36 protein-coding genes and 7 pseudogenes are annotated in these 44,030 nt (G+C 60.0%); 23 read left to right on the plus strand and 20 right to left on the minus strand.

Annotated features, from left to right (window positions below):
- A partial coding sequence (locus B4968_RS14190; RefSeq protein WP_206601104.1) for a hypothetical protein occupies positions 1-524 on the minus strand: 524 nt, incomplete at its 3' end.
- Positions 525-844: 320 nt separating this feature from the next.
- Here B4968_RS14190 and B4968_RS14195 point away from each other — a divergent pair.
- The 4 genes from B4968_RS14195 (at position 845) to B4968_RS14210 (ending at position 3,216) form a co-directional block, all read left to right on the plus strand.
- Positions 845-1,327 (plus strand): phage tail protein, encoded by a 483-nt coding sequence (locus B4968_RS14195; protein ID WP_206601105.1) that lies wholly within the window; start codon positions 845-847, stop codon positions 1,325-1,327.
- A gap of 17 nt (positions 1,328-1,344) precedes the next feature.
- Positions 1,345-1,863 (plus strand): phage tail protein, encoded by a 519-nt coding sequence (locus B4968_RS14200; RefSeq protein ID WP_083100011.1) that lies wholly within the window; start codon positions 1,345-1,347, stop codon positions 1,861-1,863.
- Between the two features lie 10 nt (positions 1,864-1,873).
- Positions 1,874-2,407, plus strand: coding sequence for a phage tail protein (locus B4968_RS14205; protein ID WP_083100013.1), 534 nt, complete (start codon positions 1,874-1,876; stop codon positions 2,405-2,407).
- A gap of 215 nt (positions 2,408-2,622) precedes the next feature.
- The gene (locus tag B4968_RS14210) at positions 2,623-3,216 is read left to right on the plus strand and encodes a GNAT family N-acetyltransferase (protein ID WP_206601106.1); all 594 of its coding nucleotides are present in this window, start codon (positions 2,623-2,625) and stop codon (positions 3,214-3,216) included.
- Here B4968_RS14210 and B4968_RS14215 read toward each other — a convergent pair.
- Complete coding sequence (locus B4968_RS14215) at positions 3,192-3,485, minus strand: DUF6916 family protein (protein WP_083100016.1); 294 nt, start codon at positions 3,483-3,485, stop codon at positions 3,192-3,194. The genes B4968_RS14210 and B4968_RS14215 overlap by 25 nt on opposite strands.
- 502 nt (positions 3,486-3,987) lie before the next feature.
- On the opposite strand from B4968_RS14215, the gene katG reads away from it, so the two are divergent.
- Positions 3,988-6,204, plus strand: a complete 2,217-nt coding sequence (katG, locus tag B4968_RS14220) for a catalase/peroxidase HPI (RefSeq protein WP_083100018.1) — start codon at positions 3,988-3,990, stop codon at positions 6,202-6,204.
- 174 nt (positions 6,205-6,378) lie between these two features.
- Here the strand turns inward: katG and B4968_RS14225 are convergent, their stop codons facing one another.
- Complete coding sequence (locus B4968_RS14225) at positions 6,379-7,707, minus strand: aspartate aminotransferase family protein (protein ID WP_083100073.1); 1,329 nt, start codon at positions 7,705-7,707, stop codon at positions 6,379-6,381.
- Positions 7,708-8,178: 471 nt separating this feature from the next.
- Here B4968_RS14225 and B4968_RS14230 point away from each other — a divergent pair.
- Positions 8,179-9,575, plus strand: a pseudogene (locus B4968_RS14230) (aminotransferase family protein).
- Between the two features lie 230 nt (positions 9,576-9,805).
- Positions 9,806-10,396, plus strand: coding sequence for a GNAT family N-acetyltransferase (locus tag B4968_RS14235; RefSeq protein ID WP_083100075.1), 591 nt, complete (start codon positions 9,806-9,808; stop codon positions 10,394-10,396).
- A 76-nt stretch (positions 10,397-10,472) separates the two neighbouring features.
- On the opposite strand, the gene B4968_RS14240 is transcribed toward B4968_RS14235, so the two are convergent.
- Entirely contained in the window at positions 10,473-11,531 is a 1,059-nt protein-coding gene (locus B4968_RS14240) for a permease (RefSeq protein WP_083100077.1), read from the minus strand.
- Positions 11,524-11,835: an ArsR/SmtB family transcription factor gene (locus B4968_RS14245; RefSeq protein ID WP_083100021.1), complete on the minus strand. Its 312-nt coding sequence runs from the start codon at positions 11,833-11,835 to the stop codon at positions 11,524-11,526. The genes B4968_RS14240 and B4968_RS14245 overlap by 8 nt, the downstream gene beginning before the upstream one ends.
- A gap of 130 nt (positions 11,836-11,965) precedes the next feature.
- Between B4968_RS14245 and pdxR the strand changes: the two genes are divergently transcribed.
- The 9 genes and pseudogenes from pdxR to B4968_RS14285 all read left to right on the plus strand — a co-directional run bounded on the left by pdxR (position 11,966) and on the right by B4968_RS14285 (position 23,143).
- Entirely contained in the window at positions 11,966-13,426 is a 1,461-nt protein-coding gene (gene pdxR / locus B4968_RS14250; RefSeq protein WP_083100024.1) for a MocR-like pyridoxine biosynthesis transcription factor PdxR, read from the plus strand.
- A gap of 263 nt (positions 13,427-13,689) precedes the next feature.
- Positions 13,690-15,462 carry a sulfoacetaldehyde acetyltransferase gene (gene xsc, locus B4968_RS14255; protein ID WP_083100027.1) on the plus strand — a complete coding sequence of 591 codons (1,773 nt, stop codon included), beginning with the start codon at positions 13,690-13,692 and terminating at the stop codon, positions 15,460-15,462.
- Between the two features lie 5 nt (positions 15,463-15,467).
- Complete coding sequence (locus tag B4968_RS14260; protein WP_083100030.1) at positions 15,468-16,214, plus strand: TSUP family transporter; 747 nt, start codon at positions 15,468-15,470, stop codon at positions 16,212-16,214.
- Positions 16,211-16,429 (plus strand): annotated as a pseudogene (locus B4968_RS25795) (acetate/propionate family kinase); the annotation flags it as partial. The gene B4968_RS14260 and the pseudogene B4968_RS25795, both read left to right, overlap by 4 nt.
- A gap of 83 nt (positions 16,430-16,512) precedes the next feature.
- Entirely contained in the window at positions 16,513-17,364 is an 852-nt protein-coding gene (locus tag B4968_RS14265; protein ID WP_338153276.1) for an acetate/propionate family kinase, read from the plus strand.
- A gap of 227 nt (positions 17,365-17,591) precedes the next feature.
- Positions 17,592-18,569: a YeiH family protein gene (locus tag B4968_RS14270; RefSeq protein WP_083100079.1), complete on the plus strand. Its 978-nt coding sequence runs from the start codon at positions 17,592-17,594 to the stop codon at positions 18,567-18,569.
- Between the two features lie 40 nt (positions 18,570-18,609).
- Positions 18,610-21,450: pseudogene (locus B4968_RS14275) on the plus strand (molybdopterin oxidoreductase family protein).
- On the plus strand, positions 21,447-22,253 hold the full coding sequence (locus B4968_RS14280) for a 4Fe-4S dicluster domain-containing protein (protein ID WP_083100032.1): 807 nt from the start codon (positions 21,447-21,449) through the stop codon (positions 22,251-22,253). Before B4968_RS14275 ends, B4968_RS14280 begins: the two are co-directional and overlap by 4 nt.
- Positions 22,253-23,143, plus strand: a complete 891-nt coding sequence (locus B4968_RS14285) for a dimethyl sulfoxide reductase anchor subunit family protein (protein WP_083100035.1) — start codon at positions 22,253-22,255, stop codon at positions 23,141-23,143. Before B4968_RS14280 ends, B4968_RS14285 begins: the two co-directional genes overlap by 1 nt.
- A gap of 205 nt (positions 23,144-23,348) precedes the next feature.
- Here the strand turns inward: B4968_RS14285 and dapA are convergent, their stop codons facing one another.
- Entirely contained in the window at positions 23,349-24,221 is an 873-nt protein-coding gene (gene dapA / locus B4968_RS14290) for a 4-hydroxy-tetrahydrodipicolinate synthase (RefSeq protein ID WP_083100037.1), read from the minus strand.
- Between the two features lie 139 nt (positions 24,222-24,360).
- Here dapA and B4968_RS14295 point away from each other — a divergent pair, with 139 nt between their 5' ends.
- A complete protein-coding gene (locus B4968_RS14295) occupies positions 24,361-26,328 on the plus strand; it encodes a lytic transglycosylase domain-containing protein (RefSeq protein WP_083100039.1) in 1,968 nt (655 codons plus the stop codon).
- Here the strand turns inward: B4968_RS14295 and B4968_RS14300 are convergent.
- Both B4968_RS14300 and mnmC2 read right to left on the minus strand, forming a co-directional pair.
- Positions 26,287-27,204 (minus strand): DMT family transporter, encoded by a 918-nt coding sequence (locus tag B4968_RS14300; protein WP_083100042.1) that lies wholly within the window; start codon positions 27,202-27,204, stop codon positions 26,287-26,289. The genes B4968_RS14295 and B4968_RS14300 overlap by 42 nt on opposite strands.
- Entirely contained in the window at positions 27,201-27,869 is a 669-nt protein-coding gene (mnmC2, locus tag B4968_RS14305; RefSeq protein ID WP_083100045.1) for a tRNA (5-methylaminomethyl-2-thiouridine)(34)-methyltransferase MnmC2, read from the minus strand. The genes B4968_RS14300 and mnmC2 overlap by 4 nt, the downstream gene beginning before the upstream one ends.
- A 73-nt stretch (positions 27,870-27,942) precedes the next feature.
- Here mnmC2 and B4968_RS14310 point away from each other — a divergent pair.
- Positions 27,943-28,982, plus strand: a pseudogene (locus B4968_RS14310) (NAD(P)/FAD-dependent oxidoreductase).
- Between the two features lie 132 nt (positions 28,983-29,114).
- Here B4968_RS14310 and B4968_RS14315 read toward each other — a convergent pair.
- The 4 genes and pseudogenes from B4968_RS14315 to B4968_RS14335 form a co-directional block, all read right to left on the minus strand.
- Positions 29,115-29,957 (minus strand): HTD2 family dehydratase, encoded by an 843-nt coding sequence (locus B4968_RS14315; RefSeq protein ID WP_139792847.1) that lies wholly within the window; start codon positions 29,955-29,957, stop codon positions 29,115-29,117.
- Positions 29,958-30,079: 122 nt separating this feature from the next.
- Positions 30,080-30,737, minus strand: a pseudogene (locus B4968_RS14320) (YiaD family glycine zipper/OmpA-like lipoprotein).
- A 159-nt stretch (positions 30,738-30,896) separates the two neighbouring features.
- Entirely contained in the window at positions 30,897-31,568 is a 672-nt protein-coding gene (locus B4968_RS14325) for a helix-turn-helix transcriptional regulator (RefSeq protein WP_241525756.1), read from the minus strand.
- A 393-nt stretch (positions 31,569-31,961) separates the two neighbouring features.
- Entirely contained in the window at positions 31,962-32,831 is an 870-nt protein-coding gene (locus B4968_RS14335; protein ID WP_083100053.1) for a methylated-DNA--[protein]-cysteine S-methyltransferase, read from the minus strand.
- Between the two features lie 209 nt (positions 32,832-33,040).
- On the opposite strand from B4968_RS14335, the pseudogene nth reads away from it, so the two are divergent.
- A pseudogene (nth, locus tag B4968_RS14340) lies at positions 33,041-33,685 on the plus strand (endonuclease III).
- Positions 33,682-34,670: pseudogene (locus B4968_RS14345) on the plus strand (adenosine kinase). The pseudogenes nth and B4968_RS14345 overlap by 4 nt, the downstream one beginning before the upstream one ends.
- Positions 34,671-34,895: 225 nt before the next feature.
- On the opposite strand, the gene B4968_RS14350 reads toward B4968_RS14345, so the two are convergent.
- Positions 34,896-35,384 (minus strand): MarR family winged helix-turn-helix transcriptional regulator, encoded by a 489-nt coding sequence (locus B4968_RS14350; protein WP_083100055.1) that lies wholly within the window; start codon positions 35,382-35,384, stop codon positions 34,896-34,898.
- 82 nt (positions 35,385-35,466) lie between these two features.
- On the opposite strand from B4968_RS14350, the gene B4968_RS14355 reads away from it, so the two are divergent.
- Positions 35,467-36,366, plus strand: coding sequence for an EamA family transporter (locus B4968_RS14355; RefSeq protein ID WP_083100056.1), 900 nt, complete (start codon positions 35,467-35,469; stop codon positions 36,364-36,366).
- Between the two features lie 184 nt (positions 36,367-36,550).
- Here the strand turns inward: B4968_RS14355 and B4968_RS14360 are convergent, their stop codons facing one another.
- Positions 36,551-37,033 carry an RNA pyrophosphohydrolase gene (locus B4968_RS14360; RefSeq protein ID WP_083100057.1) on the minus strand — a complete coding sequence of 161 codons (483 nt, stop codon included), beginning with the start codon at positions 37,031-37,033 and terminating at the stop codon, positions 36,551-36,553.
- 188 nt (positions 37,034-37,221) lie between these two features.
- Here B4968_RS14360 and B4968_RS14365 point away from each other — a divergent pair, with 188 nt between their 5' ends.
- The gene (locus B4968_RS14365) at positions 37,222-39,249 is read left to right on the plus strand and encodes an NADPH-dependent 2,4-dienoyl-CoA reductase (RefSeq protein ID WP_083100058.1); all 2,028 of its coding nucleotides are present in this window, start codon (positions 37,222-37,224) and stop codon (positions 39,247-39,249) included.
- A 237-nt stretch (positions 39,250-39,486) separates the two neighbouring features.
- Here B4968_RS14365 and B4968_RS14370 read toward each other — a convergent pair whose 3' ends face one another.
- From B4968_RS14370 to B4968_RS14380, 3 genes are all read right to left on the minus strand, one after another.
- The gene (locus tag B4968_RS14370; protein WP_083100059.1) at positions 39,487-39,837 is read right to left on the minus strand and encodes an antibiotic biosynthesis monooxygenase family protein; all 351 of its coding nucleotides are present in this window, start codon (positions 39,835-39,837) and stop codon (positions 39,487-39,489) included.
- 10 nt (positions 39,838-39,847) lie between these two features.
- Complete coding sequence (locus tag B4968_RS14375; protein ID WP_083100061.1) at positions 39,848-40,180, minus strand: NIPSNAP family protein; 333 nt, start codon at positions 40,178-40,180, stop codon at positions 39,848-39,850.
- Between the two features lie 166 nt (positions 40,181-40,346).
- Positions 40,347-40,802: a DUF4399 domain-containing protein gene (locus tag B4968_RS14380; protein WP_083100081.1), complete on the minus strand. Its 456-nt coding sequence runs from the start codon at positions 40,800-40,802 to the stop codon at positions 40,347-40,349.
- Positions 40,803-41,121: 319 nt separating this feature from the next.
- On the opposite strand from B4968_RS14380, the gene B4968_RS14385 reads away from it, so the two are divergent.
- The gene (locus tag B4968_RS14385) at positions 41,122-42,039 is read left to right on the plus strand and encodes a LysR family transcriptional regulator (protein WP_083100064.1); all 918 of its coding nucleotides are present in this window, start codon (positions 41,122-41,124) and stop codon (positions 42,037-42,039) included.
- Between the two features lie 244 nt (positions 42,040-42,283).
- On the opposite strand, the gene B4968_RS24570 is transcribed toward B4968_RS14385, so the two are convergent.
- The 3 genes from B4968_RS24570 to B4968_RS14395 all read right to left on the minus strand — a co-directional run bounded on the left by B4968_RS24570 (position 42,284) and on the right by B4968_RS14395 (position 43,886).
- Complete coding sequence (locus tag B4968_RS24570) at positions 42,284-42,505, minus strand: OmpA family protein (RefSeq protein ID WP_241525757.1); 222 nt, start codon at positions 42,503-42,505, stop codon at positions 42,284-42,286.
- 461 nt (positions 42,506-42,966) lie between these two features.
- The gene (locus B4968_RS24575) at positions 42,967-43,317 is read right to left on the minus strand and encodes a hypothetical protein (protein WP_241525758.1); all 351 of its coding nucleotides are present in this window, start codon (positions 43,315-43,317) and stop codon (positions 42,967-42,969) included.
- Entirely contained in the window at positions 43,314-43,886 is a 573-nt protein-coding gene (locus B4968_RS14395; RefSeq protein WP_083100067.1) for a peroxidase-related enzyme, read from the minus strand. Before B4968_RS14395 ends, B4968_RS24575 begins: the two co-directional genes overlap by 4 nt.
- Between the last annotated feature and the right edge of the window lie 144 nt (positions 43,887-44,030).

Consider the following 44,030-nt stretch of genomic DNA (forward strand, 5'->3'; position numbering starts at 1 on the left):
GTCACCGTCGCCGAGAGCGCCGTGCCAAAAGCCGTAGATATTACGGTGCTTTGCGGCGTGCCACTGGCTGCAAGGTTGGCGGGTGGCCCAACAGAACTGCCCGTAGAGGCATTCCCGGTCCCGGTATTGAAGGTGAAGGTAAAACTGAAGGCGCCGCTGCCACCATGTGTCCCGGGGATGGCACAGCCCGCCGTACAATCGAGCACCTGGCCCGCAATGGCCGAACCGTTGACAGTTGCAGAAATCGCATGCCCATCACCCTGATCAAACAATTGAAAACTATGAGTATTTCCACTAGAGCGATTGTCGCCAATGACTATAAAATCCTCAGTCCCATCGGTGGCCCCGCTGGGAATGCTGCTTGTCAAAAGACAATGATTATCCGTGATATTTAGCGCCAACTCCTGCCCATGCGCAGTAAGGTTTGGGCAACTGGCTGTAAAAGCCGCATTGGCCGGTCGGGGCATGCTGATCAAAAAAACCAAACCAAGAATGGCCAGCACAGCAAGCGCGTGCAGCGCCATAATCCATCGCGTCAGTAAAGTACTCATAAAACCCCAATATCCCTATTGCCAAACCCAGGGCGCAAATCTCAGCCCCACGATACAGCCCCCCTGAACCAGCCCCTAACTTTAACCGGTTTTTAATTTTTACAATTTTGAGTTGCGTGAATCCACTAAAAATGCAAGCTTTCCGACAGACCAAACACATTAACACCACACAAACATCGGGCTGTGTTGCGAATTTCATGCAGCATGAGTTGGGTCTTTTTAGCTATTACCACCCCACATTCGGGGTAGCGGAGGTCATAAAAGTGTCAGAACCGTTTCTTGCAGAAGTGCGAATGGTGGGTTTTAATTTTCCGCCTCGAGGCTGGGCCTTTCTGGATGGCCAGATTTTGCCAATCAATCAAAATCAGTCTCTATATTCCATTTTAGGAACCACTTATGGGGGTGATGGCCGCACCACATTCGCCCTGCCGGATCTGCGCGGGCGCACCCCGCTGCATCCGGGAGATGAGAACAGCCTCGGGGCAAAATCCGGGGTCGAAGCTGTGACCCTCTCGCCTGCACAAATCGCCGCCCACAGGCATGATGTCAAAGCGGCTCAGGGCGTTAGCAACTCAGACACGCCAACCAATGCGCTGTTCGCAGATGAGACCGATCCTGACCTGGCCTATCGCGACCTTGAGGCGGCCACACAAACCCCCCTGCGCAGCGGCACCCTGGCCAATGCCGGAGGTGGGCAGGCCCATGAGAACATGCAGCCCTATATCACGCTGAATTTTTGCATCGCCCTGCAAGGGCTGTTTCCTTCCCGCAATTAGACCTCGGAGATTTTTGAATGTCAGAGCCATTTGTAGGTGAAATTCGCATGTTTGCTGGTAATTTCGCCCCTCGCGGATGGGCCTTTTGTGATGGACAGTTATTGGCTGTTTCGCAAAATGATGCCCTGTTTTCCCTTTTAGGAACCACCTATGGCGGAGAGGGGCGCACCACCTTTGGTCTGCCTGACGTGCGCGGCCGCCTGCCGATCCATGCGGGGTCAGGTCCGCGACTTAGTCCGCGAAGGCTAGGCGCAGAAGGTGGCGCTGAAACGGTCACATTGACGGTCAACCAGATGCCCAGCCACCCGCATGAGTTCGTAGCGAACACAGCCGATGCCATGGACATATCCCCGAGAGGAAAAACCATCGCAAAAGGGGTCGGGGTCGCCGCCCTTGCGGCTGCTGCTCAGGACACCAACATGGCCAGCCCTATGGTTTCGGCCACTGGTGGTTCGCGCAGTCATGCCAACCTCATGCCCGCGCTTTGCGTTAATTTTATAATTGCACTCTTTGGCATTTACCCAAGCCGCAACTAGGAGTTAAAAAATGTCGGAACCCTTTATTGCTGAAATTCGAATTTTTGCCGGAAATTTTGCGCCGCGTTCCTGGGCGTTTTGCGACGGCCAATTATTGCCAATTGCCCAAAATACCGCGTTATTTTCCCTTATTGGAACAACCTATGGCGGAGATGGCGTCACAACCACAGCACTGCCGGACCTCCAAGACCGGTCCCCCATGCATCCGGGACGCGGCCCTGGCCTTACGGCGAGGCGCCTTGGGCAAGCCACCGGGGCGGCCGAGGTCACGCTAAATGAGACGCAGATCCCTAATCATAGCCACACTGCAAGAGCCAGCACAAATTCAGGCACCAGCGGCCTTGCGCCAGACACCACCACGTCCCTGGCGAAAAACGGCTTTCTTGACAAGCTTTACAAAACGGGCACCACTGATCCGCTGGTAGACATGTCCCCGGGCATCGTAGTCACAACAGGCGGCAGCCAGCCGCACATCAACCTGCAGCCGTTTCTGGCGATGAATTTCATTATCGCCCTGCAGGGCCTCTATCCGTCTCGCAGCTAGGTGCAATCCGGGCCTGTCTGGCAGACGCGAGGCGACACGGCGCAGCGGAAGCGCTCCAATCAATCTGGGGGTCAAAATCTGGGGGCCCAAAGGCGCGGTCTTTATGCGGCTGCAAAAACCTCTGGCGCGCAGCCTGCAAATTTCAAGGGAGCATTTTGTTGTCAGCGAACACAAAGTCGGTCGACGATCCCCTTCTGGTGACGAAAGGATAACCCTTGACCACACCGCCCTTGACCACACCACCCAGGACGACACTCCCCAAAACTGAACTGCCCAGGCTCAATCACGCGACACCCTACCAGATTGAATTTCGCGCCATCACTGAGGACGACACGGCCTTCCTGTCGAAACTCTACAGATCAACCCGCGAAGCAGAGCTGGCGGAGGTGACCTGGAGCGAGGCGGAAAAGCAGGCCTTTTGCGATATGCAATTTGAGGCCCAGCACAAGCACTACCAACAGCATTACCCGGATGCGCAGTGGCTGGTGATCGAGCGCCACGGGACACCGATTGGGCGACTCTATCTGGAACGCTGGCCCAGGGAACACCGTATCATCGACATTGCGCTGATTCCTGCGGTGCGGGGTCAAGGCATCGGCGGCGCATTGCTGCAGGATCTGCAAGAGAGCGCCACTGCCGACGAGGCCAGAGGTATTGGTGTCCATGTGGAAAAGACCAATCCGGCACTGTCGCTCTATCGCCGTCTTGGCTTCACCACGATAGAGGAGAAAGGCGTTTATGATCTGCTGTTCTGGACGCCGCCCTCCTCTGCTGCAGTGCAAAATCAGGTAAAGACCGCCTCATACTGAATGCCCGCTTGCGCCTGTGCCACCGGCACCAGAAAAACCTCGTGCTCACCAGCCCCTGCGTGGGATATCAGATGAATTTCCTGCCTCAGGGCAGGCGCCGCGGGCCCTTGCCACAAGAGCGAAAAAGCCCCGCCGTCACGCGCGCTGGCCCCCATTCCCTTCACTTCCAGCAGCCTGAGGCTCATGGCGGCATCCTGTGTTTTGACCAGGAACTCCTGCCCCTCGAATTCAGCAAACTGCTCGGCGGTGGCGTCTTTCAAATCAAACATTTTCCCTCTCTCCTTTGGAGCCGTCAGTTCTGATGTTGCCCGCAATACGCCCTCGCAAAAAGTGTATTTACCGTAAAAAATTCACTCTCTGCCTGTGCCGCCCGATCTGTGCCGCCCGATCTGTGCTGTCCGATCTGTGCTGTCCGATCTGTGTCGCCCAAAAATCTGTGTACACATTCCGAAACGCTACAGCTCGCAAAACCGGTTTCGCTGGCATCCACCAGATCACCCTTCCAGCCCCCAGTTAGGGGTCGGGAAACCGGGCTGTCTGGCTGTCTTCACAGGCTAATACGGGGTTTCACAGGCAAATACGGATGCAAATACGCGGTATAGAGGCGCCCTGATTCAAGATCATAATTTCAGGTTATGAATTTTATAAACATTTGCAATTTCCCTTTATATCAATCACCCGATAGGCTTCTGCTATCACCTCAAGGCTGTGATCTGTGATGTCACAGGCACAGCGCTGCCAAGCCAACAAAATTCAGCTCGGAGAGCCAATATGGACGGAAATGACGCCCCAAACGCAAGTGGTTGCCCTGTAATGCACAGTGGTGCCAAAAGCGCGACCCACGGTGTGCGGTCAAACAAAGACTGGTGGCCGAACCAGCTGAATTTGAGCATCCTGCACCAGCATTCAGAAAAATCAGATCCTCTGGGGGCTGATTTCAACTATGCAGAGGCCTTTAAAACGCTGGACCTGAAGGCGCTGAAACAGGATCTCTATGCCTTGATGACGGACAGTCAGGACTGGTGGCCTGCGGACTACGGACATTATGGCGGATTGTTCATCCGCATGGCCTGGCACAGCGCCGGCACCTATCGCACCTCGGACGGGCGTGGTGGCGGCGGCACTGGCAACCAACGCTTTGCGCCGCTGAACTCCTGGCCCGACAACGGCAACCTCGACAAGGCGCGTCGCCTGCTCTGGCCGATCAAACAAAAATACGGCAACGCAATTTCCTGGGCCGACCTGATGATCCTGGCCGGCAATTGCGCCATTGAATCCATGGGTGGCAAGACCTTTGGCTTTGCAGGCGGGCGTGCCGACATCTGGGAGCCCGAAGAAGACATCTACTGGGGCCGCGAGGACGAATGGCTGGCCGACAGCTCGGCACAAAACAGCCGCTACTCGGGCGAGCGTGATCTGGAAAACCCGCTGGCCGCAGTGCAGATGGGTCTGATCTATGTGAATCCGGAAGGCCCGGATGGCGAGCCCAATGTGCTGGCCTCTGGCCAGGACATTCGCGACACCTTTGCCCGCATGGCAATGAACGACGAAGAAACCGTGGCGCTGATTGCCGGCGGTCACACCTTTGGCAAGGCGCATGGCGCCGGCGATGCGGCCCTTGTTGGCCCCGAACCCGAAGCAGCCCCAGTTGAGGCGATGGGCATGGGCTGGCTGTCGTCCTACGGCAGCGGCAAAGGCGGCGACACGATCACCTCTGGTATTGAGGGTGCCTGGACGGCCAATCCGACCCAATGGGACAATGGCTTTTTCGACCTGTTGTTCGGCTATGACTGGAACCTGACAAAAAGCCCGGCCGGCGCCTATATCTGGGAACCAGTGGATGTGCGCGACGAGGACATGGCGCCCGCAGCGCATGATGCCTCAAAGAAGGTCAAGACCATGATGACCACCGCCGATATGGCGCTGCGCATGGATCCTATCTATGGCCCGATTTCCAAACGCTTCCATGAAAATCCAGACCAGTTTGCCGATGCCTTTGCCCGCGCCTGGTTCAAGCTGACCCACCGCGACATGGGGCCCCGCGCCCTCTACCTTGGCGCTGAGGTTCCGGCGGAAGAGCTGATCTGGCAGGACAATGTGCCCGCTGTAGATCACGCGCTGGTCACTGCCGAGGACATTACGGCGCTAAAAGCCGAGATCCTGGCGTCAGGCCTGTCCATCGCAGAGCTGGTGAGCACGGCCTGGGCATCGGCCGCGACCTTCCGGGGTTCTGACAAACGCGGCGGCGCCAACGGCGCGCGGATCCGTCTGAGCCCGCAAAAAGACTGGGCTGCCAACCAGCCCGATCAGCTGGCCAGGGCACTGGGCGTTCTGGAGCGGATCCAGGCCACCTTTAATGAAGCGGTCACGGATAAGAAGATCTCGATGGCCGACCTGATCGTTTTGGCTGGCTCCGCTGCGGTGGAACAGGCCGCGCAGAACGCGGGTCAATCCGTCACGGTGCCCTTTGCACCGGGCCGGACGGATGCCAGCCAGGAGCAGACTGACGTGGACAGCTTTGCCCCGCTTGAGCCCGAGGCAGACGGTTTTCGCAACTTCCAGAAACAGCAGTATAGCATTTCGCCAGAAGAGATGTTGCTGGACAGGGCACAGCTTTTGCCCCTGACGGCACCGGAAATGACGGCGCTGGTTGGTGGATTGCGGGTTCTGGGCGCGAACCATTCGGGCTCTTCCCACGGGGTTTTCACCGCCACGCCCGGCAGCCTGACCACTGACTTCTTTGTCAATCTTCTGGATATGAGCACCAAGTGGGCTCCACAGGAAGATGGCAGCTATGCGGGCACGGATCGCACCACTGGTGCGCCAAAGTGGACCGCCAGCCGGGTAGATCTTGTCTTTGGCTCGAACTCACAGCTGCGCGCCATCGCCGAGACCTATGCGCAGAACGATGCCAAAGCCAGCTTTGTGCAGGACTTTGTTGCGGCTTGGGTCAAGGTGATGAACGCAGATCGTTTTGATCTGACCTAACGGTCCCGCGCAGGCAAAGCGACACGCGGGCAGTCTGCAGCTACAGAGGCTGCAACTACAGACTGCCCGCATATCCTGCCTCGCAGCCCCAGGAAACCCAAACAGCAAGGCCGCGCAATATCTGCGCGGCCTTGCTTCTGTCTGGACAATGAATTGCCTCCTGGTTGGGCAGGGTCAGCTGGTCGGCAAAGATGCGGTTATCGCCAGCTCCAACTTGTCCACCACCTCGGTGATCTGGGCCTCTGAGATGATAAAGGGCGGTGCCAACAGGATATGATCCCCCAGGCGCCCGTCTCGCGTCCCCGACATCGGATAACAGATCAGCCCGGCGTCAAAGGCAGCTTTTTTCACCTTTGCGGCCAGACCAAGACCGGGGTCAAACGGTGTCTTGCCTGCGCGGTCCGAGACCAGCTCAACCCCGCGAAACAAGCCGCGCCCGCGCAGATCGCCCACATGGGGATGGTCGCCAAACCGTTCAACCAGAGCGTCCTGCAGCCTCTCGCCCATTGTCTGGCAGCGCGTGACCAGATCACGGCCCAACATCTGCCCGACCACCGCAAGCCCTGCAGCCGTCGCAACCGGATGGCCAATATAGGTATGGCCGTGCTGAAAGAAGCCACTGCCCCCGGCAATTGCCCCATAGATCTCATCACTGCAAAGCATCGCGCCAATTGGCTGATAGCCCGCGCCCAAGCCCTTGGCGATGCACAGGATATCAGGCGCCACATTGTCCGCCTCGCAGGCAAACAAATGCCCGGTACGGCCCATGCCACACATGACCTCATCCAGAATCAACAGCACACCATATTGGTCGCAGATCTCGCGGATACGTTTGAAATACCCCGCCACCGCAGGCACCGCGCCCGAGGTCGCCCCCACCACCGGTTCCGCCATAAAGGCCATCACCGTTTCCGGGCCAAGACGCAGGATCTCTGCCTCCAGCTCATTGGCGACCCGCTGGCCATAGTCAAACGAGGTCTCGCCCTCGGCCCGGTCGGCATATTCATAGCAGGGCGCAATATGCGAAACGCCAATCAGCAGCGGATCAAACTGTTGCCGCCGCCAGGCATTGCCCCCTGCCGCCAGCGCCCCAAGCGTGTTGCCATGATAGCTCTGCCTGCGGGCAATCAGATGGCGGCGCGCGGGCTCACCCCGCTCCAGGTGATACTGCCGCGCAAGTTTAATCGCGGCCTCCACGGCCTCGGAGCCGCCAGCAACAAAATAGACCCGCTGCAGCGATCCCGGCGCCTTTGAGATCAGCAGATCCGCCAGCGCCTCAGCCGGCTCAGAGGTCAGAAACCCCGTATGGGCAAAAGCCAGCTTTCCCACCTGCGCCTGCACAGCTGCAATCACTGCGGCATCGGAATGCCCCAGACAGGAGACCGCCGCGCCGCCGGAGCCATCAAAGTAGCGCTTGCCATTGGAATCGATCAGATAGCAGCCGTCACCCGCCACGGCGGTGGGCAGCTGGGCCTTGGTGTGGCGTGGAAAGACATGACTCATATGGTAACCTTTCTCAGGATATACCCAGCCCGCCCAGGCCAATTTCAGGGCTGTCGGCGCCAGGTCTCGTGGGTGGCTCTGCTGCCACAACGATGGGACTCTCAGCGCCGGACCTCAAGACCGCAAATTACCTGCGCCTCCCTTTTTTCACAGCACAAAATCTGGCCGGCCACACCGCATCCCAGTCATTCGCCGCCCGGATCTGGCAGCGGCAGGCAGGCTTTTGGCCAGCGGGGTATCAGCCTTTTTATGCCCAAGCGTAAGAATTATTCATTTTATCCAATTGGTTAAAAAAACCCCTTGCGGAAACCATGTCACAGGCACCGCCATGCCAGAACAAACTGGACGGAAACTACGCTATCATCTGGCCCTATAGTATCCGGCAGATTTGGCGTTTCGTTAAAACAGACCGACTCCGGCTGACAGGCAGCTGGCAGACACCCCACTCTTACAAATATGGAAGGACATGTCATGGACGGCACGTTCAACGAAAACGATCTCAGCCGGGTAGTTGCCGCTGACAAGGCCCATGTCTGGCACCACCTGATTCAGCATAAACCCTTTGAAGAAAATGATCCGCGTATCATCGTCGAAGGCAAAGGCATGCGCGTTTGGGATCAGAACGGCAAAGAGTTTTTGGACGCGGTGTCCGGCGGCGTCTGGACCGTCAACGTCGGCTACGGCCGCGAGGAAATCTGCAAGGCCGTCTACAATCAGATGATGAAGCTGTGCTATTTCGCCCAGTCCGCAGGCTCGATCCCCGGCGCACTTTTTGCCGAAAAACTGATCGAAAAGATGCCAGGCATGAGCCGGGTCTATTACAATAACTCTGGTTCCGAGGCGAACGAGAAAGCCTTTAAGATGGTGCGCCAGATCGCCCATAAGAAATACGGTGGCAAGAAGACCAAGATCCTGTACCGCGACCGCGACTATCACGGCTCCACCCTGGCGGCGATGTCCGCTTGTGGCCAGGATGAGCGCAACGCGCAATACGGCCCCTTGCGCCTGATTTCGTCCGCGTGCCCCATTGCATGGAGTACCGCAAGCACGAGCTGGGCCTTGAGCACCTCTCGGGTCGCGACTTCGGCATTGCCGCCGCCAACACCATCGAAGAGGTGATCCTGCGCGAAGGCCCCGAGACCGTGGGCGCGCTCTGCCTTGAACCTGTGACTGCAGGTGGCGGCGTCATTGAGGCGCCCGAAGGCTATTGGGACCGTGTGCAGGAAATCTGCACCCAGTATGACATCCTGCTGCACATCGACGAAGTGGTCTGTGGCGTTGGCCGTACCGGCACCTGGTACGGCTATCAGCACTACGGCATCAAGCCCGATTTTGTCACCATGGCCAAAGGCGTCGCCTCCGGCTATGCCGCCATCGCCGTGCTGGTCACCACCGAAGAGGTCTTTGACATGTTCAAGGACGACGCCTCGGATCCGATGAACTATTTCCGTGACATTTCCACCTTTGGTGGCTGCACTGCAGGACCGGCAGCCGCACTGGCAAACATGCGCATCATCGAAGAAGAAGGCCTGCTGGACAACTGCACTGCCATGGGCGAGCGGATGATGAACAACCTGCTGGCGCTGCAGCAAAAGCACAGCGTCATTGGCGATGTGCGCGGCAAGGGCCTGTTCCTCGGCGCCGAGCTGGTGTCGGATCGAGACAGCAAAGAGCCTGTTGACGAGAAACTCGCCCAGCAGGTCGTGGCCGAGTGTGGCGCTCAGGGTGTGTTGATCGGTGTCACCAACCGGTCCATCCCCGGCAAGAACAACACGCTGTGCTTCAGCCCGGCGCTGATTGTCACTGCCGAGGATATCGACGCGATCACCGATGCGGTGGATAAGGCTCTGACCAAGGTGTTTGGCTAGACGCCGCCCTGCGTCGCAACTGGCCTCGCTAAAAATTGGGCCTCGCTAAAAATTGGGCCAGTGCAAAATTGGGCCGGCCCAATTGGACTGCCGAAATTGGACTGGCTGAAATTGGACTGGCTGAAATTGGACTGGCGAAAAAATCAAAAGGCGGCTCTTTCCCAAGGGCCGCCATTTTTGCATGTCACAACAAAAGACAACCACAACATCAGATAAATGAGGGTATCAATATGTGGGCATCCCCCGTCACACTTTCCGGCACGCAGGTTTCCCTGGCTCCGCTTGCACAGACCCACGCAGAGGATCTCGCCGAGGCAAGCGCCGATGGCAACCTCTCTGCGCTGTGGTACACAATGATCCCCTCCCCGGCCGAGGTCCCGGCTGAGATTGACGGCGGTCTCGCCCTACAAGAGAACGGCAGCATGGTGCCCTTTGCCATTCTCGACGCAACAGGCCGCGCCGTTGGCATGACCACCTATATGAATATCGATGCAGCCAATCAGCGACTGGAAATAGGCTCGACCTGGTATCGCAAATCGCTGCAACGCTCTGGTCTCAATACCGAATGCAAACTGCTGATGCTCAGCCATGCTTTCGAGGGGCTCGGGGCAATCGCGGTAGAATTTCGCACCCATGTGATAAACCATCAGAGCCGACGCGCCATTGAGCGCCTGGGCGCCAGACCCGATGGCATCCTGCGGGCCCATATGAAAATGGCCAACGGCACCATTCGCGACACCGCCGTCTATTCCATCACGGCCTCGGAATGGCCCACCGTGCGGGCACATCTCACGTTTCAGATGGAAAAACACCAGAGTTAGAGCCGTTTTCTCAGCTGCTGCAAACGCAACAGCGCCGCGCATTAGCGCGGCGCCGGGCCCAACGGGAGAGGGGCATTCAGATCAGCTGAAACAAAATGCCCGCAACAATCGCGCCGCTGACCCCTAGCCCCAGATAGGTGATAAAGACCGGCGGCTTCACCAGAGACCAGACCGCTGCCATTGCCGGAATGGAACTCACAGCGCCCGCCACCATAAAGGACATCGCCGCCCCCGCGCTCATTCCCTGCTCCATCAGCCCTGCCAGCAAAGGCGGCGCCACGTATGAGTTCAGATAGGCCGGCATCCCCACCAGCGCCGCCACCGCAATCGGCACCACACCTTCGCCGCCAACCGCCTGTGCGATCAGGTCAGCCGGCACATAGTGCACCAGAATTGCTTCCAGCACATAGGCCAGCGCCAGCCATTTCAGCAGGAACAGCCCGTTGCTGAGAAACTCTGCGCGGAACCGCGCGCGACGCGCCGGGTCCTGCCAGAATTTCCAATGCGGCTTGCCCTCCAGCTTTGGCGCGCCAGAGCAGCAGCTTGAGCAGCTCTGCACCTGCTTCAGCGGATTGGCAAAAGCGCCCTGCCCCATCATAGCCTTGACAAAGAAGCCGCCAAACAGCCCCAGAACAACGGCGATCACCGCCTTGCCGATGGCAAAATTCCAGCCCAGCGCACTGGCCGTGATCAACAGGGTCGGCGGATCTATCAGTGGCGAGGCCAGCCAAAAGGCCATCACCGCCGACAGAGGTGCCCCAAGCGCCAGCAACCCGGCGACAAAGGGGATAACCTCGCAAGAGCAAAACGGCGCCAGGCCGCCAAACACTGCCGCCAGGAATATCATCCGCGTTTCACGCCCGACAAAGGCACGCGCCACCATGACCTCGGCCCCCGTAGCCTTGAGATAGGCCAGCAGCAGCACTGCAAACAGAATATACTGCCCGGTATGGGCCAGCGCGGCCCCGGCAAACAGGATGACCATTTGGAAATTTCCTGGGTCCAGAATCGCAACCGCGATGAGGATCAGCACACTCACCGTCCATGGCGTTCTTAACCAGCCCAGCGCGGGACCGGATGCCTTTGGTGCCGGACCCGATGCGGGGTTTGCGGTGTCTTGTGAGAGATCAGCCATCATTTGCCGCCTTTTTTGCTGCGTCAGCGCAGCATTCGCTGAGGATGAAACCTGCCAGCTGCTCCAACTGGTCAAAATTTGCCCGGTTCAAGATGCTGCGCCCCTGCCGCGTTTGCTGCACAACCTCAGCACCCGTCAGAAATTTGAGGTGATGCGCCAGGGTCGAGGGCGCAATGCCGGTGCGCTCCTGTATTTCCCCCACCGTAAGCCCGGCATGTCCGGCCCGGATCAGGCAGCGCAACACCTGCAGGCGCGCTTCAGATCCCATGGCTGCAAAGCCCTGCGCTGCTTCTTCCCACACCATTTTGCACCTCCATATGATTCTATAAAACTAGTTTTATGGTGATAATCTTCAAAACGCAAGCCTCAGGATATTTTCCCGGCACAGTAAGTCCAGATTGCACCCGCCTTATGTCCAACATAAGGTGCGCGGCATGGCTATATCCGTTGACACCTTTTTCCTGAATTCTGACGCCCAGGGCACCCTGCAGGCGCAGATCCAGGAGATGATCGCCGAGGGTATTCTTTCGGGGCGTTTCCGCGTCGGGGAAAAACTGCCATCCTCGCGCAAACTGGCGCTGCACCTCGGGATCAGCCGCATCACCGTGACGCTGGCCTATACCGAGCTCTTGGCCAATGACTACCTGACCTCGCGCGGCCGGTCCGGCTATTACGTGTCGGACAATGCGCCGGTGCCGCCCAGCTACACACCGCCCGTGCAATCCGAAGAGGCGGTGGACTGGGGCCATATGCTGGTGCGCACCTTTACGGGCGGCGATACCCCGCGCAAAGCCCGCGACTGGCGCAGCTACAAATACCCCTTCATCTATGGCCAGGCGGACCCGTCACTGTTTGACCACGCCAACTGGCGGCTCTGCGCGCTGCGCGCTTTGGGACAAAAGGACTTTGCCGCCCTCACCGACGACTATTTCGACCAGGATGACCCGCTTCTGATCGAATACATCGCCCGCCATACCCTGCCGCGACGGGGTGTGACCGCCAGGCCGGAACAGATCCTGATCACTTTGGGAGCGCAGAACGCGCTCTGGCTCGCCAGCCAACTGCTGCTCAACCGCGGGCGCAAGGCCACCATCGAAGATCCGACCTATTACTCCTTGCGCGACCAGCTACAGCACCTGCGCTGCCAGGTCGATTGCATTCCGGTTGATCGCGACGGGCTGCCGCCGCAGGAAATCCCGGACGACACCGACGTAATTTTTTGCACCCCCAGCCACCAAAGCCCGACAACCGCCACCATGCCAATGGCACGGCGCCGGGAGTTGTTGCAGCGCGCCCATGACATTGATGCCGTCATCGTCGAGGATGACTATGAATTCGAGATGTCATTCCTTGGCGCACCGTCCCCGGCGCTGAAATCGCTCGATTCTGATGGCCGGGTGATCTATGTCGGCAGCTTTTCCAAATCGCTGTTTCCGGGTCTGCGTCTGGGCTACATGGTCGGCTCCGAAGCCTTTATCCGTCAGGCCCGCGCCCTGCGGGCCAATGTGCTGCGCCACCCCCCCGGCCATATCCAGCGCACCGTCGCCTATTTCCTGTCACTTGGTCATTATGATGCCCAGATCCGCCGCACCGCGAAAATTCTGCATGACCGCCGCTGTGTCATTGAGGAAGCGGTGACAGAGCACGGGCTCGATGTGTCTGGGGTTGGCGTCTATGGCGGCTCGTCTCTTTGGATGCGTGGCCCAAATGGCACCGACATGGCCGAGGTCGCTGCAGCCCTGAAACCAGAGAGCGTCATTATTGAACCCGGTGCTCCGTTCTTTTCCAGCGCCAACCGGCAGGCGAATTATTACCGCCTTGGATATTCTTCCATAGCGGCCAATCGCATCGCCCCCGGCCTGGCCCTCTTGGCCAAGGCCCTCAAACAAAGCTGACCCTGGCCGCACAGGCCCACCCACCAATTAAGTAACATAAATGAAGACTTTTTATCTCGATTTTTGACAGATGTCATTGTGAGCCTCTATCCTGTGACCCTTTGAAGCTGCTGAAAGATTTCACTATTCATATCTGGCGGGCCAAATTTGGATCTATCCGCCTCTGAAACTGGCCCTAACTGACCCGGCATAGTCTGCCTAAACCGGTATTAATCCCCGGACATAGACCGGGGCTCTATGCGTCGCACTTAGGAGCACCCGCCATGAAAATGACCACCGAGGAAGCCTTTGTAAAAACCCTGCAAATGCACGGCATTCAGCATGCATTTGGGATTATCGGGTCGGCCATGATGCCGATTTCCGACATCTTCCCCAAGGCAGGCATCACCTTCTGGGACTGCGCCCATGAGGGCTCTGGCGGCATGATGGCAGACGGCTACACCCGCGCCACCGGCAAAATGTCGATGATGATCGCCCAGAACGGCCCCGGCATCACCAACTTTGTCACCGCCGTCAAAACCGCCTACTGGAACCATACGCCGCTGCTGTTGGTGACGCCGCAGGCCGCCAACAAGACCATCGGTCAGGGTGGGTTTCAGGAAATGGAACAGATGCGCATGTTTGCCGACTGCGTCTGCTACCAGGAAGAAGTGCGCGACCCCAGCCGGGTGGCCGAGGTCCTCAGCCGCGTCATCATGCAGGCCAAGCGCTGCTCGGCGCCCGCTCAGCTGAACATTCCGCGCGACATGTTCACCCAGATTGTCGACATCGAGCTGCCGCAGATTGTTGCGTTTGAACGCCCCGGTGGCGGTGAGGCCTCGCTGCAGGAAGCCGCTGATCTGCTGTCAGCTGCCAAATTCCCTGTCATTCTGAACGGTGCTGGTGTGGTTCTGGCCGGTGGCATTGAGGCCTCCAAAGAGCTGGCAGAGCGCCTTGGCGCCCCGGTCTGCGTGGGCTACCAGCACAACGACGCCTTTCCCGGCTCGCACCCGCTGTTCGCAGGCCCTCTGGGCTATAATGGCTCCAAAGCCGGAATGGAGCTGATCGCCAAGGCAGATGTTGTGTTGGCCCTGGGCTCGCGCCTGAACCCGTTTTCCACCCTGCCCGGCTATGGCATCGACTATTGGCCCACGGATGCCAAAATCATCCAGGTCGACATCAACCCGGACCGCATTGGCCTGACCAAGAAAGTCACCGTTGGCATCGTTGGCGACGCAAAAAAAGTTGCCACCTCGCTGCTGGAAAAACTGTCGGCCTCTGCCGGTGACGAAGGCCGCGACGACCGTATGGCGGTGATCTCCACTGCGAAATCGACCTGGGCGCAGCAGCTGTCGTCCATGGACCACGAGGACGACGATCCCGGCACCACCTGGAACGCGCGCGCCCGTGGCGACAAGCCCGACTGGATGAGCCCCCGCATGGCCTGGCGTGCCATTCAGTCCGCGCTGCCAAAAGACGCCATCATCTCGTCTGACATTGGCAACAACTGCGCCATCGGCAACGCCTATCCGTCGTTTGATGACAGCCGCAAATATCTGGCCCCCGGCTTGTTTGGCCCCTGTGGCTATGGCCTGCCGGCAGTTGTTGGCGCCAAGATCGGCTGCCCCGATGTGCCGGTTGTTGGCTTCTCTGGCGACGGTGCCTTTGGCATCGCTGTGACTGAGCTGACCGCAATTGGCCGCGAAGAGTGGCCCGCCGTCACTCAGGTGGTGTTCCGCAACTACCAGTGGGGCGCGGAAAAGCGGAACTCGACCCTGTGGTTTGACGACAACTTTGTTGGCACCGAACTGGACCAGCAGGTCTCATATGCCGGCATCGCCAATGCCTGCGGCCTGAAAGGCGTGGTCGCCCGCACCATGGAAGAGCTGACAGCTGCCCTGTCTCAGGCCGTTGAGGACCAGAAGAACGGCATCACCACCCTGATCGAAGCGATGATCAACCAGGAATTGGGCGAGCCTTTCCGCCGGGACGCGATGAAGAAGCCGGTTGAAGTGGCCGGAATTGACGCCGCCGACATGCGCGAACAGCAGGTCTGATCGCAATGGATCTGCCCTTTGATCTGACATCAGGCCAAGGGGCATATCTGGCCGCCGCGCTCTGTGCGGCGGCCTATATTCGCGGCTACTCTGGTTTTGGGTTTTCCGCGGTTTTTATCATTCTGGCAGCGCTCACCACCAATCCGCTGCCGCTGATCCCGGTTATTTTCTCCTGCGAAATCGCCATGACCCTGTTTCAGGCCCGGGGCATCCGTCCGCATGTGGACTGGTCCCGCGTCTGGCCGCTGCTGGCAGGTGCCGCCATCGCCACGGTGCCCTCAATCACTGTGATGGCGCGGCTGGGCGAAGATCAGGCCCGGCTGGCGATATCGGCGGTCATTCTGCTTCTCAGCCCTATTCTGCTGAGCGGCTGGCAGCTGCGCCGCCCCATTGGCCTCAAGGGCAATTTCTCGACTGGGTTTCTGTCCGGCATGGTCAATAGCGCCGGTGTGGGCGGACTGCCTGCTGCGGCCTTTTTGACAGCGCAACCAATGGCGCCTGCGGTGTTTCGCGCCACCATGATTGTCTTTCTCACCGGCATTGATCTGATGGCCCTGCCGGTGATGCATGCCAATAATCTGACCGGCTCTGACACAGTCATGGGGGTGGCGCTGGCCTTTCCCATCCTGGGTTTAGGCGTCTGGGCCGGAGGGCTGCGGTTTTCATCGGCGTCACAGGCGCAGTTTCGCCGGGCCATCGTGGTCCTGCTGACGCTGTTTTCTGTTCTCAACATCCTGAAGGTGGCCCTATGAGCAATCCTGCCAACATCCTCGTACTGAATACCGGGTCGTCTTCTGTGAAATTCGCAGTCTTTGACGCCCATCTGCAAGAGCGGCTGAGCGGTGTGGCCGAGGGCATCGGCGGCAGCGGTCACCTCCGAATCGGCACGGTGACTGAGCCACTGGAGCTGCCTGACCACAGCCAGGCCCTGTCTGCGGTGCTGCACCGGCTCACGGGCGAAGACGCCGGTCCGGACAACCTGCGCGCGGTGGCGCATCGCGTGGTCCATGGCGGCATTGAACTTACCACGCCACGCGCATCACCCTCGATGTGCGCGCAAAGATCGAAACCTGCGTGCCGCTGGCCCCCCTGCACAACCCGCATGCGCTTTCGGCCATTGATGCCCTCGACCGCCTTGCGCCGGACCTTGCGCAATACGCCAGTTTCGACACCGCCTTTCACGCCACCATGCCCGAGGTCGCCAGCCGGTATGCCCTGCCGCCCGAGGCCGAGGCGCTGGGGTTGCGCCGCTATGGCTTTCACGGGTTGTCCTATGCCGCGATGTGTCGCCGCCTGCCCGAGATCTCTGCCCAGCCCCTGCCCGCGCGGCTGCTGGCCTTCCACCTCGGCAACGGCGCGTCCATCTGCGCCATCAAGAACGGCGAGTCCGTGGCGACGACCATGGGCTATTCGCCGCTTGAGGGGCTGACCATGGGCACCCGTGTCGGCACTCTGGATCCCAATGCCACACTCAGGCTTGTGGAAGAAATCGGCCTGAGTGAGACCAAGGCGCTGCTGAACAACAAATCCGGCCTCGCAGGCCTGTCTGGCGGCCTGTCCGACATGCGTGCGCTGGAAGAGGCCGGTACAGCTGCGGCGCAATTTGCGATCGACCATTTCTGCTACTGGGCCATTCGCCACGGGCACAGCCTGCTCGGCGCCATGGGCGGCTGCGACGCCATCGCCTTTACCGGCGGCATTGGTGAGAACGCACGCAACATTCGCGCCCGCATCCTCGAAGGTTTTGCCTGGCTCGGCTGCGCTGTCGACCCCGATCGCAACGCCGCCAATCCCGCCTGCCTGACCCGTCCGGGAAGTTCACCGATGGCCTGGATCGTTCCGGCAGAAGAGGAGCGCCAGATCGCCATGAATACCCGTGCCCTGCTCACAGACTGTCCATGAAGGGACCATGAGGGGCAAAACGAATACTCTGCTCTTTTCAAAATATCGGAACATACCTACCATTTTTGGCAAGAAAATCAAAAAATCGTCTTCCCCAGCGGGGCGCGCGAAAAACAGTACACAAATTCCACAGCTGCGCTTTTGCAGTTCCTTTTGAAAGCCCTGCCTTGACTGACACGATCCTGCCCGCCCGTTTAAAGCTGACTGCTGAGACGCTGCGTGCCCACATGAAGGACTTGTTTCCCGGCATCGCGGTTGCGGTGATTGTCGCCGTGACCGCGCAGTTTCTGGCCGAGCACTACGCAACCCCCGCCATGCTGCTTGCACTCCTGCTGGGCATCGCCGTCAGTTTCCTGGGCGAAGAAGGCAAAACGGTTCCCGGCATTGCCTTTTCGGCGCGCGCTCTGCTGCGGCTGGGGATTGCCTTTCTTGGGGTGCGGGTCTCGATGGGGCTGATGATGGGGCTGGGCTGGGAGCTGATTGGTCTGGGCGTCGCAGGTGTCATTGCCACCATTGGCTTTGGCCTGCTGGTGGCGCGCTTTTTTGGCCACAAATGGCGGTTTGCGTTGCTGACTGCCGGTTCTGTGGCGATCTGTGGCGCCTCGGCGGCGATGGCCCTCAGCGCCATTCTGCCGCGCGATGAGCGCTCTGAAGAGCGGCTAATTTTCACCGTAATGGGCGTGACCGTGCTGTCGACCATTGCCATGATCGCCTATCCCGTTCTGATGAATTTCCTTGAGCTGAACTCTAATCAGGCCGGCGTTTTCCTCGGCGGCACCATCCATGATGTGGCGCAGGTGGTGGGGGCGGGCTTCTCAATCTCCGAACAAACCGGAGACACTGCCACACTGGTAAAACTGATCCGGGTGGCCATGCTGGCGCCGATCGTGCTGGTGGCGTCCTTGCTGATCCGCTCTTTTGCCAGTTTGCCAGGCGACGGTGCCCGCCCGCCGCTGCTGCCGGGCTTTGTCGTCGCGTTTCTGGCGCTTGCGGTACTCAACTCCGCAGGGCTGATCCCAGCGGCAATCACTGATTTCCTCAGCCAGACCTCGCGCTGGCTGTTGCTGACGGCCATTGCCGCTGTTGGCATGAAGACCAATCTGAAACAGGTTCTGGCCGTTGGAGGCGCGGCCATTGCTCTGATCATCGTAGAAACACTGTTCATTGCCGGGTTTATTCTGGCCGGAATCATGGTCCTGACCTGATCCGACAAGAGCAGACAACCAACAGGTTTAGGGAGGCCAGATGACGTTCCAGCAACCCCGGGTGGAGACATCCCCAAAGGTGTCAGACGAGATCCGTCAGACCACCTGCTACATGTGCGCATGCCGCTGTGGCATCAATGTGCATATGAAAACCAATGAAGACGGCAAGAAAGAGGTCGCCTATATCGAAGGCAACCGCGATCACCCCGTCAACAAGGGCGTGCTCTGCGCCAAGGGCTCGGCCGGCATCATGCAGGTCAACGCGCCCTCGCGTCTGAAGGCGCCGCTAAAACGGGTTGGCCCACGTGGCTCGGGCGAGTTTGAGGAAATCTCCTGGGACGAAGCGCTGGATATTGCGGCGGGCTGGCTGGAGCCGATCCGCAAGGATGATCCGTCCAAACTGGCGTTTTTCACCGGGCGGGATTAGTCGCAGTCTTTCACCGGCTTCTGGGCGCAGAACTTTGGCACCTGCAACTATGCAGCACATGGCGGCTTTTGCTCGGTCAATATGGCCACGGCTGGTATCTACACCATAGGCGGTGCCTTTTGGGAGTTTGGCCAGCCCGACTGGGACCACACAAAGCTGTTCATGCTGTTTGGCGTCGCCGAAGACCACGACAGCAACCCGATCAAGATGGGTCTGGGCAAGATCAAGGCACGCGGCGCGCGGGTGATTGGCGTCAACCCGATCCGCTCGGGCTATAACGCCATCGCAGATGACTGGGTGGGCATCACGCCGGGCACCGACGGGCTGTTCATTCTGGCGCTGGTGCATGAGCTGATGAAGGTCGGCAAGATCGACCTCGACTACCTCAGCCGCTACACCAATGCGCCGGTGCTGGTGAACCAGGATCCCAACTCGGCCGATAAGGGCCTGCTTTTGCGCGACGACCACGGAACACCACTGGTGATCAACCGCAACACCGGCAAACTCGCGCCTTTCGACATGAAGGGCGTGCGGCCTGATCTGGGCGGCAGCTTTAAGATGGGCGACATCACCCATGTCTCGGTGTTCCAGCTGATGGCCCAGCGCTACCTGCGCGATGAATACGCCCCCGAGGCCGTGGCCGAGCGCTGCGGCATCCCGGCCGCCCGCATCCGCGCCATCGCCGCCGAGCTGGCTCGCGTTGCCTTTGACGAGGCCTTTGAGCTGGACCAGGAGTGGACGGATTTTCGCGGTGAGAAACACGACAAAATGATTGGCCGCCCGGTCGCGATGCACGCCATGCGCGGTGTCTCGGCCCATGCCAATGGTTTTCAGACCTGCCGGGCGCTGCATGTGTTGCAGATCATCCTTGGCACGGTTGAGGCCCCCGGTGGCTTTCGCTTTAAACCGCCATATCCCAAGCCGGTTGAGGCGCACCCTGCGCCGCATTGCCGGGTGACGCCAAACAAGCCGCTGGACGGACCACATCTGGGCTTTGTGCATGGGCCTGAGCATCTGGCGCTCAAGACAGACGGCAGCCCGGCGCGGATCGACAAGGCCTTTACCTGGGAGAACCCGATGTCCAGCCACGGGCTGATGCATATGGTGATCTCCAATGCCCATGCGGGCGATCCCTATAAGATCGACACGCTGTTCATGTATATGGCCAATATGTCGTGGAACTCGTCGATGAACACTGGCGGTGTGATCGAAATGCTGACCGACAAGGGCGAGGACGGTGAATACAAGATCCCCCGGATCATCTATTCCGATGCCTATTCATCGGAAATGGTGGCCTATGCCGACCTGATCCTGCCCGACACCACCTATCTGGAACGTCACGACTGTATCTCGATGCTGGACCGCCCGATCTGTGAAGCAGACGGTGCCGCCGATGCGATCCGCTGGCCGGTGATAGAGCCCGACCGGGATGTGCGCGGCTTTCAGACCGTGCTGGTGCAGCTGGCCAACAAGATGAAGCTGCCTGGGTTCACGGCTGAAGATGGCAGCGCCAAATGGCAGGACTATGCCGACTATATCGTCAATCATGAACGCAAGCCCGGCATCGGCCCGCTGGCAGGCTTTCGCGGCCCCAAGGGCGACAAATCCGGTCGCGGGGAGCCGAACCCAGAGCAGCTGGAGAAATACATCGAGAACGGCGGCTTCTTTGTTGAACATATCCCGAGTGAGGCCAGCTATTTCAAACCCTGGAACATGGCCTATCAGGACTGGGCGGTGGGCATGGGGCTGTATGACAGCCCACAGCCCTATCTGTTCCAGCTCTATGTGGAGCCGATGCGCAAATTCCAGCTCGCCGCCGAAGGCCACGGTGAGCGTCAGCCGCCAGAGCATCTGCGCGACCGCATCAAGCAAACCATGGATCCGCTGCCGATCTGGTATGAGACCGACCAGCAGGGCAACGAGGGCTTTACTGTCAACGCGCTGACCCAGCGGCCCATGGCGATGTACCACTCCTGGGGCACACAAAACGCCTGGCTGCGTCAGCTGCATGGCCGCAACCCGCTGTATCTGCCGACCAAGCTGATGCGGCAGCACAAACTGACGGATGGCGACTGGGCCCGGGTCTCCTCGCCCCATGGTGAGATCACCGTGCCAGTGATGGAGATGGCGGCGCTGAACGACAATACCGTCTGGACCCGGAACGCCATTGGCAAACGCAAAGGCACCTGGGCGTTGGAAAACGACGCGCCTGAGGCCACCAAGGGTTTCTTGCTCAACCACCTGATACATGAACTGTTGCCCCCCAAGGGCGACGGGCTGAGGTGGGCCAATTCCGACCCGATCACCGGTCAGGCCGCCTGGTTTGATCTGAAGGTGAAAATCGAGAAGGCTGGTGCTCCGGCGGATTTCACCGAGAGCCAGCCCGTGTTTGATCCCATCACATCCCCGGTCGGCAGCGGCCCAAAAGATCTGACCTGGAAGGTAGGCAAATGACAGAGCTCCCCACCAGCACCAGCCGCAAGATGGGTCTGGTCATTGACCTGGACACCTGCGTTGGCTGCCATGCCTGCGTGATTTCCTGCAAAGGCTGGAACACCGAAAACTATGGCGCGCCGCTGTCAGATCAGGATGCCTATGGCGCTGACCCCTCGGGCACCTTTCTGAACCGGGTGCATAGTTTCGAGGTGCAGCCAGCCGCCACGCCCGACAGGCCTGCGCCCGCAGCGCAGCTGATCCATTTCCCGAAATCCTGCCTGCACTGCGAAGACGCCCCCTGCGTCACCGTCTGCCCCACGGGCGCCAGCTACAAGCGGGTCGAAGACGGCATTGTTCTGGTCAACGAAAGCGACTGCATTGGCTGCGGGCTTTGCGCCTGGTCCTGCCCCTACGGGGCCCGCGAACTGGATCTGGCTGAGGGGGTGATGAAGAAATGCACCCTCTGTGTTGACCGGATCTATAACGAGAACCTCCCCGAGGTGGACCGGGTGCCCACCTGCGTGCGCACCTGCCCCTCGGGCGCGCGCCACTTTGGCGATCTAGGCGATGAAAACAGTGCGGTCAGCCAGCTGGTGGCCGAGCGCGGCGGCATGGATCTGATGCCTGAAATAGGCACCAAGCCGGTGAATAAATACCTGCCACCACGTCCAAAGGATACGCTGGACGCGCAGATCGACATCCTGGCGCCGCTGCTGGCGCCGGTGACAGAAGAGCCGGGCGGCTTTTTGGGCTGGCTCGACAAGGCACTGGACAAACTGCCGGGCCAATCCTCAGGCCAAACCTCAGGAGGGACGCGCTGATGCATCCGGCCCCATCTGTTATTCTCTTCACCACCCTCTCGGGCCTTGGCTTTGGGCTGCTCACCTTTCTGGGGCTGGGATACCCTGGCGTCACCGGCTGGGTCGCCTTTGTGTTTTATGCCATTGCCTATGCACTGGCGGTTGGTGGCCTGCTGGCCTCTACCTTTCACCTTGGCCACCCTGAACGCGCGCTCAAGGCCTTTAGTCAGTGGAAGACAAGCTGGCTCAGCCGCGAAGGGCTCTGTGCTGTGGCCGCGCTGCTGGTGATGGGGCTCTATGCCATTGGCGCTATCTTCATCGACAGCCATTGGCGTCTTTTGGGCCTGCTTGGCGCTGCGCTCAGCCTTGGCACTGTTTTCACCACCTCGATGATCTATTGCCAGCTGAAAACTATTCCGCGCTGGAACATGCCGCTGACGCCGGTGATGTTCCTGAGCTTTTCCATTGCCGGCGGCGCGCTGCTGGCCGGACAAGAGAGCCTGGCGATCTGGCTTTTGCTCCTCGCGGGAGTGGTGCAGCTCGGGTACTGGGTGCAGGGCGACAAGGCCTTTGCTGCCTCGGGCACCACCATGGCCACCGCGACAGGGCTGGGCGAAACCGGGGCAACGGTGCGGGCCTTTGAGCCGCCCCATACGGGCAGCAACTACCTGCTGCGCGAATTTGTTCATGTGGTTGGGCGCAGACATGCACAAAAGCTGCGGGCAATCGCCCTCGGTTTTGGATTTGTCCTGCCCGTAGTACTGCTGGTGCTGCCGGTGGACTCAAGCCTGGTCAAACACCTGATGGCTGCCTTCGCCGTTTTGGCGCATATGGCAGGCATCGCGGTGTCTCGCTGGCTGTTCTTTGCGCAGGCCGAACATGTTGTGGGCCTGTATTACGGCAAACGCTGATCTGTGATTTCGGCAGGGGAAAGGGGCCAGCCCCTCTGCGCCTTTGCGCATTCACCCCGAGGTATTTCAGGCAAGATGAAGCTCAGACAAGATGTAGCCCGGGGTCATCGCAAAGACCTGAACAGACCTTAAGCCGGAGACGACAAAGGCCCTGCAGATTTTGCAGGGCCTTTTGAAATCTCTGACCTGTCAGGGGCCTGCGCTGTTACAACAGGCCTGCATGCGCCATGGCGGCGTCAATTGCGGCCTTGGTGCTGTCTTCGAGACCCGTGAGCGGTGAACGGACCTCGTTGCTGCACAGCCCCAGTTTGCTCAGACCATATTTGGCGCCTACCAGGCCTGGCTCGATAAAGATCGCTTCGTGCAAGGGCATCAGTTTATCCTGATACTCCAGCGCCTTGGCATAGTCGCCCGCAAGCGTTGCAGCCTGGAACTCTGCGCAGAGCCGCGGCGCCACATTGGCCGTCACCGAAATGCAGCCAATGCCGCCATGGGCATTAAAGCCGAGTGCCGTGGCATCCTCACCAGACAGTTGGACGAAATCGGCGCCACAAGAGGCGCGCTGCTGGCTGACACGGGCGATATCGCCGGTGGCATCCTTGACGCCGATGATGCGGGGCAGCTTGGCCAGCTCACCCATGGTGGCCGGTGTCATATCGACGACAGAGCGGCCCGGGATGTTATAGATGATGATCGGCACATCGGCGCAGTCATGCGCTGCGGTGAAATGCGCAATCAGGCCGCGCTGAGTCGGTCTATTGTAATAGGGCGTCACCACCAGCGCGGCATCAGCGCCAACCTTCTGGGCGAACTCGACAAAACGAATCGTCTCGACCGTGTTGTTAGAGCCAGCACCGGCAATCACCGGCACACGGCCTGCGGCGGCCTTGACCACCTCGGCGATAACGGCCTCGTGTTCGTCATGGCTGAGGGTGGGGCTTTCACCGGTGGTGCCAACCGGCACCAGGGCGGTTGAGCCTTCGGCAATGTGCCACTCGACCAAGCGTTTAAGCGCATCCAGATCCAACGCGCCGTTTGAAAACGGGGTGACGAGGGCTGGCATAGAGCCTTTAAACATGGGTGCGCTCCCTTAGTGTTGGGTCTTGGCAGGCGGAGGCCCGCCATCAGTGTGGACATGACTGGAAATTGAGTTGATACCAGCCATTCTCGGATTATCGTCAATGGCTCTATCCCCGGTTCCACTATAAAAGCAAGACATGACACGCATTCTGCTCCTGATATCGCTGATCCTGACCCTTGGCGCGGCCGCAAAAGCCGAAGCCGGCACCCTGACGCGTGCCCTTGAGCTGGTGCGCGCCAAGCAATGGACTGAGGCTTTGGCCGAGGCAGGCCCCCTGGCCACGGTGTCGCATGACATTGTTGAATGGCACCGGTTGCGGGCCAAAGAAGGCAGCGCTGCGGATGTAGAGGCGTTTTTGGCCCGGCGCCCGGACTGGCCCGGTCTGCCCTATCTGCGCCGCCGCAACGAAGAGCAGATCATCGAGAAATCCCACAAACGGGTGCTGGCCTTCTTTGCGCAGCAGCCACCACAAACACCCGAAGGTGCTGCCAGCCTGGCGCGCGCCTACCTGCATCGCGGCGACCAAAAAGCCGCAACGGGCGAACTCATCCGGGCCTGGCGCAGCATGCCCATGAGCGAAGAGACACAGACCGCCTATCTGGAAGAGCACGGCAAACTGCTCAAACCGCACCACGCGCAGCGCCTCGACCAACTGCTCTGGGATCGCCATGATGTGAGCGCGCACCGCATGTTGCCGCTTGTGGCGGACGGCACGCGGGCGCTGGCAGAGGCCCGCATCGCGCTGCAGAAAAAGTCAAAGGGCGTCGACACCCTGATCGAGGCCATTCCTGCAGCCCTGCAGGATGACCCCGGCCTTGCCTATGATCGCTTTGTCTGGCGGGACCAAACGGGTCGGCAAGACGCCGCCATTGCCCTGATGATGGATCGCAGCACCAGCGCCAAGGCGCTGGGACAGCCAGAGAAATGGCTGCGCCGCCGCCGGGATCTGGCGCGGCAGCTGATGCGGGATGGCAAACATGAACGTGCCTACCAGCTGGCGGCGCATCACTTTGCCCATACCAAGGCCGGCTATGGCTATTCCGACTGCGAATGGCTGGCAGGCTATATCGCCCTGCGCAAACTCAACGATCCAGAGCTGGCGGCCTATCACTTTGAACGCTTCCTTGCCTCGGTAGAGACACCGATTTCAGTCGGGCGTGGCGGCTATTGGCTGGGGCGCGCCTATGCCGCGCTTGGCGTCGTGGACAAGGCGCATGAGGCCTATGCCAAAGGCGCACAGTATCAGACGTCCTTCTACGGGCTTCTGGCGGCAGAAGCATTGGGGCGGGGGTTTCACCCTGACCTTGCCACACCGCCATCGCTGCCGCCCTGGCGCAGTGCGGCTTTCCTCAACTCTTCGGTCAATGAGGCCGGGTTATTGCTGCTTCAGGCAGGCGACCTGACACTGGCAGAGCGCTTTTTCACCCATCAGGTCGAAAGCCTGCCCGCCCTGCAGGCGCAGCAGCTGGGCCAGATGGCAGTAGAGCTGGGTGAGCCGCATCGGGCCGTGATGATTGCCAAACGCGCCGCACAGGCGGGCACCGAACTGGCCGACGCCTACTCCCCGCTACCCCCCGTCGCAGAGCAGAACCTGCCGATGGCCCCCGAGATGACCCTGGCCATTGCCCGGCGCGAAAGCGAATTCGACCCGGTCGTGATCAGTCATGCAGGCGCCCGCGGGCTGATGCAGCTGATGCCCGGCCCGGCAAAACTGGTCGCCGGCCAGCTGGATATCCTCGCCAAACATGACACCTCCCGCCTGACGGCAGAATGGGACTACAATGCCACGCTCGGCAGTCAGTATCTGGCGGGACTGGCAGCAGAGTTTCAGGGCAATGTGGTGCTGATGGCTGCGGGCTATAACGCCGGCCCCCGGCGCCCGATTGCCTGGATGCAGCGCTATGGTGATCCGCGCGATGGCACGCCAAACATTGTCGACTGGATTGAACACATCCCGTTTAACGAGACCCGCAACTACGTGATGCGGGTCACCGAAAGCCTGCCGGTCTACCGCGCGCGTCTGGGCAAGACGGCGCTGCCAGTGCCGTTTACAAAGGAGCTGTCAGGCGCGAGCCTTGCGGCTTTCGCGCCAAAGGGTGAATAGGCCGGCGCCGATGATGATAGCCGCGCCGGTGGCCACGTTGAGGCGGATAATTTCGCCAAACACCGCAACCCCCAGCATGGCTGCCCAGATCAGGTGGAAATAGGCAAAGGGCTGCACAGCACTGGCCTCGGCGACCTCGTAACATTTGATCAGCAGCCAGTGGCCGGTGACCCCAGAGACGCAAAGCAGCCCCATCCAGATCCAGTCACTCTGCAGCATGGGTTCCCAAAACCAGACCCCTACCATGGTCATTAATACCATGCCGGCAATACCGGTCCAGAAAAAGCTGGTGGCCGTGGTGTCCAGGCGCGCCGCATAGCGCGACAGCAGGCCATAAACCGCAAACATCAGCGCCGAGATGAGCGGGATCACCGCCAGCGGATTAAACACGCCAAAACCCGGCTGCAGGATGACCAGCACGCCAATCAGGCCAACCGCAATGGCTGACCAGCGCCGCCAGCCAACGCTCTCGCCCAGCAATGGGCCGCTGAGGGCTGCCACCAGCAGCGGATAGCAGATAAACACCGCCTGGCTTTCAACCAGACCCAGCACGGTAAAGCCATAGACGGCGACGCAGATCTCACCCACCAGCAAGACGCCGCGAAAGATCTGCAGGCCCAGCTGGCTGCTGCGCGCGGTTGCCCGGATACCGCCGGGGGCACGCATCGCCAGAAACACTACAAAGGCAGCAAAGAACCAGTAGCGCACCATCACCACCATGTAGGTGTTATAGGTACCTGCGAGGTGACGCGAGATACCATCCTGCAGCGCAAAGACAACGGTGGCCCCAATCATCAGCAAAATGCCAAAGGGCACATTGTTGCTCTGGGGGTCTGGGCTGCTTTTGCTATCAGAACTGGCCGGTGTCTTGCTCATGCCAAAATCGCCTTTGTCATATGTCGTTTGCGGCCAAATCCCGCAATACGGCTCACGCTAAACCCGGCCACCTCCAGCCCTCTGCGCACAAAACCTGCTGCCGTATAGGTGGCCGCACTCCCGCCAGGCGCCGTATGATCTGCCACCGCCTGCAACAGATCTTCCTGCCACAGCTCTGGGTTTTTGGCCGGTGAGAACCCGTCCAGAAACCAGGCATCGGCTGCCTCTGTCCACTTTGGCAGCGACACGCGGGCGTCGCCAATGATCACATTGAGCTGCAGCGTGCCAAGATCGCAGCAGCCTCCGCCTTGCCAGCTGTCCAGAAACCGCGCCGCCCAGGGGGCAACATCCGGAAAGGCCTCAAGCGCCTTTGCCATATCTGCAGGCGCCATCGGGTAGGCCTCAAAACTGGTGAACTGCAGCGCGCCGGTCTGGCCGCTCTCCTCCCAGGCCCGCCAGGCCGCCAACATATTGAGGCCGGTGCCAAATCCCAGCTCGGCCACATGAAAACCGGGGGCAAACCGCGCGGGCAGCTCATTGCCGCCCAGAAACACATGCTCGGTTTCAGCCAGGCCATCGTGAATCGAGAAATAGGGGTCATCAAATTGGTCCGAGACCGGAATGCGATCTTCGCGCCAGCTCAGGCGAGCCTGCTGGTCTGCCATGCAATTATCCCTTAGATGATGGAGGGAACTCTGGTCCCTGAGACTGGCGCGACACTGGCGAAAGGGCTGGAAAATGGCAATGGCAGATATCACCGTGCGGGGCGCCGGCGTCTTTGGTCTGGCAATCGCCTGGACCTGCGTGCAACGTGGCGCAAAGGTGCAGGTGGTCGACCCCCTTGGGGCAGGTTCGGGCTCGAGCGGTGGTCTTGTCGGAGCCCTGGCGCCGCATGTGCCGGAAAACTGGAACCCGAAAAAGCAGTTCCAGCTGGAAAGCCTGCTGATGGCAGCCGCGTTCTGGGCTCAGGTCGAAGCCTGCGGCGGCGCTCTCCCGGCTATGGCCGCATTGGTCGTTTGCAGCCCCTGAAAGATGAGCCCGCCGTGGCGCTGGCCTATCAGCGCGAAGAGACTGCGCGCACGCTGTGGCAAACCCATGCAAAATGGCAGGTCCGGCAGGTTGCGGAGCTTGGCTCCTGGTGCCCCCCCAGCCCCCCTGGATTGGTGGTATATGATACGTTGAGCGGCCGCATGCATCCGCGTCGTGCCTGCGCCGCCCTGGTGGCGGCCCTTGCGGCACAGGGGGTTGAGATCAAACCAGAAGCCCCTGATCAGGGGCTGGTCCTCCACGCCAAGGGCTACGCCGGTCTCCTGGAGCTGAACGAGGCCTTTGCCAGGCCCGCAGGCACCGGCGTCAAAGGTCAGGCGGCCCTTTTGCGCTTTGATGCAGGATTGGCGCCGCAACTCTATTCTGACGGGTTGTACATGATCCCCCATGCCGATGGCGCCCTTGCGATCGGCTCCACCAGCGAGCGCGATTTTGACGACCCCACCAGCACCGACGCGCAATTGGACGATATCCTGCGCCGGGCGCAGCAGGCCGTGCCAGCCCTGCAAGGCGTCGAGGTCATCGAACGCTGGGCAGGCGTGCGCCCACGCGCCAAAAGCCGCGCCCCAATGCTCGGCGCCTGGCCCGGCCGTTCGAAGCACTTTATTGCCAATGGCGGCTTCAAAATCGGCTTTGGCATGGCCCCAAAGGTGGCTGAGGTCATGGCCAAACTGATGCTCGACCAAATTGATGCGATCCCTAAAGGGTTTACCGTCGCAGACAGCCTGTGAGCCCCGCGCGGCCCCCGCAAGGGACTGCACGCTGCCCGCAGGGCAGCGCCGGGCCCAAGGCTTCTTTTGATTTTCAGCCCTGCTGAACGTCAAAAAGGCGCGGGAGCCCCCCCCCCCTGTCCTTTATGCGCCTCAAACCGCCCCTTTGGGGGTTGCACTGGCCTGCATGCACAGGCGTCCATCCGGCGCACGCACCCACAGATCTGGCCCTTTGCAGCACAGCGTCGCCTCTTCAAAATGCATCAGGGGCGCGGTGGCGCGAAAAGAGAATTCCGCCAATGGTCCCAACAGCTCTTGTGCCAGCAGCATCAGATGCTGCGCCAACAAGGGCCCATGCACCACCAGCCCCGCATACCCCTCAACCTCGCGGGCATACTCCAGATCATAATGGATGCGATGCCCGTTGAAAGTCAGCGCCGAATAGCGAAACAGCAGGGTTGTGTCGAATGTGACCTGCCGTGCCTGCAGCTCATCCTGTGGAGCCTGCGGCGGCACAGGTTTTTTAGCCGCCGGATCCGGATCCTCGCGAAACACCAGATCATGCCACTCGCTGAGACAGCGCGCCCCGTCTTGCCAGATCTCATGGCGCAGGGTGACAAAACCCAAAGGGCCACTGCGCCCCGCCTTGCGCCCAGAGCTTTCCAAAACCGAACGTTTTTCTGCCACGGCGCCCGCCCTGAGAGCCCGCTCAAACTGCAGGCGTCCCCCCGCCCACATGCGCCGCGGCAGGCCAAGATCCGGGATCAGTCCTGTCACGGACTGTCGGGGATGACCATCCCGCCCCAAACGCGCCGGCGGCTCGGGCTTCCAAAAGTAAAGCTGGTGAAAAAACGGTGGCAGCTCAGAGCCCTCGGCCAGGGTCAGTTGCTGACCCAAGGCCACTTGCAGCGCCCCTGCCCGTGCCGGATCCAGCACATCGGTCATTGTGATGATGTCCTGAGCAGCCTCAGGCGCGTTATGTTGATCATTCTGCATGCCCAAACCTTAACGCCAAGCGCCCCGGGAGCAAGCAGATACAAAAAGCAGATAGAAAAAGGGCCACCCCGAAGGGCAGCCCTTGCAAAAGACCTGTGGCAGGTCGCCCTACCGGCTAATCGTTAGCTCGCAGTTGGCACAATGATAATCTCGACCCGACGGTTCTGCGCCTTGCCTTCCGGTGTGAGATTGCTGGCCACCGGCTGCCCCTCACCGCGTCCCAGGGTGCGCAGCCGATTATAGGGAACACCGCCTGCCTGAACCTGATCGGCGACCGTGTTTGCCCGACGCTCCGAGAGCGCCTGATTGTAGGCGGCCTCACCATCGCTGTCCGTATGGCCAACCACCTGAACGGTGCTGTCAGGATAGCGTACCAGGCTTTGCGAAACCTGTCTCAGATCCGCCGTCACAGCGGGGCTGATAGCGGCACTATCCGTGGCAAAGGTCAGATCATTGGGCAGCGACACGATCAAACGGTCACCTGTGTTCACGATGGTGATCCTGCTGGAGGACAGGTTCTGACGCAGTTCGGCCTCCTGCTTGTCCAGCTGGCTGCCAATCACGCCGCCCAGCAGCGCCCCGGCTGCGGCCCCGGCAACCACGGCTGGACCCTTGTTGCTGGAATTGGACAGGCCAGCAGCCCCGCCCCTAGATGGCACCGGTAATGAGGCCATTGCGCTCTTTGTCACCGGGCTGGCGCAGGGCATTTGTGTCCGTACAGGCGGTGAGCCCAAGAGTAGCGGCCAGCAGGCCTGCGCTGGAGATTTTCAAAATGGTCATTTCGACACCTTTATCTGCTCATCCGATGCAAGTCCTGCACCGCTTTCCTCATATATCGGCACTTGCGGCGTCTGGCTCAAGCACCAGTGTCGCGGTCTCGGCGAAATACTGCGCAAAATGCGGCACTGGATGGCTTTTTCGACGGGCACGCGACCTGGCTCAAACGCAATGAACATAGGTAGAGCCTTCCTGTTGCAGCCAAAGTCCGCGCAAAACCTGTGCCTCACTGCAAAATGCCTCGTCCAGCACATCGACAGCATGGATCTGGCCAGTGCGAAAATGGCGAAACCCGCCCCGCAGCTCACACCAGGCCGCCAAAAGAATAGTATCCACATGATAGATCAGGCCAAGAGGACGCAGCACCCGCTGGCTCATCGCGCCACTGTTGCTCAGATAGCTGATCCTGAGCTTTTGCGAGGCCCGTACCGCCTGACGCAGCAGCGCCACGGACACGCAGCCCTTGTCAGGGTCATCCTGCGGCGCGCCCCAGGGCGCCACCTGCAACCAGTCCGCAGCGGCATGCACGTCTTTGATCTTGCGACTGACCCGCTTGGCCGCCTGCTGCAGTTCCGTGTCACCGGTACGCACCAGCATGGCCAACCCCACATGCAGGGCCTCAATCTCTTCGGCATCAAAATTCAGCGGCGGCAGATCATAGCCGGTGCGCAGCACATAGCCGATCCCGGCCTCGCCCTCGACCGGGGTGCGCATCATCTGCAGGGCTGCAATGTCGCGGTAGATCGTGCGTTTTGACACCTCCAGCGTCTGCGCCAGATCCTCGGCCCGCACCGGTGCCGGGGCAGCCCGCAGAATCTGAATGATTTCAAACAACCGTCCGAGCGCGCCATGCCCACCTCCTGCTGATGTCCCTGCTGACACCCTAGCATGCCCTGCTGACAGCAGCATGTCAGCAGAGGTCTGTCACGATCAGCAAAACCACAACAAGGAACAGACGAATGTATTCATATGATTGGATCGTGCTTGTGACCATGGGGCTGGACCGGTGTGAGCAAACGCGACAGACGCCCGCTCACAGACAAGCCACCCATGAGATCGAATTCGAAGCCGCAGAACTGCGCCACCGGGATCGGTTGAGGGTGAAAAAGCGAGCAAAGATCCGGCGCGGAACACGCCGCACAGAGTGGGGTCTTGGATATCCTATTTTCGAGTTTTCAGATCCAAAGGTTTGACCAACCAAAGCCCTGTCAGGGACCGCCCCCAGTCTCAGGCCTGTTTGGCCTCCAGCCGTGACTCCTGCTCTTCTGAACGGGCGGCCTCATAGGCCAGCATGGCGCGTTTCACCGGCTGGCCCCAATGATAGCCGCCAAGCTCACCAGATTTTTTCAACGCCCGGTGGCAGGGGATCAACCAGCTGACCGGGTTACGCCCAACGGCTGTGCCCACAGCGCGCACGGCCTTTGGCGCCCCCACGGCCTTTGCCAGTTCCGAATAGCTGGTGACATGGCCATCCGGGATCGACAGCAGCGCCTCCCAGACCTTGATCTGCAATGGCGCGCCAATCAGATGCAGCGCGGTTTCACCCGATTGACTGAAAGCGGCATCAACCAGCGGTCGCAGCGCCGTGGGATCCTCAATAAAGACGGCCTGTGGCCAGCGCGCCCGCATGTCCGCCATGGTCGGCTCCGCACCGGTTTCGGCGGCAAATCCCAGACCACAAATGCCTTTTTGGGTGCCCATGACCAGCGCCAAACCAAAGGGACTGTCGAACCAGCCCCAGAGAATTTCAAGCCCCGCGCCTTTGCGGGCGTATTCGCCGGGGCTCATCGCCTCCCAGCGCAGAAACAAATCATGCAGGCGGCCAGAGCCAGACAGGCCCACCGCATGGGCGGTCTCAAGCGTCGAGAAGCGGTCGCGCAGCAGGGTCTTGGCATGTCCCAGCCGCAGATATTGCTGGTAGCGCTTGGGCGACACCCCAACCCAGGCGGAAAACAGACGCTGAAAATGCGCCGGGCTCATATCCATACGTTTTGCCAGCTCTTCCAGCGGCAGATCATCGCCCCCGGCATCAATCAGCTCAATGGCGCGACGCATAACGCCGTAATGGTAACTCTGTTCGCTGGCCTGGATCGTCATCTGCGTACCTCTGCTTGGTCTTGCTGACAAATATAGCTGCTGGGGTTGGCTGCAGGCGACCCGAAACTTGCGAAAAGCCCCGGGGCCCGCGCGATTGCCCCGGCGGGGTGCGGGATCTGTTGCAGCAAGGCCTGTGCGGCAATAGGTTTGAAACCTTGTTTGCCTTTTTTGTTTGCGCAGGCTTTGCCCAAAGGGCCATAAGACCGGCGATGGCAAAGCAACTCGATTATCATACTATCCGCGAGATTTTCACGCGGTTTCAGGCAGCGGAACCAGAGCCCAAGGGCGAGCTGGAGCATGTTAATGTCTACACGCTGGTGGTGGCTGTGGCCCTGTCTGCGCAGGCAACGGATGCGGGCGTGAACAAGGAACGCGCGCCCCGTTTGCAATCGCCGACACGCCACAAAAAATGCTGGATCTCGGCCTTGAGGCGGTGACCGAACACATCAAGACCATTGGCCTGTTTCGCCAAAAGGCCAAGAATGTCATCAAGCTCAGCCAGATATTGGTGGATGACTATGGCGGCGGGGGGCCCAATTCACGCGCCGCCCTGCAGTCGCTGCCCGGCGTTGGACGCAAGACCGCCAATGTGGTTTTGAACATGTGGTGGCACCAACCGGCACAGGCGGTGGACACCCATATCTTTCGCGTTGGCAACCGGTCCGGTATCGCGCCAGGCAAGGATGTGGATGCTGTTGAACGCGCCGTTGAAGACAATATTCCTGCAGATTTCCAGCAACACGCCCATCATTTGGTTGATCCTGCATGGGCGCTATCACTGTAAGGCCCGCAAACCACTCTGCGGCACCTGCCTGATCCGAGATCTCTGTCAATATGAGGACAAGAACCTATGAAAACTTATCAAATCGTTGGCATCGGCAATGCGGTTGTCGACGTGATCTCGCAAAGCGATGACAGCTTTCTCGCCCATATGGGCATTGAGAAAGGCATCATGCAGCTGATCGAGCGCGACCGGGGCGAAGTGCTGTATGGCGCGATGGAAGGCCGGGTGCAAACCCCCGGTGGATCCGTAGCCAATACCATCGCCGGTGCGGGTGCCCTGGGTCTTGAAGCGGCCTTTATCGGTCGGGTGCATGACGACACGCTGGGTCATTTCTATGCCGATGCGATGAACGAAGATGGGGTGGATTTTGTCAATCCCCCCGTCGCAGGCGGTGAGCTGCCGACCTCGCGGTCGATGATTTTTGTGTCACCCGATGGCGAGCGGTCGATGAATACCTATCTGGGCATCTCGTCCGAGCTGAGCAGCGCTGACGTGCCCAATGAGGTTGCCGGCAGTACCCAGATCATGTTCCTTGAGGGCTATCTGTTTGACAAGGACAAGGGTAAATCCGCCTTTCTGGAAGCGGCCCGCGATTGCCGCAAGGGCGGCGGCAAGTCCGGTATCGCCATATCAGATCCGTTTTGCGTGGAACGCCACCGGGCGGATTTTTTACAGCTGATTGAGCATGATCTGGATTTTGTCATTGGCAATGAAGACGAGATCAAATCGCTGTTTGAAACCGACGATCTGGAAGCGGCACTGGCAAAAACTGCCGCCATCTGCCCACTGGTGGTCTGCACCCGCTCTGGTGACGGGGTCAGTGTTATCAATGGTGCCGCGCGCTTTGATGTGCCTGTGACAAAGGTTGTGCCGGTGGATGCGACCGGCGCCGGCGACCAGTTTGCTGCCGGTTTCCTGTTTGGTCTGGCAACGGGTCGGGATCTGGAGACCTGCGCCAAAATAGGCAATGTCTGCGCTGCCGAAGTGATCAGCCATATCGGCCCCCGCCCCAAGCAAACATGCAAGAGCTGCTGCGCGACGCCGGGCTTTTGTAAGTCAGGCAGGCGGCCTGACTGGCGGCCTGACAGGCACGGGAACGGGAACACGGGCGTGGCACCACAAGAGCGTATCTCTCCCGCCCGTCGCCACCCGCCTAAAGGCGGGCAGCTCCCGTTGGGCCCGGCAGGGCGCGGCAAAGCCGCCCCCTGCGCCCGCGTCCCATTTCAGAGGTTTATTTTATCCGAATAGAGCAAAGACTGCTGCCTGGAGAAAACGACCCGTCAGGCCTGCTCTACCGCGATCTGAGCCCGAGACAGCAGCGTTTTAAAGGCAACGCGTTCCTCCATCGGCATAGCCACCAGCAGGCTTTCTTGTGTGGCCACATGCTCCTCCAGCATCCGGTCGATCAAGGCCAGTCCCTTTGGGCTGAGCTCAATGAGAAAACTACGACTGTCTGCCGGATTGATCTGACGCAGCACCAGACCATCCGATTCGAGCCGGGCGATCCGGTTTGTCATCGTCCCTGACGCAACCATAGTCGCCTTGAGCAAATCCCCCGGCGAGAGCCGGTAGGGCGCACCCGCCCGGCGCAGGGTTGCCAGAACGTCAAATTTGGCCGCATTCAGACCAAAGCGGGCAAAGGTCTTTTGCATGCCGTCCTGATAGGCCAGATACAGCCGCGCCACGCGCCCGATGATCGCCATGGCGCTGACATCCAGATCCGGTCGTTCCCGGGCCCATTGCTCAGTGATAAAATCTACGTGATCCATACCCAAGCCTGCTCCAAACTTATCTTGACGTCAAGATTTAATCATTTATCTCGATATCAAGATAAACTGTGGAGACTCGAAAATGTCCCGTCTGGACCTTCCCCTCACCGCTCTTGCTCCCGCCATCTGGGGCAGCAGCTATATCGTCACCACCAGCCTCTTGCCGGGGCAGTCACCCCTATTGGTCGCGCTGCTCAGAGCGCTTCCGGCGGGCCTTTTGCTGCTGATGATCGTACGGCAACTGCCGCCGCGCAGCTGGATCCTGCGGCTCATGATCCTTGGCGCGCTCAACTTTTCGCTATTCTGGACCCTGCTCTTTGTGTCCGCCTATCGTCTGCCGGGCGGGGTCGCGGCCACACTGGGCGCAGCGCAGCCGTTATTGGTGGTGTTCTTCTCGGCCTACGCCCTGAAAACACCGATCCGGCCTGCGGCAGTTATGGCTGCGGGATTGAGCATCTTTGGCGTTGCTCTGCTGGTTCTGACCCCAGCCGCAAAACTCGACGTCTGGGGCGTGTTGGCCGGGCTTGGGGGAGCAGCCTCGATGGCGGCCGGGGTGGTTCTGACCCGCAGGTGGCAGCCGCCCGTGCCACCGCTCACCTTTACCGCCTGGCAGCTGACCGCCGGCGGGCTGTTGCTGATCCCCTTTGCCATGCTGGGGCTTGAAGAACTCCCCGTGCTCTCGGGCGCAAATATCATCGGTCTCGCCTACATGAGCCTGATCGGCGGTGCGCTGACCTATCTGCTGTGGTTTCGCGGCCTGGCACGGATCGAGCCCGCCAAGGCCTCGCTGCTGGGCGTGCTGAGCCCGCTCTCGGCTGTGCTTTTGGGGTGGATCATACTGGGGGAAAGCCTGACGCCATTGCAACTCACTGGCGCGACAATTGCGCTGTTCAGCCTGTGGCTGGGACAAGCAAGGCTGGGACAAGCAAGACTGGGGCCTAAGCGCCTGAAAGCCGCCGCCAGCCCAGACGCAGAGCGCTGAAGCCACGAAGCGGGTGCCGGGCGCAGAGTACTGAAACCACCGGGCGCACGACAGGGCGCACTACAGGGCGCACCACGGGGCCGACGCCCGGGGACCTTGTGCCTGCGCTAGTACTCAGGGCCGGGCTGGCCCTGTATCTTGACCTGAATCTTGAGCAGCCCGGCAGGTCAGTACGAATTGCGCCTCAAAAATGAGCTTTGAACTCTTCCACCACGCGGGCATAGACCTCGCGCTTGAAGGGCACGATCTTTTCCACCAGGTGCTCAACCGTCTGCCAGCACCAGGCCGAGAACTCGGGGTGTTCGGTCTCGAGATTGACCTGTGCGTCCTGCCCCAGAAAGCGCATCAGATACCATTTCTGCTCCTGGCCACGATACTTGCCGCCCCAGAAATTTGGCACCACGTCATGCGGCAAATCATAGAGCAGCCAGCCGTCACTTTCGGCGATGATCTCGACCAGATCCGGGGTCACGCCGGTTTCCTCTTCCAGTTCACGCAGGGCCGCAACCCGCGCGTCCTCATCCCGGTCGATCCCGCCCTGGGGCATCTGCCAGGCATCCTGAAAGCGGTCCTTGCGCTGCGCCACAAAGACATGGTTGGTCTGATTGATCAGCATCACGCCAACATTTGGGCGATAGGGCAGCTTGGCGATGTCTTCCGGTGTCATTGGGATCTCCTCGGCGGATGGGCGGCACAGAACCGCTGGTAAAGCAAGGCTGAACGCGGCCTCTGATGCCCTAGCATCCCCCTTAGACCCGGTGTCGCCGGGGCAAGCAAGAGGGTGACGCCGCGTTGAGGCGTGACAATGGGGCAGGCGCAAGGCAATTTTGTCCCTAACTGATAAGGGAGAGTGTTATGACTGCGTACCCAAATCTTCTGGCACCGCTGGATCTCGGATTTACCACATTGAAGAACCGCGTGCTGATGGGCTCAATGCACACCGGGTTGGAAGAGACCAAAGACTGGAACCGGGTGGCAGAATTCTATGCTGAGCGCGCCCGTGGCGATGTTGGCCTGATGGTCACTGGCGGCATTGGCCCCAATCTCGAAGGCTCGGTCCTGCCGGGGGCGTCAAAGATGACCAATGACGAAGAGGTCGCAAGTCACGCCATCGTCACCCAACGGGTGCATGAGGCGGGCGGCAAGATCGCCATGCAGATCCTGCATGCGGGGCGCTATTCTTATGGGCCAAAATGTGTCGCGCCCAGCCCGGTGAAATCGCCGATCTCTCCCTTTCCGCCGAACGAACTGGACGAGGACGGAATAGAGAAGCAAATCGCCGATATCGTCAATGCCGCCGTGCTGGCGCAAAAGGCGGGCTATGACGGGGTTGAGATCATGGGTTCCGAGGGCTACTTCCTCAACCAATTTCTGGTCACCCATACCAACAAGAGGACAGACCGGTGGGGCGGATCATACGAGAACCGCATGCGCCTGCCCATTGACGTGGTACGCCGCACCCGTGAGGCCGTGGGCAGGGATTTCATCATCATCTACCGCCTGTCGATGATCGACCTGGTGCCCAATGGATCAACCCATGACGAGGTGGTTCAGCTGGCGCAAGCGGTTGAGAAGGCCGGCGCCACGATCATCAATACCGGCATCGGCTGGCACGAAGCCCGCATTCCCACCATTGCCACCTCGGTGCCACGGGCAGCCTTTGCCTGGGTCACCAAGAAACTGATGGGTAAGGTGTCGATTCCAGTCATCACCTCAAACCGGATCAACACGCCGGAAGTCGGCGAAGAGGTTCTGGCGACGGGCTGCGCCGATATGGTGTCGATGGCACGCCCCATGCTGGCGGACGCGCATTTTGTCGCCAAGGCCAAGGCCGGCCAGGCCGAGCAGATCGCGCCTTGTATTGCCTGCAATCAGGCCTGCCTGGATCATACCTTTGGCGGCAAGCTGACCTATTGTCTGGTGAACCCTATGGCCTGCCACGAAACCGAACTGGTGATCGGGACGGCTGAGGTGGTCAAATCTGTGGCCATTGTCGGCGCCGGTCCTGCCGGCCTTTCGACCGGTCTGGCGGCGGCGCAGCGCGGGCACAGGGTCACTATTTTTGACCGGGCTGATGAAATCGGCGGCCAGCTCAATATGGCCAAGCAGGTGCCGGGCAAGGAAGAATTCTGGGGTCTGGTCGATTGGTATCGTACCATGGTGGCTCAGGCAGGCATTACCCTGGAACTGGGCCGCGAGGTCTCGGCCACGGATCTCAGTGGTTTTGACGAGGTGATCATCGCCACTGGTGTTGTCCCGCGTGATCCCGACATTCCCGGTCAGGACCGCGCAGATGTGCTGAGCTATATCGACGTGCTGCGCCATAAGAAGCCCGTTGGTAAGACTGTTGCGGTGATTGGAGCTGGCGGCATTGGCTTTGACGTCAGTGAATACCTGCTGCACGAAGGCAAAAGCCCCACAGAGGACCTGCCATTATGGATGAAGGAATGGGGCGTATCTGACCCCGCCGAGCACCGCTCGGGCCTCGCCCCCGAAGGCCCCCAGCCCGAAGCACCCGCCCGTGAGGTCACTCTGCTGCAACGCAAGAAGCAGGCGCATGGCAAAGGTCTGGGCAAAACCACTGGCTGGATCCACCGGGCAACACTGAAGATGAAAGGCGTAAATTTTGTTGGTGGTGTGAACTACGAGCGCATTGACGATGAGGGGCTGCATGTCAGCTTTGGCGAGGAGCGTGCAACACCAACCGTGATCGCCGCAGATACCTTTGTGCTCTGTGCCGGGCAGGTGTCTGATCGCAGCCTTGCTGATGCACTTGAGGCCAAGGGGATCTCATGCCACGTCATTGGTGGCGCCGATATCGCCGCTGAACTGGACGCCAAACGCGCCATCAACCAGGGCACCCGGCTGGCCGCCAGCCTCTAGCTCCACTTCCTCCAAATTCCACAAATGCTTTCACCACTCTCCGCCGGAGGGTGGTGCAAGCAACAAGGTAGCTCTCCCGCGCCCGCAGGCTTCCCGGCTTTGCCGGGCCACCTTCTGTGCGGCCTTGGGCACAGCGCCGCGCGCACGCGCGCGGCGCTGGGCCCAACGGGAGGCGGCTTTGTCAAAAGCCAACGACGGGCGGGAGCGGCTGCCTTCAGGATTTTCTCTTGGGGGAAATCAGCCCGTTTGGTGGATCTTGCGACTGTCTTCCGGAGCCTCATCACGATCCTGCAGGCCATAGTCACGCAACACCTCTGCCACCTTGAGGCGATAGTCCGAAAAAATCCCAGCGCGCCCCTTTTCCTGCGCCAGCCGATGCTCTGCCAGCCTGCGCCAGTCACGCACAGCCTGCTCATCACGAAAAAAAGACAATGACAGCAGTTTGTCCGGAGCACTCAGGCTTTGGAAGCGTTCCACCGACAGAAACCCATCGATCTCTTCCAGCATGGGGCGCAGCGTGGCGGCCACATCAAGGTAGGCCTGTTTCTGACCCTGGGCAATCTGGACTTCAAAGATGACAGCAATCACAACCGCTCTCCTATAGGTTTTGCTCTGGGGTTTGCTGGGGCGCTGAGGCCAGTTTCAAAAAACTGCGCTCCTCTCGCAGGATGAAGCGTTCCTTTTGCGCAAATGCGTAGTTCTCCCGGCCCAGAGGATCCGCCGCCAACCTGGCCCGGTAGGCCTCGTAGGCGGCAAGATTGGGTATGTTGTAGATCCCATAGGCCTGGGTGGCTGATCCTTCATGCGGCGCGTAGTAGCCGACCAGATCGGCACCATTTCGCGGAATGGCCTCACCCCAGTTCCGGGCGTAGCGCCTAAAGGCCTCAAGCTTGGTCGGATCAATCTGGTAGCGGATAATACAAGTGAGCATATCTGGGTCCTTTTGTCAGAGATCCCTGTCTCTACTGACCATCAGATGGAAATGCTTCGCTCCTGATCGAAGCATTTCCTTATTTTTACACCAAAATCAGCGTGCTGACCCACCCCGTGCCTCCTGCTGCGGGCATCCAATACGGCCCCCAGAGCATAGCGAACCCTTACTCGGACACGGTGATGTTGATCACATCCGAAACAATCGGCGTGCTATGGGGCACATGTCCCAGATCGCCCAAGACCAGCTGCAGCGTATGCGTCCCGGGCGTCAGCTCTACCACGGCCTCGGTCTGGCCACCGCCAAAATGCAGGTGATGCTCATCCGATATAATGCCATTGGACAGCTCATCCGCGCCATCCTCACCTTCGCCCAGCCTTGGGCGATCAATGAGGAGATGATGATGACCGGTATTCTCTTTCTCGGTGCCCGCAGGGGCCACCCCCATACCAGACAGGCCAAAGACCACAGTGACAGGCGAAGTGACAGTCGCCCCATCGACAAGATTGGCGAAATAGACCTTTGCCTCTGGGTTTGAGAGCGTTTCGCCGCCCGCCCAAATTGGCGTGGTCAGGCAGGCCGCTGCGCAAATTGCAGCCGATAGTGTTTTGAGCTGTCGCATAATCATCTCCCTTAAACTGTTTTCATCCCGCCACCTTAGCGCAAAGCGCTGCAAATCGAGCAACCGTGTGGTCAATTCACGCAAAAAAGCGCAGCAAGCAGCCCTGCTGTCTTTGTTGCCACGATTGCGCCAAAACCCCAATTCCAAGACATACCAGCCCCTTAAGAGGCGAAAAACGGGCAGAACACGCGCCACCTGGCTGTTTCCGTAGGGCGAACGATCTCGTGAAAACCCTGCAATTATCCCACCAGCGCCCCGTTCTTGCCTGATTTCGGCATCAAACCAAGGCTGAGAAGAAGCTTATCAGAGGAACCTGTTGATGGATCGACTGACCGAAATGGAGGCCTTTGCCAATGTCGTGGACCAAGGCGGGTTCACCGACGCGGCAAAGAAGATGGGGATTTCAAAATCCGCTGTATCAAAACACGTGTCCAGCCTGGAGACCCGACTGGGCGTCAGACTGCTGAACCGCACCACCCGGCGGGTCTCGCCGACCGAGATTGGCCTGGCCCACTATGACCGTGCCCGCCGTGTGCTGAATGATGCCGGCGAAGCGGACGCGCTGGTCACCTCGATGCAATCCGCGCCATCGGGCCTGCTGCGGATCTCTGTAGCGACGGATTTTGGCGTCAATCACCTGTCGCCGGTGCTGTCGGATTTCCTGCGTGATTTCCCCGATATTACTGTGAACATGGTGCTGAACAACCGCTATGTCGAACTGATTTCCGAGGGCTTTGACATGGCCCTGCGCATTGGCGAGCTGGAAGACAGCACCCTCAAGGCACGCAAACTCACCGAGACCACCAAACGGATGATCGCATCTCCCGGCTACCTGGAACAGTTTGGTCGGCCGCAAAAGATCGACGATCTCAATAGCCACAAGCTTTTGCATTATTCCAACCAGTCCAGCGGCAATGTTTGGAAGATCACCGCACCCTCGGGAGAAAAACGTCAGGTCCGGACCACCGGCTGGCTCTCGGTGAACGATGGACAGTCTCTGCTCAATGCGGCGATCTCGGGGTTGGGCATCGCCTACCTGCCCAGCTATCTCTACTCTGAGGCCATGCAGGAAGGTCTGGTCGAAGACGTCATGCCGAATTTGCCGATTGAGACCCAAGGCATTTATGCCGTCTATCCTCCTGGCAAATTCACCCAGCCCAAGGTGCGTGCTTTCATCGATTTCCTGGCGCATTCGTTTGCCGGCAAGGACTCCGAGAACTGGCAGCAGTCCTCGTAACTCCCTCCTAAAGCTTTGCCCACAAACGATTGCCCACAAGAAATACCTCCGCCGTTTGCGGGGGTATTTTTTGCACTGACCATGTTACCGGGTGATTGCGTTGCCGAGTGCCTGTGTAGCCGAGTGCCTAGGTTGCCGAGTGACTGGGTCGCAGACTGATCTCATCTGCGCCGTCATGGTGCGCATTTGCACTCGCCTACCTGCCTAGAACCGAGATCACCCCGAACCGTAATACCGCTATGGCTCAGTCCGCGATCAGCACCACTTCGACCCGACGATTGCTTTCACGCCCCTCGACAGAAAGATTGCTGGCGACAGGCGCCATATAGCCGGCGCCGGCCACCTCAATGCGATCCGGATCAGCGTCATAGCCCGCAACCAACGCCTCTTTGACCACTGACGCGCGACGTTGCGACAGTGCTTGGTTGTTTTCAAGCCCGCCGATACTGTCCGTATTGGCCCACAATCAGAACTTTTGCCTCTGGTTCAGCGGTCAAAAAAGCTGCCAGGCTCTCAAGACTTGGGGGCTGAAGCCTGCCCAAGAGTTGCCGCCCCAGTCTCAAACACAAGCCCGTTGAGCACCGCATGACCCTGCTGCTGCAGCCGCACCGCAAGGCCGGGGGCCGTCTTAGGCGTCGGGATTTGGGTGCTACGATCGCAAGGGGCGCAATGGGCGCCTGCTCCAGGGGGGAGACTTCGATCAGCTGAACATAGTTAGCCTGGCCACTGCGCGACACCAACAGCGACACCACCTGTGTCTTAGGTATGGGATCATTTGCCGGTGCCTCGCGCCCATCAGCGCTGTCAGGCCCGTCAGAGTTGTCAGGCCCGCCAGAACTGTCAGACCTGGCGGCGGCAAGAAAGTGATAGTCAGACAGGCTGATCACCATGTCGGGCGCAGGCACAACTTCGATGCAAAAGCAAAAATCAAAACCGCCACACTGGCGGCGACTCGCATTGAAACAGGATCTCAAACCCCGCCGCCTCCAGCTGGCGGCGCAGCGGCTCAAGCACCTGCAAAACAGATGCACTCCCCCGGACCTGCCAGGTGCGCCGCAGGATATGCCCCTCTTCAAGACGCAGAGGGATGCCTGATGCGGAAAACGCCCCCACCGGCAACGCATAGGTGCCCAGCGCCGTCTCTCGCCTGGACAGCGCACTTGCGCCCAGAGGCAGCTGCAGCGCTGTCTCTGCCGCCTCTTCGGCCCGCGCCGAAAGAGACAGCAGAGGCAGCGCAAGGCAGCCGCCCAAGGCCAGGACGGCGAGGCTGCGTTTCATCTGGACTGCGCGTGATAGGCGTCGTTTGGATGCATGCCGGTAGCGCTGGCGACACGGTTGGACATGTTGTAAAACCCTGTGACATTGGCAATGTCCCAGAGATCGCGGTCGCTGAAACCAACCTGACGCAGAGCCTCACGGTCGGCCTCCTCGATCTCGGTGCTGGCCTTGGTGACCTTGACGGCAAAATCCAGCATGGCACGCTGGCGCGCATCCAGCGGTGCCACCCGGTAGTTCATCACCAGCATCTCGCCCAGTTTCGGATCGCCCGACAGCGCCCGAACAGCGGCGCCATGTGCGGCCAGACAATAAAAACAGCTGTTCACCGCCGAGACCACCACGGCGATCATCTCGCGCTCCAGCTTGCTCAGGGCGCTGTCGCCCAGCATCAGCTCGTTATAGAGCGCGCTAAAGGTATTGAGTTTGTTTTCATCAAAGGCATGGGCGCGCAGCACATTGGGCACCATGCCCAGCTTTTGCTGACAGATGTCAAAATACTTTTGCATGCCTGCGGGCAGCGGGTCCAACGGCGGCAGGTCCAGCGCGGTGGGAGGGGTCTGATCGGTCATTTTATGTTACTCTCCTGAATGCAATTGGCCTGAAGGCAAATGGCGATAGTGATATTGTCCGCAGCAGGTCATGCCGAGGGAGGCATAGAGCCTGTTTGCACCGGTGTTTTCCTTGGTGCACAGCACCGCCATCTCGGTGGCGGC

Source organism: Pseudophaeobacter leonis, from assembly GCF_002087335.1.
In the GTDB taxonomy this organism is placed as follows: domain Bacteria; phylum Pseudomonadota; class Alphaproteobacteria; order Rhodobacterales; family Rhodobacteraceae; genus Pseudophaeobacter; species Pseudophaeobacter leonis.

Excerpts from the sequence above, each read along its gene's own strand:
- B4968_RS14365 (WP_083100058.1), top strand. The coding sequence starts at position 37,222 with ATGACTGCGTACCCAAATCTTCTGGCACCGCTGGATCTCGGATTTACC.
- B4968_RS14225 (WP_083100073.1), bottom strand. The coding sequence starts at position 7,707 with ATGAGTCATGTCTTTCCACGCCACACCAAGGCCCAGCTGCCCACCGCC.
- xsc (WP_083100027.1), top strand. The coding sequence starts at position 13,690 with ATGAAAATGACCACCGAGGAAGCCTTTGTAAAAACCCTGCAAATGCAC.
- B4968_RS14300 (WP_083100042.1), bottom strand. The coding sequence starts at position 27,204 with ATGAGCAAGACACCGGCCAGTTCTGATAGCAAAAGCAGCCCAGACCCC.
- B4968_RS14235 (WP_083100075.1), top strand. The coding sequence starts at position 9,806 with ATGTGGGCATCCCCCGTCACACTTTCCGGCACGCAGGTTTCCCTGGCT.
- mnmC2 (WP_083100045.1), bottom strand. The coding sequence starts at position 27,869 with ATGGCAGACCAGCAGGCTCGCCTGAGCTGGCGCGAAGATCGCATTCCG.
- B4968_RS14195 (WP_206601105.1), top strand. The coding sequence starts at position 845 with ATGGTGGGTTTTAATTTTCCGCCTCGAGGCTGGGCCTTTCTGGATGGC.
- B4968_RS14360 (WP_083100057.1), bottom strand. The coding sequence starts at position 37,033 with ATGACACCGGAAGACATCGCCAAGCTGCCCTATCGCCCAAATGTTGGC.
- B4968_RS14240 (WP_083100077.1), bottom strand. The coding sequence starts at position 11,531 with ATGGCTGATCTCTCACAAGACACCGCAAACCCCGCATCGGGTCCGGCA.
- B4968_RS14395 (WP_083100067.1), bottom strand. The coding sequence starts at position 43,886 with ATGACCGATCAGACCCCTCCCACCGCGCTGGACCTGCCGCCGTTGGAC.
- B4968_RS14335 (WP_083100053.1), bottom strand. The coding sequence starts at position 32,831 with ATGACGATCCAGGCCAGCGAACAGAGTTACCATTACGGCGTTATGCGT.
- B4968_RS14245 (WP_083100021.1), bottom strand. The coding sequence starts at position 11,835 with ATGGTGTGGGAAGAAGCAGCGCAGGGCTTTGCAGCCATGGGATCTGAA.
- B4968_RS14350 (WP_083100055.1), bottom strand. The coding sequence starts at position 35,384 with ATGGATCACGTAGATTTTATCACTGAGCAATGGGCCCGGGAACGACCG.
- B4968_RS14375 (WP_083100061.1), bottom strand. The coding sequence starts at position 40,180 with ATGCTCACTTGTATTATCCGCTACCAGATTGATCCGACCAAGCTTGAG.
- B4968_RS14200 (WP_083100011.1), top strand. The coding sequence starts at position 1,345 with ATGTCAGAGCCATTTGTAGGTGAAATTCGCATGTTTGCTGGTAATTTC.
- B4968_RS14280 (WP_083100032.1), top strand. The coding sequence starts at position 21,447 with ATGACAGAGCTCCCCACCAGCACCAGCCGCAAGATGGGTCTGGTCATT.
- B4968_RS14260 (WP_083100030.1), top strand. The coding sequence starts at position 15,468 with ATGGATCTGCCCTTTGATCTGACATCAGGCCAAGGGGCATATCTGGCC.
- B4968_RS24575 (WP_241525758.1), bottom strand. The coding sequence starts at position 43,317 with ATGAAACGCAGCCTCGCCGTCCTGGCCTTGGGCGGCTGCCTTGCGCTG.
- B4968_RS14355 (WP_083100056.1), top strand. The coding sequence starts at position 35,467 with ATGTCCCGTCTGGACCTTCCCCTCACCGCTCTTGCTCCCGCCATCTGG.
- B4968_RS14315 (WP_139792847.1), bottom strand. The coding sequence starts at position 29,957 with ATGCAGAATGATCAACATAACGCGCCTGAGGCTGCTCAGGACATCATC.
- B4968_RS14295 (WP_083100039.1), top strand. The coding sequence starts at position 24,361 with ATGACACGCATTCTGCTCCTGATATCGCTGATCCTGACCCTTGGCGCG.
- B4968_RS14285 (WP_083100035.1), top strand. The coding sequence starts at position 22,253 with ATGCATCCGGCCCCATCTGTTATTCTCTTCACCACCCTCTCGGGCCTT.
- B4968_RS14205 (WP_083100013.1), top strand. The coding sequence starts at position 1,874 with ATGTCGGAACCCTTTATTGCTGAAATTCGAATTTTTGCCGGAAATTTT.
- B4968_RS14385 (WP_083100064.1), top strand. The coding sequence starts at position 41,122 with ATGGATCGACTGACCGAAATGGAGGCCTTTGCCAATGTCGTGGACCAA.
- B4968_RS14215 (WP_083100016.1), bottom strand. The coding sequence starts at position 3,485 with ATGTTTGATTTGAAAGACGCCACCGCCGAGCAGTTTGCTGAATTCGAG.
- B4968_RS14270 (WP_083100079.1), top strand. The coding sequence starts at position 17,592 with ATGAAGGACTTGTTTCCCGGCATCGCGGTTGCGGTGATTGTCGCCGTG.
- dapA (WP_083100037.1), bottom strand. The coding sequence starts at position 24,221 with ATGTTTAAAGGCTCTATGCCAGCCCTCGTCACCCCGTTTTCAAACGGC.
- B4968_RS14380 (WP_083100081.1), bottom strand. The coding sequence starts at position 40,802 with ATGCGACAGCTCAAAACACTATCGGCTGCAATTTGCGCAGCGGCCTGC.
- pdxR (WP_083100024.1), top strand. The coding sequence starts at position 11,966 with ATGGCTATATCCGTTGACACCTTTTTCCTGAATTCTGACGCCCAGGGC.
- katG (WP_083100018.1), top strand. The coding sequence starts at position 3,988 with ATGGACGGAAATGACGCCCCAAACGCAAGTGGTTGCCCTGTAATGCAC.